The organism is Azohydromonas aeria (genome assembly GCF_009760915.1).
GTDB classification, from domain to species: domain Bacteria; phylum Pseudomonadota; class Gammaproteobacteria; order Burkholderiales; family Burkholderiaceae_C; genus Azohydromonas; species Azohydromonas aeria.
On sequence record NZ_VIDQ01000020.1, the window covers coordinates 55,749 to 104,324 of the forward strand.

General features: G+C 71.1%; 43 protein-coding genes (1 of these 43 cut by a window edge). 15 read left to right on the forward strand and 28 right to left on the reverse strand.

Annotated elements, in window-relative coordinates:
• Positions 1 to 528, forward strand: the end of a protein-coding gene (locus tag FJ694_RS14115; protein ID WP_157267882.1) for a DUF262 domain-containing protein. Its footprint begins 615 nt before the window's first position; the window shows 528 of its 1,143 coding nt (coding positions 616-1,143); the start codon falls outside the window, past its left edge; its stop codon occupies positions 526 to 528.
• Between the two features lie 3 nt (positions 529 to 531).
• The gene (locus FJ694_RS14120; protein ID WP_157267883.1) at positions 532 to 1,248 is read left to right on the forward strand and encodes a HEPN domain-containing protein; all 717 of its coding nucleotides are present in this window, start codon (positions 532 to 534) and stop codon (positions 1,246 to 1,248) included.
• 173 nt (positions 1,249 to 1,421) lie between these two features.
• On the opposite strand, the gene FJ694_RS14125 is transcribed toward FJ694_RS14120, so the two are convergent.
• Together FJ694_RS14125 and FJ694_RS14130 are read right to left on the reverse strand one after the other, a co-directional pair.
• Positions 1,422 to 1,925, reverse strand: coding sequence for an endonuclease V (locus FJ694_RS14125; protein WP_157267884.1), 504 nt, complete (start codon positions 1,923 to 1,925; stop codon positions 1,422 to 1,424).
• Positions 1,926 to 1,957: 32 nt separating this feature from the next.
• On the reverse strand, positions 1,958 to 2,194 hold the full coding sequence (locus FJ694_RS14130) for a hypothetical protein (protein WP_157267885.1): 237 nt from the start codon (positions 2,192 to 2,194) through the stop codon (positions 1,958 to 1,960).
• Positions 2,195 to 2,385: 191 nt separating this feature from the next.
• Here FJ694_RS14130 and FJ694_RS14135 point away from each other — a divergent pair, with 191 nt between their 5' ends.
• Entirely contained in the window at positions 2,386 to 2,616 is a 231-nt protein-coding gene (locus tag FJ694_RS14135; protein WP_157267886.1) for a hypothetical protein, read from the forward strand.
• Between the two features lie 277 nt (positions 2,617 to 2,893).
• Here FJ694_RS14135 and FJ694_RS14140 read toward each other — a convergent pair whose 3' ends face one another.
• Both FJ694_RS14140 and FJ694_RS14145 read right to left on the reverse strand, forming a co-directional pair.
• Positions 2,894 to 3,829 carry a nucleoside hydrolase gene (locus tag FJ694_RS14140; protein ID WP_157267887.1) on the reverse strand — a complete coding sequence of 312 codons (936 nt, stop codon included), beginning with the start codon at positions 3,827 to 3,829 and terminating at the stop codon, positions 2,894 to 2,896.
• Positions 3,830 to 3,864: 35 nt separating this feature from the next.
• On the reverse strand, positions 3,865 to 4,590 hold the full coding sequence (locus FJ694_RS14145; protein WP_157267888.1) for a PEP-CTERM sorting domain-containing protein: 726 nt from the start codon (positions 4,588 to 4,590) through the stop codon (positions 3,865 to 3,867).
• Between the two features lie 300 nt (positions 4,591 to 4,890).
• Between FJ694_RS14145 and FJ694_RS14150 the strand changes: the two genes are divergently transcribed.
• A complete protein-coding gene (locus FJ694_RS14150; protein WP_157267889.1) occupies positions 4,891 to 6,519 on the forward strand; it encodes a Na+/H+ antiporter in 1,629 nt (542 codons plus the stop codon).
• 21 nt (positions 6,520 to 6,540) lie between these two features.
• Here FJ694_RS14150 and FJ694_RS14155 read toward each other — a convergent pair whose 3' ends face one another.
• The 13 genes from FJ694_RS14155 to FJ694_RS14215 form a co-directional block, all read right to left on the reverse strand.
• The gene (locus tag FJ694_RS14155) at positions 6,541 to 7,524 is read right to left on the reverse strand and encodes an LLM class flavin-dependent oxidoreductase (protein WP_157267890.1); all 984 of its coding nucleotides are present in this window, start codon (positions 7,522 to 7,524) and stop codon (positions 6,541 to 6,543) included.
• Positions 7,525 to 7,681: 157 nt separating this feature from the next.
• On the reverse strand, positions 7,682 to 8,158 hold the full coding sequence (locus tag FJ694_RS14160) for a hypothetical protein (protein WP_157267891.1): 477 nt from the start codon (positions 8,156 to 8,158) through the stop codon (positions 7,682 to 7,684).
• 295 nt (positions 8,159 to 8,453) lie between these two features.
• A complete protein-coding gene (locus FJ694_RS14165) occupies positions 8,454 to 8,714 on the reverse strand; it encodes a hypothetical protein (protein WP_157267892.1) in 261 nt (86 codons plus the stop codon).
• A gap of 229 nt (positions 8,715 to 8,943) precedes the next feature.
• Positions 8,944 to 10,881 (reverse strand): serine/threonine protein kinase, encoded by a 1,938-nt coding sequence (locus tag FJ694_RS14170; RefSeq protein ID WP_198320831.1) that lies wholly within the window; start codon positions 10,879 to 10,881, stop codon positions 8,944 to 8,946.
• Positions 10,882 to 11,053: 172 nt separating this feature from the next.
• Positions 11,054 to 13,303, reverse strand: coding sequence for a hybrid sensor histidine kinase/response regulator (locus tag FJ694_RS14175; RefSeq protein WP_157267894.1), 2,250 nt, complete (start codon positions 13,301 to 13,303; stop codon positions 11,054 to 11,056).
• Positions 13,304 to 13,418: 115 nt separating this feature from the next.
• Positions 13,419 to 14,246: a TlpA disulfide reductase family protein gene (locus FJ694_RS14180; RefSeq protein ID WP_157267895.1), complete on the reverse strand. Its 828-nt coding sequence runs from the start codon at positions 14,244 to 14,246 to the stop codon at positions 13,419 to 13,421.
• 167 nt (positions 14,247 to 14,413) lie between these two features.
• Positions 14,414 to 16,201 (reverse strand): thiamine pyrophosphate-requiring protein, encoded by a 1,788-nt coding sequence (locus FJ694_RS14185; protein WP_157267896.1) that lies wholly within the window; start codon positions 16,199 to 16,201, stop codon positions 14,414 to 14,416.
• A gap of 186 nt (positions 16,202 to 16,387) precedes the next feature.
• Positions 16,388 to 18,178, reverse strand: coding sequence for an arsenical pump-driving ATPase (gene arsA, locus FJ694_RS14190; RefSeq protein ID WP_157267897.1), 1,791 nt, complete (start codon positions 18,176 to 18,178; stop codon positions 16,388 to 16,390).
• Between the two features lie 84 nt (positions 18,179 to 18,262).
• Positions 18,263 to 19,336 (reverse strand): ACR3 family arsenite efflux transporter, encoded by a 1,074-nt coding sequence (gene arsB / locus FJ694_RS14195; protein WP_157267898.1) that lies wholly within the window; start codon positions 19,334 to 19,336, stop codon positions 18,263 to 18,265.
• A gap of 19 nt (positions 19,337 to 19,355) precedes the next feature.
• Positions 19,356 to 19,859, reverse strand: coding sequence for an arsenate reductase ArsC (locus FJ694_RS14200; protein WP_157267899.1), 504 nt, complete (start codon positions 19,857 to 19,859; stop codon positions 19,356 to 19,358).
• A gap of 79 nt (positions 19,860 to 19,938) precedes the next feature.
• Complete coding sequence (locus tag FJ694_RS14205; protein ID WP_157267900.1) at positions 19,939 to 20,442, reverse strand: arsenate reductase ArsC; 504 nt, start codon at positions 20,440 to 20,442, stop codon at positions 19,939 to 19,941.
• 11 nt (positions 20,443 to 20,453) lie between these two features.
• Complete coding sequence (locus FJ694_RS14210) at positions 20,454 to 20,981, reverse strand: ArsI/CadI family heavy metal resistance metalloenzyme (protein ID WP_157267901.1); 528 nt, start codon at positions 20,979 to 20,981, stop codon at positions 20,454 to 20,456.
• Positions 20,982 to 21,006: 25 nt separating this feature from the next.
• Complete coding sequence (locus tag FJ694_RS14215) at positions 21,007 to 21,330, reverse strand: ArsR/SmtB family transcription factor (RefSeq protein WP_157267902.1); 324 nt, start codon at positions 21,328 to 21,330, stop codon at positions 21,007 to 21,009.
• Between the two features lie 350 nt (positions 21,331 to 21,680).
• Here FJ694_RS14215 and FJ694_RS14220 point away from each other — a divergent pair, with 350 nt between their 5' ends.
• The gene (locus FJ694_RS14220; RefSeq protein WP_157267903.1) at positions 21,681 to 23,738 is read left to right on the forward strand and encodes a site-specific integrase; all 2,058 of its coding nucleotides are present in this window, start codon (positions 21,681 to 21,683) and stop codon (positions 23,736 to 23,738) included.
• A 121-nt stretch (positions 23,739 to 23,859) separates the two neighbouring features.
• On the opposite strand, the gene FJ694_RS14225 is transcribed toward FJ694_RS14220, so the two are convergent.
• The 10 genes from FJ694_RS14225 to dsdA form a co-directional block, all read right to left on the reverse strand.
• A complete protein-coding gene (locus FJ694_RS14225) occupies positions 23,860 to 25,038 on the reverse strand; it encodes an MFS transporter (RefSeq protein ID WP_157267904.1) in 1,179 nt (392 codons plus the stop codon).
• Between the two features lie 278 nt (positions 25,039 to 25,316).
• Entirely contained in the window at positions 25,317 to 26,381 is a 1,065-nt protein-coding gene (locus tag FJ694_RS14230) for a ParB/RepB/Spo0J family partition protein (protein WP_157267905.1), read from the reverse strand.
• Entirely contained in the window at positions 26,371 to 27,483 is a 1,113-nt protein-coding gene (locus tag FJ694_RS14235; protein ID WP_157267906.1) for a ParA family protein, read from the reverse strand. The genes FJ694_RS14230 and FJ694_RS14235 overlap by 11 nt, the downstream gene beginning before the upstream one ends.
• Positions 27,484 to 27,717: 234 nt before the next feature.
• Positions 27,718 to 28,911 carry a replication initiation protein gene (locus tag FJ694_RS14240; protein WP_232540028.1) on the reverse strand — a complete coding sequence of 398 codons (1,194 nt, stop codon included), beginning with the start codon at positions 28,909 to 28,911 and terminating at the stop codon, positions 27,718 to 27,720.
• Between the two features lie 788 nt (positions 28,912 to 29,699).
• Entirely contained in the window at positions 29,700 to 30,821 is a 1,122-nt protein-coding gene (locus FJ694_RS14245) for a glycoside hydrolase family 43 protein (protein ID WP_157267908.1), read from the reverse strand.
• A gap of 110 nt (positions 30,822 to 30,931) precedes the next feature.
• On the reverse strand, positions 30,932 to 32,179 hold the full coding sequence (locus tag FJ694_RS14250; protein WP_157267909.1) for an MFS transporter: 1,248 nt from the start codon (positions 32,177 to 32,179) through the stop codon (positions 30,932 to 30,934).
• A 166-nt stretch (positions 32,180 to 32,345) separates the two neighbouring features.
• Positions 32,346 to 33,479: an NAD(P)/FAD-dependent oxidoreductase gene (locus tag FJ694_RS14255; RefSeq protein ID WP_157267910.1), complete on the reverse strand. Its 1,134-nt coding sequence runs from the start codon at positions 33,477 to 33,479 to the stop codon at positions 32,346 to 32,348.
• Positions 33,480 to 33,497: 18 nt separating this feature from the next.
• A complete protein-coding gene (locus FJ694_RS14260; protein WP_157267911.1) occupies positions 33,498 to 35,027 on the reverse strand; it encodes an amidase in 1,530 nt (509 codons plus the stop codon).
• 120 nt (positions 35,028 to 35,147) lie between these two features.
• Positions 35,148 to 36,128: a Bug family tripartite tricarboxylate transporter substrate binding protein gene (locus FJ694_RS14265; RefSeq protein WP_157267912.1), complete on the reverse strand. Its 981-nt coding sequence runs from the start codon at positions 36,126 to 36,128 to the stop codon at positions 35,148 to 35,150.
• A gap of 50 nt (positions 36,129 to 36,178) precedes the next feature.
• Positions 36,179 to 37,555: a D-serine ammonia-lyase gene (dsdA, locus tag FJ694_RS14270; protein WP_157267913.1), complete on the reverse strand. Its 1,377-nt coding sequence runs from the start codon at positions 37,553 to 37,555 to the stop codon at positions 36,179 to 36,181.
• 102 nt (positions 37,556 to 37,657) lie between these two features.
• Here dsdA and FJ694_RS14275 point away from each other — a divergent pair, with 102 nt between their 5' ends.
• The 6 genes from FJ694_RS14275 (at position 37,658) to FJ694_RS14300 (ending at position 43,240) form a co-directional block, all read left to right on the forward strand.
• A complete protein-coding gene (locus tag FJ694_RS14275; RefSeq protein ID WP_157267914.1) occupies positions 37,658 to 38,629 on the forward strand; it encodes a LysR substrate-binding domain-containing protein in 972 nt (323 codons plus the stop codon).
• A gap of 102 nt (positions 38,630 to 38,731) precedes the next feature.
• Positions 38,732 to 40,090, forward strand: coding sequence for a class II 3-deoxy-7-phosphoheptulonate synthase (locus FJ694_RS14280; protein WP_157267915.1), 1,359 nt, complete (start codon positions 38,732 to 38,734; stop codon positions 40,088 to 40,090).
• 175 nt (positions 40,091 to 40,265) lie between these two features.
• A complete protein-coding gene (locus tag FJ694_RS14285; RefSeq protein WP_157267916.1) occupies positions 40,266 to 40,574 on the forward strand; it encodes a 4a-hydroxytetrahydrobiopterin dehydratase in 309 nt (102 codons plus the stop codon).
• A gap of 16 nt (positions 40,575 to 40,590) precedes the next feature.
• Positions 40,591 to 41,493, forward strand: coding sequence for a phenylalanine 4-monooxygenase (gene phhA, locus FJ694_RS14290; RefSeq protein ID WP_157267917.1), 903 nt, complete (start codon positions 40,591 to 40,593; stop codon positions 41,491 to 41,493).
• Positions 41,490 to 42,197 carry an SDR family NAD(P)-dependent oxidoreductase gene (locus tag FJ694_RS14295; protein ID WP_157267918.1) on the forward strand — a complete coding sequence of 236 codons (708 nt, stop codon included), beginning with the start codon at positions 41,490 to 41,492 and terminating at the stop codon, positions 42,195 to 42,197. The genes phhA and FJ694_RS14295 overlap by 4 nt, the downstream gene beginning before the upstream one ends.
• Positions 42,198 to 42,256: 59 nt before the next feature.
• Complete coding sequence (locus FJ694_RS14300; protein ID WP_157267919.1) at positions 42,257 to 43,240, forward strand: 2-dehydropantoate 2-reductase; 984 nt, start codon at positions 42,257 to 42,259, stop codon at positions 43,238 to 43,240.
• Positions 43,241 to 43,249: 9 nt separating this feature from the next.
• Here FJ694_RS14300 and FJ694_RS14305 read toward each other — a convergent pair whose 3' ends face one another.
• On the reverse strand, positions 43,250 to 44,182 hold the full coding sequence (locus tag FJ694_RS14305; protein WP_157267920.1) for a LysR family transcriptional regulator: 933 nt from the start codon (positions 44,180 to 44,182) through the stop codon (positions 43,250 to 43,252).
• Between the two features lie 134 nt (positions 44,183 to 44,316).
• On the opposite strand from FJ694_RS14305, the gene FJ694_RS14310 reads away from it, so the two are divergent.
• The 4 genes from FJ694_RS14310 to FJ694_RS14325 all read left to right on the forward strand — a co-directional run.
• Entirely contained in the window at positions 44,317 to 45,252 is a 936-nt protein-coding gene (locus FJ694_RS14310; protein ID WP_157267921.1) for a hydroxymethylglutaryl-CoA lyase, read from the forward strand.
• Between the two features lie 98 nt (positions 45,253 to 45,350).
• On the forward strand, positions 45,351 to 46,511 hold the full coding sequence (locus tag FJ694_RS14315) for a CaiB/BaiF CoA transferase family protein (protein ID WP_157267922.1): 1,161 nt from the start codon (positions 45,351 to 45,353) through the stop codon (positions 46,509 to 46,511).
• A gap of 37 nt (positions 46,512 to 46,548) precedes the next feature.
• Positions 46,549 to 47,526 carry a tripartite tricarboxylate transporter substrate binding protein gene (locus tag FJ694_RS14320; protein WP_232540030.1) on the forward strand — a complete coding sequence of 326 codons (978 nt, stop codon included), beginning with the start codon at positions 46,549 to 46,551 and terminating at the stop codon, positions 47,524 to 47,526.
• Between the two features lie 372 nt (positions 47,527 to 47,898).
• Positions 47,899 to 48,576 (forward strand): 4-hydroxyphenylpyruvate dioxygenase family protein (locus FJ694_RS14325; protein WP_198320832.1); only part of this gene is annotated, 678 nt, incomplete at its 3' end.

Genomic DNA, 48,576 nt, shown 5'->3' on the forward strand with positions numbered 1-48,576 from the left:
ACAACATTTCAGAAAATTTTAGGCCTGAAAGCACCACATGCCAGATTCATGGATGCAGAACTTGTCTTGAGGGGTCTTGCTCTCATGCATCAATTCGATTCCGATAAAAAGATATTGAGAAATTACTCCGGAAAAATGAAGTCATTCTTAAATACATTCATAAACCAAAATAAAAATATTGGTGAAAAAGAAATAAAGCGTTTTGAGAAGCTCTTCTATAACAGTGTAGCTTGCAGCTACGCCGTTTTTGGGAACAAAGCTTTTCGCCGGCTCGATATTGCTACAGGAAGACCAGAAAACTTGATTAATCGCGCCATATTTGACATTATGGTAGTTGGCTTTTGCAAGTATGAGCCACAACAAATTACACCCAAAAAAGAGGAAATAATTGAAGCGTTGCTGCAACTTCAAAGAAGTGATTCAGAATTCAATGAAGCCATAACGTTTGCGACAGGTGATACTGGAAGGGTCGAGTATAGACTTTCCAAGTGGACAGACGCAATCAACTCTATTATGCAATTGAGGTAGTAGATGGCTTATTTCGACGCAACCGCGACTTTCGACGGAGCTTTAGCTGAGGTAGATCTTTTTATTGAGCATGCCATCGCGTCACTTCAAAAACACAAACCTGTCGGGTACTCCACTTTCCTAAAAGCAGGATTTGTGCTTCTTGGAGCGAAATTCGAAGCGTTTGCTGAAAATATTATTGAAGACTATCTAAAACAAGTGGGCAAGCGAAAGCCAAAAGCAAAGCACTTGCCGCCAGATTTAAGAGTGCAGGCAACATCATTTATACTTGCCAACTGCACATTTAATGGCATTTTCCAGGGAAAACCTGAAAAAATCCGAGACCTCAAAAATGCTGCGCGACTATGGGATTTTGAAGCAGAGATAGATTCAATAAAAGCCAACAATAAATTCAACTACGGCAAACATGGCTCCAAGGAGCTTGCTGGTCTCTTCGAAAGAGTTGGAATAAATGATATTTACCAATCATGTCAAATAGAAGCCGAAGAACCGGAGAGCCTAATCGTAGAAAATAAGCCGCGAAGGAGCATAGCGCCGGATATTGACTCCCTCACTCATGTAAGAAACAACATAATACATAGCGATGCCAGCCCAGGAAACATTACGCACCAACAACTCCGAGGATATCGTTTACGACTATGGGAGTTTGCATACTTGATAGATCTTAGGATGGCTAAAGAATTGATTAAAATAGAAGAGTGCATGGAATCAGAAATGTGATTGACCCTTGTGGGAGCATAAGAGGTTTTCGGCGGGGGACTGTATAGTCAACCCGCTTTACTCACAGACTTGAAAAACGTAAACAACTTGCCATCGCCGCACCGGCGTCACATATCTTTATGCAATAGATAATTTGCTTTTCGGGATACTCAAAGCCGGTTATCAAATGAATTTTAACCAGGATTCTCCCGCGCCATCCGCGCGGCCAGTTTCACCAGGGTCGGAATGCGCTTTTTTCCGTGCATGTTGCGCACCCTCACTTTCGCCGCCCCCAGGTCGATCCCGGCACAGGTCACAATCATGGGCCGCGCCTCTTCCTCCCGAAAAACCTCAAACTGCGCCGGCATTCCGGGCATGGCCTTCGTGGAAATGCCGATGACGGCGCTTTGACCGCCCAGCGCATCGAACAACCGCCAGCCCGGCCCGGGCGCTTCCGCCGCATCCAGGTGAACCGGCGCGTCGATCAAAATCACCTCGGGCTTCAGCCGGTGCTCCTGCAGCAGCTGCAAGATGCACTGCAATTCGCGCAGGTCGGGTTTACCGCGCTCCGGCTTTTCCAACTCGGCCACGCGGAAGGTGAATGTCTGGGACGCTTCGCGCGCGTCCCAATCCTCGAAAGCCACGGCGGCGACGGCGGCGCCTTCGCCGTGAAAGTGGACGCAGGCAATCAGCTTCATGGCATTCCGGGTTCAAGCAAACCGCTGTCGATTCAGCATCGGCCCGAGCGGCGGCTGCGCGGCTGCAGCTTGTCGAGTTCCGCCAATTGCTGCTTGAGCAGTATCAGCAGCGTGCGCGCATGCTCGACCGGCAATTGCAGCGAGGTGCTGGCAGCTTCCTCGTCGCCCATCTTGCGCGGCTGCACCAGCGCGTCGATGCGCAGGTCGATCAGCCCCTTGTCGTGCCGCACGGACTTCAGGCGCTGGACTTCGATGTCATAGGTTTTCATGGGTGGCTTCCTGCACACGGATCAAGGCGCGATTGTCGTGCCCGCGCCGGCGGTGCCTCGCTGCTGGCGGCCGCATCCGTGACGGCCGGGTTCGTGTCAGGGTGATGACGATGCGGGCGCCGCGGCCCCTTCGAACGCAGGCCCCGAGGCGGTCCGGCGTTTGCGACTTGAGCCGTGAAAGGAGCGACGCCATGCCCGTCAATCAACCCGATCCGCGACACGAGGGTTTCAAGGCCGGAGGCTATTTCGGGGGCGCCTGCCCCTACGCCCCGGGTTCCGCAGAGGCGCAAGCCTGGGAACGCGGCTGGGTCGAGGGCGCCGCGCGCCGCGCCGGTGCCCGGCGCACGGGCCAACCCGCGCAGCCGCGCTGGCAGGCCCTCCTGAAAAATCTGCGCCGGCTGGTGCCGCCTTTGCGGCACTGAGCCGGCGCCGGTCCTGGGGCGACCCGGGCACCGCCCGGGCCGGCTGCAGGCTGAACCGGCCCTTGCCGTCCAGCAACGGTCCTGACGTAAGGCGCCCTTCGGGCACGTCGGCGCCGTTCACGCCGGTGGCGATGTACTGGTCGCTGAACTGGTTCGCTTCTTGGGCCTACGGGAATTCGGGGCCCAGGACTATGGCGACCCTGCAAACAGGAGGCGGCAAGGCCGATGCCGGCAGAAACCCTGTTGCGCGTCAGTGCCGCATCGCTCCCCGGCCGTATCAGGCCCGCAGTCGTTGCGCGTACAACGCCAGCACCTTTTCCGCGTCCACCGCCTCGCACACCGCCTGTGCCGGCCGTGGGGCCGTCTCGTCCAGCAGCCGCGTGCGCCCGAAGGCCTCGCCCTCCAGGTCCACCGCCAGCGGTGCGCGCACCGTCCGGAACAGCGCCGGCTGCAGCCAGCAGGCCACCGCCGAGGCGTCGTGCACGTAGAAGCCGTCGGGCACGCCGGTGCCCCGGTAGAAGTCCTGGTACAGGCGGGAGATGTCCCGGATGACGCGCCCCAGCCCGCCGGCATCCCGGGCCAGCGCGTCCAGGTAAGCGCTGTCCATGACGACGCGGTGCGTCACGTCCAGCCCGACCACCGTCACCGGCCAGCGCGCGGCGAAGACCTCGTCGGCGGCGCGCGGGTCGGCATGGATGTTGGCCTCGGCAAAGGGCGTGACGTTGCCGCCCTGCCCGCGGAAGCCGAAGGCGCCGCCCATGATGACCACCTCGCGCGCCAGGCCGGCGATGTCCGGCGCGCGGCGCAGCGCCCGCGCCAGGTTGGTCAGCGGCCCCACGGCCAGCAGGCTGACCTCGCCCGGATGCGCCCGCAACGTCTCGACGATGAATTCGTCGGCCGGCTGCGCGCTTTCCGCCCGCGCCGGCCCGTCCGCCAGGCCCGCGTCGCCCAGCGCGTCGCGGCCGTGCACCTGCGCCGGCGGGTTGTGCGGCGCGCCGTCGAGCGAGGCCGCGGCACCGCGGTGCACGCCGGCGCGCAGGTTCAGCAGCTCGGCCAGCACCCGCGCGTTGCGCGTGGTGGTGTCCAGGCTGCCATTGCCGAAGACGGTGCTCACGCCCAGCAGCTCCACCTCGGCCGAGCGCGCCAGCAGCATCAGCGCCATGGCGTCGTCCACGCCGGGGTCGGTGTCGAAGATGAGCTTGCGGGTGTTCATGGCAGGGACTCGTCGGGTTCAGGCCGCAGCCATTCTCAGGCCCGCCCACGGCGGCACCGGCGACCCGTCGCCCCCACGACGCCCACCCCGGCCAGCATCAGCGCCCAGCTGGAAGCTTCAGGCACGCCGGGCACGATGCCCGTGGCCTGCACGCCGAAACTGCCCCACACCGTCGCGGTGCGCTCCAGCCCGTTGTGCAGGAGCACCGACACCGTGCCCGTGGCGTGCTCGGCGTCCGGCGGCGACAGCCAGGTGGTCTGCGCCTGGACTTCCAGCACCGGCGCCGGCTCGGCCAGGTGGCGTGACTGGAACACGATGCGCGCCCGCGCCAGCTCGCCGCCGCGGTAGCTGTAGGGCGCGTCCTCCCACGGCAGGGCCCAGGCGTCGAGCGTGTACTGGCCGGTGATGCGCAGGCCGGTGCGGGCCGACAGCACGAACAGCGGCATCTGCGGCGCGCCGCGGTAGCGCGCCAGGCTGCCGTAGCGGTTGTCCGGCCTGCCGGGGGTGGCGCGCTCGGTGTCGAAGCTGCCGCCGGCGAACAGCCCGGCGGCGGACACCGCGGCGAAGCCGCTGCTTGCGCCGTACGAGCCTTCCACCGAGGCGAAGGCGGGCTCGGAGAAGCTGCCCTGGTCCACGCTGCAGTGAAAGCTCGGGTTGCAGGCCTTCTGCCGCACGAAGCTGCGCGCGTCGGCGTTGCCGGTGAAGCGCACCGAGGGCGCGACGCCGTCGGCGGGGTCCAGGTCGATCAACTCGTAGCGCAACCCGGTCAGGCTGGCGCTGGAGCCGATGGCGGCCAGCGCCGGTGCCCCCAGGACGGCCAGCAGGAAGCTCAGCAGGTGTTTCAGCGCGGGTCTCCGTGGAAAGGGAGTGGCGGTGCCCGGGTGAGCGCGGGGCGTGTGCCCGAAGGCGCGCCGGCCCGGGACTTCCGCGCTTATCCCGCCCTGGCCGCCGCCGCGGTAGCCGCGGCGCGTTACGGCGGTAACGGTTTCGGGCGGGTCCGCGCGTTGCCTCGGGACACGGCCCGGGGTGTCCCGGGCCGGGAATGCAGCGGAACGTCAGCCTTGGGCGCCATCGCCATCGTGTTGCTCATGCTGCTGGCCGTCAGCGTCAGCAGCCTCGCCGCGCGCGCCACCGGCTGGCCGGCGCCGCTGGTGCAGATCGCGCTGGGCGCGGCCATCGGCTTCCTGGGGCTGCCGGCCATCGCGCTGGAGCCCGAGCATTTCTTTTTGCTGTTCCTGCCGCCGCTGCTGTTCCTCGACGGCTGGCGCATTCCCAAGGACGCGCTGCTGCAGGACGCGGCCACGGTGCTGCGCCTGGCCCTCGGCCTGGTGCTGTTCACGGTGCTGGGCATGGGACTCTTCATGCACTGGCTGCTGCCGGGCATGCCGCTGCCGGTGGCCTTCGCGCTGGCCGCGGTGCTCTCGCCCACCGACCCGATCGCGGTGTCGTCGGTGGCCTCGCGCACGCCGGTGCCGCCGCGGGTGATGCACATCCTCGAAGGCGAGTCGCTGCTCAACGACGCGTCGGGCCTGGTGTGCATGCGCTTCGCCGTGGCCGCGGCGCTCACGGGCAGCTTCTCGCTGCCGCAGGCGCTGCTGAGCTTCGTCGGGCTGGCGCTGGGCGGCGTGGCCGTGGGCGCGGCGCTGGCCTGGGGCGTGTCGTGGCTGGGCCGGCGCGCCGTCCGCTGGCTCGCGCCCGACGCCGGCAACTACGTGCTGGTGACGCTGCTGCTGCCCTTCGGCGCCTACCTGCTGGCCGAGGAGGTCCACGCCTCGGGCGTGCTGGCGGCCGTGGCCGCGGGCATCACCATGGGCCTGGTGGCGCAGCCGCACGGCCACGGCGGCGGCCGCCTGCGGCGCACCGCCGTGTGGGACATGGTGCAGCTGGTGGCCAACGGCAGCGTCTTCGTGCTGCTGGGCCAGCAGCTGCCGCCCATCGTCGCGGGCGCGGCGCGCACGGTGCGCGACACCGGTCACCAGTCGCCGGCCTGGCTGGTGCCGTACGTGCTCGCGATCGTGGCCGGGCTGGCGCTGCTGCGGCTGGCGTGGGTGTGGGTGTCGCTGCGGCTGCAGGGCTGGCGCGCGCGCCGCAGGGGCGAGGCGGCGCCGCAGCTCAGCGGCCGGCTGTTGCTGGTGGTGTCGCTGGCGGGCGTGCGCGGCGCCGTCACGCTCGCCGGCGTGATGACGCTGCCGCTGGCGCTGCCCGGCGGCGCGCCCTTCCCCGCGCGCGACCTGGCCATCGCGCTGGCCGCCGGTGTGATCCTGATGTCGCTGCTGCTGGCGAACTTCGCGCTGCCGCGCCTGCTGCGCGGGCTGGAGCCGCAGGGCGACGACGCGGAGCGCGCGATCGAGGACCGGGTGCGCCGCACGGCGGCGCGGGCCGCGCTGCGCGCCATCGAGTCGGCGCATGCGTCGCTGGCCGCGCAGCTTCCCGACCCGGCCCTGGCCGCCGAAGCCGCCGACCGGCTGGCCACGCACTACCGGCTGCGCATGGACAGCCTGCGCGCCGATCCGGACGACGAGGTCCGGCGTGGGCAGGTCGAGGCGATCGAGCGGCGGCTGCGGCTGGCGGCGCTGCGCGCCGAGCGCGAGGCCATCGAGCATTGCGGCCGCGACTTCGGGCTGTCCGAGCTGGCACGGCGGCGCCTGCTGCACGAGCTCGACCTGCTCGAAGCGCGCTACGGGGGCTGAGGTCGGCCGCCCCGGCAGGCGCTACAGCAGCGCCGCGATGAGCTCGTAGCTGCGCAGCCGCGCCGCGTGGTCGAACACCTGCGAGGTGACCATCACCTCGTCGGCCCCGGTGCGCGCGACGAAGTCCTCCAGCGCGCGGCGCACGGTCTGCGGCGAGCCGGCCGCCGAGCAGGCGAGCGAGCGCTCGACGAACACGCGCTCGGCCATGGGCAGCCGCTCCAGGTAGCCGGGCACCGGCGGCGGCAGCCGGCCCGGGCGCCCGGCCACCAGCGCGGCGAAGGCCTGCTGCACGGAGGTGGCCAGCAGTTGCCCCTCCTCGTCGGTGTCGGCGGCAAACGCGTTGAAGCCCAGCATCACGTGCGGCCGCCGCAGCCGCGGCGAGGGCCGGAACTCGCGCCGGTACAGCTCCACGGCGGCGTGCAGGTGCGTGGGCGCGAAGTGCGAGGCGAAGGCGTAGGGCAGGCCCATCTGGGCGGCGAGCTGCGCGCCGAAGTGGCTCGACCCCAGCACCCACACCGGCACGTCGAGTCCCTCCCCCGGCACCGCGCGCACGGCCTGCCCCGGCTTGGCCGGGCCGAAGTAGGCAAGCAGTTCGGCCACGTCCTGCGGGAAGCGATCGGCGGCATCGAAGCCGCCACCCTGGCGCAGCGTGCGTGCCGTGGCCGGGTCCGAGCCCGGGGCGCGGCCCAGGCCCAGCTCGATGCGGCCCGGATACAGCGTCTCCAGGGTGCCGAACTGCTCGGCGATCACCAGCGGCGAGTGGTTGGGCAGCATCACGCCGCCGGCGCCGACGCGGATGCGGCGCGTGGCGCCGGCGACGTGGCCGATGAGCACCGCGGTGGCGGCGCTGGCGATGCCGGGCATGCCGTGGTGCTCGGCCAGCCAGTAGCGGCCGAAGCCCCAGCGCTCGCAGTGCTGCGCCAGGTCCACGGTGTGGCGGAAGGACTGGGCGGCGTCGCCGCCCTCCACGATGGGACTGAGATCGAGTACGGACAGGGGGATCATGGCGCATGGTGCCTGCCGCGGCCGGCACCCGCCGCGGCCACTGCCGGGCCGCCCTGCCGCAAGCGTGGCGTTGCGCGGCGCAGGCCAGGAGCAGCCACGAAGCACCGGGTCCGGACGTCGCGCGGCATGGCCGCCGGCGCGAAATCGACCAAGCCGCTCAACAGGCCGCGCGCTCCTTGAAGTTTCGGATGTCTTCCATCAGGTGCACCAGTCGTTGGCGCTTGTAAACCGCCTCGGCATCGGTCAACGCGTTGGTTTTGGGCGCATCCTGTTGCAGGATCAGTTCCAGCACGTCCAGGATGATTCCCAACTGGCTGCCGTAGCCGGCGACCTCGGTGACGATCCGGCCTTCAAGCTCGGTACTGCCCTTGATTTCCCGGGTGAAATCAAAGATTGAAAATGACAAGGGGTTGATGTTCTGGGCCAGGTTCCTGGGCGCCAGTTGCAGGAGCCCCTGAAATCCTTGCAACCCCATGAACATGATGGTGCGATAACTGGCGGCAATATCGGCTTGATACCGCGCCAAGGTTTTCCAGTCGCTCCAGAAATTCAGCCACCTCCGGCGGCATTCCTCGTCGAGCAGCCGGGAAATACCGGGGAAATCGCAAAAAGCGTTGTTCTTTGGTTCAGGCATTTTCGGCTGTTTCCATGGCTTCCAGGAAATATGCCGCACATTCCGGCGGGCGGAATGACGGCCTGTTCACCATTCACTGCCGGATGATTGTTCACTGCGCCGGGTACGAAATGTTGATCGGGCTCAACATGCGGGCAGATGCGCGAAGCGGCATTCAATGGGCCGTACCGGTCGCGGTTTGCGCGGGCAGGCCTTGGCAGCCGTGGCAGTCTTCTGGTCTGGCTCGCAAAAGCCAGCCAGAGACCCGGGCGGTGTCCCGGACCGGAGCCCCTGGCGGGCACCGGTGGCCCAGCGCCTAGCGAATGCTTATTTCAAGTAGCTCCCCTACCGCTTCGGAAATCTTCAAACCAATATTCAGCAATTGGGAAGCCATCGTCCAGACCAGCAGCATGATCGCCATCAGCCACCAGGCGGCGAATATCCATGAGCCCCAGGAGCGCTCGGCCTGCTGCGTCAGTGGGTCTTTCCTGAAGGGTGGTTTCCACGCGCCGATGCCGCCGTCATCCGCACCTTTGCCGAGGCCCTCTTCCGGGCCCATCCAGAATTTCAATCTCATGCCGCCCCCATGCGGCAGGTGTACAGGAGCCTCCCGCCAGCGTCGACCATGCACGTGCAGGCCGGTGGAACCATTCAGGGGGGACCGGCGATGAAAACGCCGCCGCGTGAACAGGCCTGACAAATCGATACGGCACCGGCAACAATCGGTCACCAATATGCCGAATCAAGGCATTGCACCACCCCGCCGCTTTCAGGTTGACGGCGGGCGTGAAGCAATATCCGGGAACCTATCGACGGCAACCGAGCTGGGCGAAGCGGCGCTGCGCCAGCACATTGCCGTCGAGCGCCAGCAGATGCGTCAGGCTCTCGCACTCGGCCTTCCGGGCTGCCGCCAGGCGGGCCGGCGACGGGGTGGCCGGACGGGTTTTGGGCTCGGGTGGCCGGGTATAGGTCACGTCGAAGCGGACGGCACCGAAACCGGCATGACACGGGCCGGGAACCGGCGCGCATTGGGGCTGCCCGAACCAGGGCGCGGCACCGGTGCCGGATGCGCCTGAAAAGGTCTTGCTCCATGAGCCGGCCTGCCGCTGCCAGCCGGCGCCGGCCAGGTGGCGGGCCGATTTCGACACCATCACGCCGACGTGGCGGTGGTCCGCGGGCACCGGGGCCGCGGCCTGGATCCGCCAAGCCCGGCCCGGTTCGATCATCACCAGCGATTCATCGTCCCGGGGCCACAGCAATTCCAGCCGGTCGCGCCGCGCGCCGGTGGCAAACACGTAGAGAAAACCAGGCTCGCTGGCCTCGATCCTGAATTCGAATCCCGACTTCGGTTTCTCGGCGGCCGGCATCACCGCCACGCGGATATTCGAGTCGCGATCGCGCAGCAAATCCTCCAGCGCCTGGTTCGGGGTGGGCGGCTGCGCAAAGCCAGCCGGCGCCGCCGGGGCCGCGCTGTCCGGACTCCACGGTGGCGACGGGACGGGGAGCGGTGTGCCGGGCCGGGCGGCCACGGGCGCGGCCAGCGCATCGTCGTGGGGCGGCGCATCGGCCGGCTGGGCGGGCACCGGCTGCGCCGGCTCGCGGGCGGCCAGGGGCGTGGCAGGCACGGGCCCGGGCCGGGGCAGCCCCAACACCAGCCCGGCCCCGGCCAGGCACAGCGCCGACAGGCCGCCCGCCCAGCACAGCGGCTTGCGCCACCGCGACAGCCCCCCGGCGGCCCGGCTGCGCAGCCCGCGCAGCGCGGCCACGGCAGCAGGGCCGGGGCTGCGGCCGGTGGCTTTCTCGCGCTCGGCCCACTCGCGCGCATCCAGCCCGCGCAGCAGTTCCAGCGCCACCGCGATGTTGGCGGGCCGCCCTTCGGGCCAGAGCGCCAGGCAGCGGTCGATGAACTGCAGGAAGGCCGTCGAATGGCGCCCCTGCCCGGCCCGGCGCGCGGGCACCATCGCGTCGTCCTTGACGCGCTCCACCGAGGCCGGGGGCACCTTGCCGCAGACGGCGAAATACAGCAGCGCGCCGAAGGCGTAGAGGTCGGTCCAGGGGCCCTGCTTAAGGGCTGCGGAATCGCCGTACTGCTCGATGGGGGCGTAGCCGGGCTTGAGCAGCCCGGCCAGCGCCTGCGTGGCGTCGCCGATGTCCTGCCGCGCGGAGCCGAAATCCAGCAGCACCGGCCGGTCGCCCGGCAGCAGCAGGATGTTGTCGGGCGCGATGTCGCGGTGCAGCCATCCCTGCCGGTGCACCACGTCCAGCCCCTCCAGCACCTGCAGCGCCAGCCGGCGCAGCCAGGCTTCCGCTGGCGGGGCCGCCATGCCTTCCAGGCGCTGCTTCAGGGTCCGGCCCTCGTAGAAGGGCATCACCATGTACGCCGTGCCGAGCTCCTCCCAGAAGCGGTACACCTCGACCAGCGCCGGGTGCTTGAAGCGGGCCAGGGCGCGGGACTCCCGGATGAAGCTGCGCAGGCCGAGCTCGAAGGTGGCGCGGTGGCGCTCTGACAGCGGCACGACGGCGCCGTCGGCCAGCCGCTGCGCCAGGGACTTCGGCATGAACTCCTTGACCGCCACCAGGCGCTCCAGCCGGGTGTCGAAAGCCAGGTAGACGATGCCGAAGCCGCCCTGGCCCAGCACCCGCTCGATCCGGAATTCGGCCACCCGGTGGCCGGGCGGCAGCACGTCCAGGGGCTGGGTCGAGGGTGGGTCGGCGGGGGACGGGTTCAGGCGGGCATCAGACATCCATGCTCCAGGTCCGGGGTCATTCCAGGGGCAGATTACAGGCCCCCCGCCGCCGGCCGTCCATTCAACGCCACTGCTCGCGGCTGCGGGATTGCGGCGGATCCCGGGCATGCGCCGGTCCCGGTGAGCCTGGCGCCGGCCCGGCACATGGCGCCAGGACCCGGGACTGCGCCTAGGCCACCCGAGGCCGAGCCTCCCGCCCGGCCCGCACCAGCGCCGCCTGCAGCTGCGCCGGCTGGAACGGCTTGACCAGCACGTCGTCCATACCGGCGTCGATGCAGCGCTGCCGGTCCTCGGCCAGCGCGCTGGCGGTGAGCGCGACGATGGGCACGCGCGGCCAGCCCCGCTCCGCTTCCAGGGCGCGGATGCGGCGGGTGGCCTCCAGGCCGTCCATGTGCGGCATGTGCATGTCCATGAGCACCACGTCGGGCCGCTCCCGGCCGTAGGCTTGCACGGCCGCCACGCCGTCGCCGGCCTGGCGCACGTCCATGTCCAGCGCCTGCAGGATCGCGCAGGCCAGCGCCATGTTGACCTCGTTGTCCTCGGCCACCAGCGCGCGCCGGCCCGCCAGCGCGCGGGCCGCCTCGGGCTCGCGCGGCGGCGCCCGTTCCGCCAGGTGGGCCGGCGCGGACGCCGGCGGCAGCGCCAGCTCGAACCGGAACTCGGTGCCCTGCCCGGGCCGGCTGTCCACGCCCAGCTCGCCGCCGTGCAGCTGCACCAGGCGGCGCACGATGGCCAGGCCCAGCCCGCTGCCGCCGAAGCGCCGCGTGGTGGAGCTGTCCGCCTGCATGAACGGCTCGAAGATGCGCTGCCGCTCGTCCGGGCTCAGGCCGATGCCGGTGTCGCGCACGGCCACGCGCCAGCGCCCGCCCTCCAGCGCTTCGAGCCGCAGCACGACGCCGCCCGCGGCGGTGAACTTCACGGCGTTGGACAGCAGGTTGTTGAGGATCTGGCTCAGCCGCAGCGGATCGCCCAGCAGCCAGGCCTGGGCGCCTTCCGGCACCGGCTCGGACGCCTGCGCCGGCTCCAGCGCCAGCCGCAGCGACAGTCCCTTGGCCAGCGCCTGCGGCTCGTACAGCGCCACCGCGTCGCGCGCCAGGCGCACCAGGTCGAAGGGCAGCTGCTCCAGCTCCAGCCGCCCGGCCTCGATGCGCGAGAAGTCGAGCACGTCGTCGATCACGCCCAGCAGCAGCTGGCCCGAGCGCTCGATGACCTGCGCGCGCTGGCGCTGCTCGGGGGGCAGCGGCGCCTGCAGCAGCTGCCGCGCCATGCCCAGCATGCCGTGCAGCGGGGTGCGGATCTCGTGGCTCATGTTGGCCAGGAACTGCGACTTGACGCGGCTGGCGTCCTCGGCGGCCTCGCGCGCGGCCTGCAGCTGCGCCAGCGCCACGCGCCGCCGCGCCTGCAGCCGGTGGATGCGCAGCGCCAGCGCGGCGATGAGCAGGTCCGTCACCAGCACGCCCGCGCTCACGAAGCGCGCCGTCTGCCGCCAGCTGCGCAGCATGAAGCGCTGCGTCGTCGAGACCTGGACCGCCAGCGGGAAGCCCGACACGGCATGGACGGCGGCCATGCGGGGCCGCGCGTCGCGCGGGTCGGCCACGCGCGGCGCCGAGGTCAGCACCGTGGCGCCACTGCGGCCCTGGGCCAGCGCCGCGGCGAGCGCGCGCATCCCGGGCGCGTCGCGGTACGAGCGGCCCAGCGCCTCGGCCACCACCGGGTAGCGCGCCAGCAGCGCGCCGTCGCGGCGCAGCAGCAGCAGCGCGCTGTCGGACGGGTCGAGGTTGATCCGCGCGTAGAAGCGCTCGAAGTACTCCAGCTCGATGCCGGCCACGGTCGGTCCCACCATCTCGCCGGTGGGCGAGCGCAGCTTGCGCGAGAGGAAGAAGGTCCAGCGCCCGGAAACCCGGTTCAGCGACGGCGCGGAGACGTAGACGTCCAGCGCCGGGTCCGCCGCGTGGGCCTGGAAATAGTCCCGTTCCGCCAGGCTGAGGCTCGGCGGCGGGAAGGTGCGGCTGCCGTTGATCGGCACGCCATCGCGGTCGAGGATGGCGATGCCGTCGAGCACGGCGACCTCGGCCACGCGCTCGCGCAGGAACTCGTGCGTGGCTTCCGTGCCCAGGGCGCGCCGCAGCACCCGGGCATCGTCCAGGCGCGCGGACTGCAGCCGGTCCACGACGCGGCTGAGCACGAAGTCCACCGTGTGCAGCGTCTGCGCCGCGTGCTCGGCGGCCGTGGCCGAGAAGTTGCCCAGGTAGAGCCGCCAGGTGTCCAGGCTTTCCTGGCGGCTGCGCCACAGCATCAGCGCGGCGGCGGCCGTGAGCAGGAGGATGGCCAGCGCCCCTGCGGCCAGCACGCGCACCCGGCCCAGCCGCGCGGCGGCGGACGAGGCGGCGGCGCGAACGGGGCTTCGGTCGAGGGGCATGGAGATCGCGGCGGACGGGCGAAGCGGCCTGACCGCCGCGGACAGCAATCCCGGCACCCAGGCCGGTGTCGGCCCGGCGCGAGGCGCGGGGCGCAACGCCGCCGGGCCGGGGCCGTCAGGGCGGCTGGCGCAGGCGCTGCAGCCGCACCTGCAGCGCCGCGGCGTTGAGCGCGCCCAGGTGGGCGTCGATGCGCCGGCCCTGGGCGTCGAAGAAGAGCGTGGTGGGCAGGCCGCGGCTGCCGGTGGCCGCGCCCAGCGCCTGGTCCGTGTCGAGCCACACGCCGTCCGGCGACAGGCCCTCGCGCTGCAGGTAAGCCCGCACCACGGCGGCGGACTCGCCCTGGTTCACCAGCACGAAACGGATGTCGCCCTCGCGCCGGCGGGCCTCGTCGAGCACCGGCATCTCGGCACGGCACGGGCCGCACCAGCTGGCCCACAGGTTGACCACCGCCGGCGTGCCTCCCAGCACCTCGGGCAGCGGCGCCGTGCGGCCACTGGCCAGCTCGGTGAGTCGCACGTCGGGCGCCGGGACCGGAGCACTGCCGGCGCCGGCGGCGAGCATGCCGACGCTGCCCGCCGTCCAGCCCAGCACCCCGGCCAGCAGGCCCCAGGTCAGCGGCCGCCGCAGCGCCGGGTGCCGGCGGCAGCGCCCGGCCAGCCACAGCGCGGCGGCGACGACGCCGGCCGTGTCGTCCCAGCCGCCGTCGCGCACGTCGAGCACCGCCCAGGGACTGGCCGCGTAGGCCCGGGCATGAAGGAGCACATGCGCGCCGCGCGCGGCCAGCAGCCCCACCACGGTGGCGGACCAGATCGCCTTCTCGGCCGGCGCCGCGGCGTCGGGCCCGGCCAGGCGCCGGGCCACGAGCACGGCGATCCACACCGCGGCCAGCAGCAGCAGCGGTGAAACGGGCAAGGCCAGCGGGCCGAGGGCAATGGTCAGCATGGGATGTCAGGTTGCCACGGCGAGCGGGCTTCCGGGCGCGGCACGCATCCCCGCGCGGGCCGCTGCCGCGCAGCCAGCGGGCCGGGCCTGCGCGACGCTTCGGAACTCCGGCAGCGGCCGCTGGCCGGGGCCGGCCGATCGCGCCGCGCGACCCCGGCCGACCCCGCTCAGCCCCGCCCGGCCGTCAGCCCGGCCCAGACCTCGCGCATGCTGGCCATGACGGTCTTGAGCGCCTCGGGGTCGCCGTGCAGCAGCGCCCGCGCGTAGTGGCGCGCCTGCTTGAAGGTGACGTGCGGCGGCAGCGGCGGCACGTTGGCGTCGGTGACCATCTCCAGCAGCACCGGCCGGTCCGCCGACAGCGCCTGCTCCCACGCGCCGGCCACCGCCTCGGCCCGGTCCACGCGCAGGCCGTGCAGGCCCAGCATCCGCGCGTACTCGGCATAAGGGAAGGCCGGCAGGTTCTGCGAGGCATCGAACTTCGGGTCGCCGGCCGTGCGCTGCTCCCAGGTGACCATGTTGAGGTCGCTGTTGTGCAGCACCATGACGACCAGGCGCGGGTCGGCCCAGCGCCGCCACTGGTGCGCGATGGTCACCAGCGCGTTGAGGCCGAGCATCTGCATCGCGCCGTCGCCCACCAGCGCCACCACCGGGCGGTCGGGAAAGGCGAACTTGGCGGCCGTGGCGTAGGGCACGGCCGGGCCCATGGTGGCCAGGCCGCCGGAGAGCGAGCCCATCATGCCGCGGCGCGCCTTCAGGTCGCGCGCGTACCAGGCGGCGCTGGTGCCGGAGTCGCAGGTCAGGATCACGTTGTCGGGCAGCCGCGGCGACAGCTCCCAGAACACGCGCTGCGGATTGATGGGCTCGGCCTCGGTCATCGCGCGCTGCTCCAGCACCTGCCACCAGCGGCGCACGCCGGCTTCGATCCTGTCGCGCCAGGCGCGGTCGGCCTTGGGGCGCAGCAGCGGCAGCAGCGCCTGCAGCGTGAGCCGGCTGTCGCCCACGAGATTGATCTCCATCGGGTAGCGCAGCGAGAGCTTGCGCCCGTCGGCGTCGATCTGCACGCCGCGCGCCTGCCCTTCCTTGGGCAGGAACTCCGAGTACGGAAAGCTGGAGCCCACCATCAGCAGCGTGTCGCAGCCGCTCATCATTTCCCAGCTCGGCACGGTGCCCAGCAGCCCGTTGGCGCCGGTGACGAAGGGCAGGTCGTCGGGCACGGCCATCTTGCCCAGCAGCGCCTTGGCGATGCCCGCGCCCAGCGTCTCGGCCACGGCGACCAGCTCGTCGCCAGCGTGCAGCGCACCGGCGCCGGCCAGGATCGCCACGCGCTCGCCGGCGTTGAGCACGTCGGCCGCGGCCTGCAGGTCGGCCTGCGCCGGCAGCATGCGCCGGGCCGTGAGCCCGATGCCCGTGTGGATGGTGCCGTGCTCGTGCGGCGGGTCGGGCTCGGCTTCGAGCTCCTGCAGGTCGTTGGGCAGGATGATGCAGGTGACGGCGCGCTGGTCGCGGGCGATGCGCATGGCGCGGTCCACCAGGTGGCGGATCTGCGCGGGCACGGTGGCCATGTGCACGTACTCGTGGGCCACGTCCTTGAACAGGCTCAGCAGGTCCACCTCCTGCTGGTAGTCACCGCCCAGCGCCGCGCGCGCCTGCTGGCCCACGATGGCCAGCACCGGCGTGTGGTCGGCCTTGGCGTCGTAGAGCCCGTTGAGCAGGTGGATCGCGCCCGGCCCCGAGGTGGCCAGGCACACGCCCACCTCGCCCGTGAACTTGGCGTGCGCGCAGGCCATGAATGCCGCCAGCTCCTCGTGCCGGGCCTGCACGAAGTCGATTTGCCCGCCGGCGCGGTCGAGCGCGCCCATGAGGCCGTTGATGCCGTCGCCGGGATAGCCGTAGATGCGGCGCACGCCCCAGGCATGCAGGCGTTGCACGATTTGGTCGCTGACGGTCGTGGTCATGGCATGAGGCTCCACCGGACGGGCAGGCGCAGGGCGGCAAACCACGTTCCGCCCGCGGCCCGCCGGGGGCGACGGCGCTGCCTGCATCCGACCGGTCGCCATCGGTCGCGCGGCCGGCTGCTGCGCCCGCGGCGCGCGCCGGGTCGGCAGCCGGCCCCGCTGGGCCCGGGACTTCCGGAGACCGGGCTACCGCGCCGCCGCTTCGCCGGTGTCCAGGCGCTTGAGCGCCTCGACCCCGATGGGCGGCTGCGCGCACCAGGGCACCACGAAGGTCCGGGGCGCCAGGCCCGTGGCCACGCGCTGCATCTGCACCCGCTCGCCCGCGATGCGGCCGGCCAGCACGGGCGAGGCGGTGCCCGAGGCCGCCAGGCTGCGGTTGATGACCCAGGCGAAGGGCTCGATGCGCGCGCGCCGCAGGTCGTCCTGCAGTGCCGCTGCTTCCGACACCGGCGTGGTTTCCGGCAGCGTCACCAGCACGATGCGGGTGTAGTCGGGGTCCTGCAGCCGCATCAGCGGCGTGACCACGCGCGTGGACGTGCTGCCCTCGAAGTCGCGCAGCATCTGCCGGTGGTACGCCCCCGTGGCGTCCATGAGCAGCAGCGTGTGGCCGGTGGGTGCCGTGTCCAGGATCACGAAGGCGCTGCGCGCTTCCGAGACGATGCGCGAGAAGGCATGGAACACCGCCACTTCCTCGGTGCAGGGCGAGCGCAGGTCCTCCAGCATCAGCGCGCGCGCCGCCTCGTCCAGGCCCCGGCCCCTGGAGGCCATCACCTTGTCGATGTAGCGCCGGGTTTCCGCGTTCGGGTCGATGCGGTCCACCCGCAGGCCCGGCACGCTGCCGCCCTCCAGGGTCGCGGCCAGGTGCGCGGCCGGGTCGGTGGTGGAGAGGTGCACCGTCTTGCCCCGGCCCGCCAGGGCCACGGCCAGCGCCGCGGCGATGGTCGTCTTGCCCACGCCGCCCTTGCCCATGACCATCACCAGCGCGTGTGGCTGGCGGGCGAGCTCGTCCACCAGGGCCTGCAGCGGCTGCACGCCCGCCACGCTGGCCGTCGCGGCGGGCACCGGCGGCACCGGCACGGCGCCGCCCTCCAGCAGGGCGCGCAGCGCCGGCAGGCCCACCATGTCGAAGCCGCGCAGCGGCACGAGGCTGCCGGGCAGCGCGCCCAGCGTCGCGGGCAGCGCCTCCAGCGCGGCCTGCTGCTGCGCCCGCAGCGCGGTGGCCACCGCGTCGCCTTGCGGGTCCTCGGCGAAGACGCCGTTGACGGCGAGCCACTGGTTGACCAAGCCCAGCGCCACAAGCTCGTCGCGCGTGCGCGCGGCTTCCTTCAGCGCCGGCGCGTCCGGCCGGGTCACGAGCACCACGCGGGTCAGCCGCGCATCGGCGAGCGCCTGCATGGCCTGCCGGAAGCGCGCCTCCTGCATCTTCAGCCCCGAGTGCGGCCCCAGGCACGACGCGCCGCGGTCGTTGCCCTCCAGGAAGCCGGTCCAGGCCTTGGGCAGGCTCAGCAGCCGCAGCGTGTGGCCGGTGGGGGCGGTGTCGAAGATGACGTGGTCGAAGCCCTCGGCGGCGCCGGCGAGCAGCCCGACGAACTCGTCGAAGGCGGCGATCTCGGTGGTGCACGCGCCCGAGAGCTGCTCGCGCACCGTGCCGCGCTCGGCCTCGGTGCTCTCGGGGGCCATCTGCGCGATCACGCGCCGCCGGTAGGCCTCGGCCGCGGCCTCCGGGTCGATGTTCATGGCCTGCAGCCCCGGCGCGCCGGCCACGTCCCGGGGCTGGCGGCCCAGCGGCGTGCCCAGCATCTCGTCAAGGTTCGACGCCGGGTCGGTGCTCACCAGCAGCACGCGCCGCCCCGCATCCGCCAGGCGCAGCGCGCAGGCGCAGGCCAGCGAGGTCTTGCCCACGCCGCCCTTGCCGGTGAAGAAGAGGTGGCGCGGCGCGTCCTTCAGCAACTCGTCGAGCGGTCGGGTGTCGAGCATGGTGGCCTCCATGGGCGGTTGCCCTTTGCGGGATGGTCAGCCTTCCATCGTGAGCGCCAGGCGCACGCGGCGCCTTGAAGCAGCTCAGGCTTTGCGCGCGCCGGCCTCGTACCAGCCCTTGCTCTGGTTGACGATGCGCACCACCAGCAGCATCACCGGCACCTCGATGAGCACGCCCACCACGGTGGCCAGCGCCGCGCCGGACTCGAAGCCGAACAGGCTGATCGCGGCGGCCACGGCCAGCTCGAAGAAGTTGCTCGCCCCGATGAGCGCCGACGGGCACGCCACGCTGTGCGACTCGCCGAGCTTCCGGTTGAGCCAGTAGGCCAACGCGGAGTTGAAGAAGACCTGGATCAGGATCGGCACGGCCAGCATCGCGATCACCAGCGGCTGCTTCAGGATCGCCTCGCCCTGGAACGCGAACAGCAGCACCAGCGTGGCCAGCAGCGCCGTGATGGACCACGGGCCGATCCGCGCCAGCGTGGCGTCGAAGGCGGCCTGGCCCTTGGCCAGCAGTGCGCGGCGCCAGAGCTGCGCCACGATCACCGGGATCACGATGTAGAGCACCACCGAGGTGATGAGCGTGTCCCAGGGCACCGTGATGGCCGACAGGCCCAGCAGCAGCGCCACGATGGGTGCGAAGGCAAACACCATGATGGTGTCGTTGAGCGCGACCTGCGACAGCGTGAACAGCGGATGCCCGTTGGTCAGCCGGCTCCACACGAACACCATCGCCGTGCAGGGCGCGGCGGCCAGCAGGATCAGCCCCGCCACGTAGCTGTCGAGCTGGTCGGCGGGCAGGTACGGCGCGAAGACATGGCGCACGAAGATCCAGCCCAGCAGCGCCATCGAGAACGGCTTGACGGCCCAGTTCACGAAGAGCGTGACGCCGATGCCCTTCCAGTGGCTGCGCACCTGGTGGAGTGCTCCGAAGTCCACCTTCAGCAGCATCGGGATGATCATCACCCAGATGAGCAGCCCCACCGGCAGGTTCACCTGGGCCACTTCCATGCGGCCGATGGCCTGGACCGGGCCCGGCAGCATCTGGCCCAGCGCGATGCCGGCGACGATGCACAGGAAGACCCAGACGGTCAGGTAGCGCTCGAAGACGCTCATGGGCGCCGGTGCGGCGGCGCGGGCGGTCAGCGTGGTGTTCATGGCTTTGCCTCGCGCGCTTTCAGTTGCGGCCGATCTCGGTGAGCGCGGCCTGCAGCGCGGCACGGTCCATGGTTTCCAGCGGCAGCGCGAGCAGCTGCAGCATGCGGTAGCCGATGGCCTGGCGCGTGAGCTCGAAGGCGCGGCGTTTCCCCTCGTCGCCGCCTTCGGCGTTGGACGGGTCGGGGTAGCCCCAATGCACCTTCACCGGCTGCCCGTTGCCGCCGAAGAACACCGGGCAGGCCTCGCTGGCTGCGCTGTCGCACACCGTGATGACGATGGACAGCGGCGGCGCCCCGTCGGTGCTGAACTCGTCCCAGCTCTTGCTGCGCATGGCGCCGGTGTCCACGCCGGCGCTCTGCAGCGCCTCCAGGGCGAACGGGTTGATGCGCCCGCTGGGGGCGCTGCCCGCGCTGTGGGCGCGCACGTCCTTGCCCAGCCGGGCCGCGAGGTGGTTGAGCATTCCCTCGCCGAGCATGCTGCGCGCGGAGTTGTGGGTACAGAGGATCAGGACATGAGTGGTCATGGCTGCCGGCCCGGCGCTTCCCGGGTGCATGGAATCGGTAAAGGGAAATGCCCGGCCGGGACACGGCAGGGCCGGAGGCTCAGGCGGCGCCGGTCTTGCCGATGCGCTCGATCTCGCGCTGCAGCGCCATGCCCTGCAGCGTCTGCAGCGGCAGGGCCAGCATCAGCTCGATGCGGCGCTTGAGCACCAGCGCGGCATCCATGTAGGCACGCTGCTGCTGCTCGGCCGTGCCTTCGGCGGCGGCCGGGTCGGCCACGCCCCAGTGCGCCGTCATCGGCTGGCCCGGCCACAGCGGGCACACCTCGCCGGCTGCCCTATCGCAGACCGTGAAGACGAAATCCATCCCGGGCGCGCCGGCTACGGCGAACTCGTCCCAGGACTTGCTGCGGAAGCCGTCGGTCGGGATGTGCCACTGCTGCAGCGTCCTCAGGGCCAGCGGCCGCACCTCGCCGGCCGGATGGCTGCCGGCCGAGTAGGCCTTGAAGCGGCCGCGGCCCAGGTGGTTCATCAGGCCCTCGGCCATGATCGAGCGCGCGGAGTTGCCGGTGCAGATGAACAGGACGTTGCGGACCTTGTCGCTCATGGCCGGCACCTTCAGCAGCAGGAGGTCGAGGACTTCACCGGGATGCCCAGCGGCTTGCCGCGCGACGGCGTGCAGCATGCGGCTTGCGCGGGCTCGGCGGCAGGGGCAGCAGCCTCGGCCGGCGCCGGCGTGCAGCAGGCTGCCGGGCCGGCTTCTTCGCCTTCTTCGCGGAACACGGGGATGTTGCCCAGCGTGTGGAAGTGCTCCCAGGCAATGCCCTGCGGGTCCGTGATCCAGTGCTTCTCGCTGCGCGCGTAGCAGCAGGTCGTCGCGCCCTCATCGAGCAGCGCCATGTCGGCGGCCTCGGCGCGGGCCTTCATGGCGGCGAGCTCCGCCGGGTCGTCGGTCTGGATGCCCAGGTGGTCGATGCCGCTGGCCTGGCCGCGCGTGGAGATGGCGAAGTTCAGCGCCGGGTCGTCGAGCATCCACTTGGCGTAGTCGCTCTCCACGCGCGCGGGCTCGGCGGCGAAGAGCCTGGAGTAGAAGGCGATGCTCCTGGCCAGGTCATCGACGTGCAGGTGGACGTGGAAGCGCTTCATCGCGGGTCTCCTTTGAAGGACTGGGTCAGCAGTCGGAACAGGACTTGGCCGCGGGCATGCAGGCCATGCCCTGGCAGCAGTTCTCGGTGAGGTAAGCCAGCAGCGCGTTCATCCGTCCGAACGCGGCGCGGTAGATGAGGTTGCGGCTCTCGCGCTCCTGCGTGACCAGGCCCGCATTGGCCAGCTCCTTGAGGTGGAAGGACAGCGTGGACGCCGGCAGGCCCAGCGCCTCGGCCATGGCGCCAGGCGTCAGGCCCTGCTCGCCAGCCACCACGAGGGCGCGGAACGCCTGCAGCCGTGCCGGCTGGGCCAGCGCAGCGAGCGATCGGACAACTTCTTTCTCTTCCATGATTCCACTTTACTGGAATCATGAGCAAATGCCAAGCGCCATGACCGGGGCTTCAGCCGCCAGCAACAGAAGCAGGTCAACCGCGGCGGGCCGGCAGGGAGGCCCGCGACAGCGGCTTTGCACAATCGCGGCGTCGCGGGCAATCAATCCACGGAAGAACGCTCTTCAAAAGACGAGAAGCGCACATGGCCACCACCGCGGTGGCTGCAGCCTGCGGCATCTGGCTGGCAGGACGGGCGGGGGCTGGGCGGAGCGCGACAGCTCATCCACCGTAGTGATAAGACCAATTATCAGCACCCCGCAAAGCAGGCGACAATCGCGGCCTGCCGGAATCAGACGAGGGAGACAGCATGGTGCGACAGGCACTTGCACCGGGCGAGGCGCGCCCGGATGCCGCGCGCGCGGCGCGCTCGCGCAAGCTCCATGGCGGGCATTTCGCCTTCATGCGCGCGCTGGTGCAGGGGCTCGACGTGCGCGCCAACTGGGAGCGTTACCTGCGCACCGAGGGCGAGGCCACCGACGCTCGCACCGTGCGCGCGACCATCGCCTGGCTGCGCGACGAGTTCGCCGCGGCCGCGCAGCGCGAAGCCCGCCCGGGCGTGGCGCGGCTGGTGCGGCTGGACACGAGCCGGCTGTTCGACGCCGCGGCCGCCCTGCCCTCGCTCGAAGCCTTCGCCGCGCAGCAGGGCCTCGAAGGCTTCTCCGAACAGGAACAGGCCGATGCCTATGCCGCGGCATTCGGCAACCATGCCCGGCGGCTGCGGCGCCGCGCCCGGCTGGTGGAGCGGCAGCTGGAGGCGCTGCGCTGGCTGGAGGCACTGGTGGCGGAGCCGCCGCGCGCCGGCGACTCGGTCTCCGCGTGGCTGAACCCGGCGCTGGCCACGAAGCTGGAGGCGGCCGACGTGTTCACGCTCCACCAGCTCGTCGAGCGCGTCAACGGCCTGGGCCAGGGCTGGCACACGAGCATCCGCGGCATCGGCGCCACCAAGGCGCAGCGCATCGTCGAGTGGTTGCGCGCGCACGAGGACGCGCTGGGCCAGCGCATCGGCGCGCACGTCGGCCTGCCGCGCTCGAAGCTGCCGACGCGGGCGCTGCAGGGCGTGGTCGCCGCGGCCACCGAGGTGCGGCCGCTGGAGAAGATCGTCGTGCCGGCCGAGCTCGACGGCAGCCAGGGGCTGTACCGGCGTCCGCAGGCGCAGTGCCTGCTGTCGGCCAGCAACGACTACGAGGCGATCCTGGCCTGGCTCAATGCCAAGCACGGCCTCACGCCCGAGCAGCAGCGCGCCGCCGCGGCGCGCCGGCGCTCGCGCGCCGCGGGAGCCGCCGAGGACGATGCCGACGCGCCCAAGGCGCTCTCGCACACCCAGCGCGCGTACCGCAAGGAGGCCGAGCGCTTCCTGCTCTGGGCGATCCTGGTGCGGCGCAAGCCGCTGTCGTCGATGACGCACGAGGACTGCGCCGCCTACCGGGACTTCCTGGCCGACCCGCAGCCGCGCAGCCGCTGGTGCGGTCCGCGCGGACGCGAGCGCTGGTCGCCGCTGTGGCGGCCGTTCGAGGGGCCGCTGTCGCCGCAGGCCACCGCCATGGCGATCACGGTGCTGCGCAACCTCTACGGCTTCCTGGTGCAGCAGAACTACCTGGTGGGCAATCCGTGGACGGGCGTGGCCGTGCCGCGCGGCACGGCGCCGCGCGTCAACGCCGGGCGCAGCCTGACGCTGGCGCAGTGGGAATTCGTGCGTGAGCAGCTCGCGCTGCAGCCCGACAACGGCTCCACGCGGCGGCTGCGCGCGGCGCTGCTGCTGCTCTACGCCACGGGGCTGCGCCTGTCCGAGGCGGTGGCCGCGCGCGTGGGTGACCTGTTATGGGTCGAGTACCCGCCCAGCCCGGACGACCACGAGGAGCTGGCCGGCTGGATGCTGCGCGTGGTGGGCAAGGGCCAGCGCCTGCGCGAGGTGCCCGTGCCGCTGCCCGTGGTGCAGGAACTGCTGGACTACGTGGCCTCGCGCGGCCTGGAGCCCGACCCGGCGCACCCGGCCACGGCGCAGGCCTTCGTGCTGGGCCTGGCCAGCGACGCTCCCGAGCGCGCGCCGCAGTTGCTGCAGGCGCGCGGCTTCGACCCGGCCGCCGGCATCGCGTCGAACACGCTCTACGACCAGCTCAAGACCTACTTCGGCCACTGCGCCCGGGTGCTGGAGCAGCAGGGCGACAGCCGTGGCGCGCAGCGCCTGGCCGCGGCCAGCACGCACTGGCTGCGGCACAGCCACGCCTCGCACTCGATTGCCAGCGGCACGCCCATCGAGGTGGCGCAGCAGAACCTGGGGCACGCCTCGCTGGCCACGACCACGATCTACGTCACCACCGAGCAGCGCCGGCGCATGCGGGCGATGAACAAGTTCTGGAAGGGGTAAGCAGGGAGGCGCCGAAACGCCGCCTTGCACGCCTAGGCGTCGTGTGCGAGCCGGAGAGTCCCGCCATGTCCCATGAACGTCCACCTGTCGCAGCGGCTTGACGCTGCAGCACGCGCGTCGTTCAGATCCGTCGCGCCCGCCCTGCCTGCAGCCCGATCGCGCACTGCAGCGCGATCAGCACCCACATCGCCACCAGCGGCGCGTGCCAGTTCCCGCTGGTGTCATGCAGCCAGCCGAAGCCCACCGGCCCCAACGCGGCGAGGCTGTAGCCCACCGCCTGCGCCATGCCCGACAGCGATGCCGTCTGCGACGGGTGGCTGGTGCGCAGGCTGAAGAAGGCCAGGCACAGCGCCAGGCTCGCGCCCGAGCCCAGCCCGCCGATCAACACCCAGATCACCGATGGCGCCGTGCCCGCCAGACCGACGAAGCCCAGCAGCGACAGCGCCGAGGCCGCGAAGGCATGCCAGCGCTGCTCGCGGGCGCGCGCCGCCAGCAGCGGCGCCACCAGGCTGCCGCTGAGGCAGGCCACCTGGTACAGGAAGGCATAGCTACCGGCCGTCGCCGCCGACAACCCCGCGTCCTGCAGCAGGCTGGGCAGCCAGGCCACGAGCACGTAGAACGCCAGCGACTGCAGGCCCATGAACAGCGACACCTGCCAGGCCAGCGCGGAGCGCCACAGGCCGCCCGGCCGCGGCGCCGGTGGCGGCGGCGCCGTCGCGGCGGACGGCTGCACGCCGCGCCCCGGCGCCAGCAGCCACCAGGCCGCGGCCACGGACGCCGGCAGCGCCCATGCCGCCAGCGCCAGGCGCCAGCCCAGCCAGCCGGCCATCGGCACCGCCAGGCCGGCCCCCACCGCCGCGACGCCGGCCAGCGTGGTGACGAACAGCGACGTCATCGGCCCGATGCGCGCCGGGAAATCGCGCCGCACCAGCGCCGGCACCAGCACGTTGCCGATGGCGATGGCCGCGCCCAGCAGCGCCGCGCCGGCGAACAGGCAAGCCGTCCCGGGCAGCGAGCGCAGCGCGATGCCCGCCGCCAGCGCCAGCATCGCCGCCAGCAGCGTGCGCTCCAGCCCGAAGCGGCGCGCCAGCGGCGCCGCCAGCGGCGACACCGCGCCGAAGGCAATGACCGGCATCGTGATCAGCCAGCCCAGGGTGGAAGGGGACAGGCCGGTATCGGCCTGGATCTGCTTGAGCAGCGGGCCCACGCCCATCAGTGCGGGGCGCAGGTTGGCGGCGATCAGCACCATGCCCACGGCCGGGGAGGCCAGGCGCTGCAGCAGGGGAACGGCAAGGGACATCAGGACACGGCGGCCTTGCAAGCGGCCGGCAAAGCGCGCGATTCTGCCCGGCGCGTCTGCTCCGTGCCGCCGCCGGTGCCGCTTTCGGGCCGGGCACAGGAAAAAGCGGCCCGCGGGCCGCTTCGGTTTTAGCTAAGTGCTTGATTCACAAGGCGTCTCAAGTTGAGACGCCGCGTTCTAACGCGATGGGGCCTCGTGCCAGGATCTTCTTCGAGCGTCGGACCCGCATCCGCACCCAGCGCCTGACTTTTCGCCAAGTGCTTGATTTACAAGGCGTCTCAACTTGAGACGCCGGTCCTGGCTTCGGCCGCCATCTCGTCCAGGAGCGCCTCGATGCGCTTGCAGGCCTCGTTCATGTCCACGTCGGCATGGAACTCGACGCGCACGACCCGGCCGCTGGCGCGGTACTCGGCGAACTTGAAGCGGCCGGCCTTGACGGTGCCGGTCTGCGCCGCGGTGCGGGCCACGCGTGGCGTGGCGCGCGCGTAGGCCGGCGCCTGCGCCTGGTTGATGCGCCCGGCCGCCAGCAGCCGCACGGTTTCGACCACGCGCTCGGCGTTGGCCGCGCTGCTGAGCTTGGCCAGTTCCTCGGCGCAAGCCGCGCCCATGGCGTCTGGACGCCGCTCCAGCTCGGCCAGCGCCTCGGCCGGCAGCCGCGAGAAGGCAAACAGCCGCCCGATGCTGGCCTTGTGCACGCCGGCGAGCCTGGCCATCTCGGCCAGGCTGGCGCCGGTGGCCTGCTGCTCGCGCTGGAAGCCCTTGAACTTCTCGAAGTCCGGCAGGTCGTGCGCGATGAGGTTGGCGTAGAAGGCGGCGCGCTCGGCCAGCTGCTCGCCCACGTCCAGCACCGACACGGCGATTGAAGCCTTGCCCAGCTCGCGGTAGGCGGCCAGGCGGTTCTCGCCGCTGACGACCTCGTAGCGGCCGTCGTCCTTGCGCCGCACCGTGATCGGGTGCACCAGCGGGTTGGCGCGCAGGTTCTCGCGCAGCTCGTCGAACTGTTCCTGCGTGAGCCGGCGCCGGCGGCCCGGCACGCTGTCGATCCGGTCCAGCGGCAGCTCGTGCGGCCGCTGGCTCGCCAATTCGGTTTCCAGCGCATGCGCGCGCGCTTGCGCGTCGTTGCCGGGGACGGCGGACACCGGCGAGGCCGCGGCGTCGGGGCCCCCGGCCGGTGGCGGCGCTGCCGCCGCGGCGCCGGCCGTGGCGCGCTGCAGCAGCTCCTCGTCGCTGAGCCGCGCGCCGGCCGGGCGCTGCAGCGGGTTGAGCTTCACCGCCACGGGCGCCGGCGCCTTCGGGCGCAGCGAGGCGATCATCTCGGCGTCGGAAAGGTGCTTAGGCGGCATGCTGCGCCTCCTGCGTGCGGTTGGCGCCCTTGGCGGCGAACAGGCCCAGGCGGCCGGCGATCAGCCGCGCCACGGCACGCACGTCGTCGGCCGCGGCGGAAGTGGGCTTGGCCAGCAGCAGCGGCGCCTTGGGCTCGCTGTCCAGCGCGCGGGGAAAATCCTCGCTGCGCCGCACCGTCTGCGCCAGCAGCGCGTCGCCGTACTGCGCGGCGATGGCGGCCACGTGCATGCTGGAGCGCACGCGCTGCGGGTCGTGCTCGTTGCCCAGGATCATCAGCTCCGGGCAGCGGCCGTAATGCTCGACCATCTCGTTGAGCACGATGGCCAGGTATGACAGCGCCTTGGTGCTGTAGTGCTCGAAGTTCACCGGCGACACCACCGCGTCACTGGCCAGCAGCGCCGCGCGCGTGAGCCGGTTCTTCGACGGCGGGCAGTCGAAGAGGATGACGTCGTAGATCGACAGGTCGCAGCCCGGCGCCTTGCCCGAGCGCCCTTCGGCGATCCACTTGGTCAGCGCCAGGTCCGACTGCGCGCCGGAGAGCGTCTCCACCAGCAGCCGGTAGTCCACGATGTCGAGCATCAGGTCCGCCGGCACCAGATGCGGCCCGGTTTCGCCCCACGGCTTCTTGATCACCCGCGCCAGCGGCTGGCGCTCATCGGCCCCGGGCAGCAGGTGGCCGAGGTGGTACTGGATCACGTCGCTTTCGGGCCGGCCCTGGGCACGAGCCTCTTCCAGCGTGAGCTCGCTGTCGTAGCCGAAGCCCAGCGTCAGGCTGCCCTGGAAGTCCAGGTCCACCACCAGCACGCGCAGGCCCTGCAGCGCCAGCGCCACGGCCAGGTTGCCGGCCAGCGTCGTCTTGCCGATGCCGCCCTTCGGGTTCCATACCGCCATCACCGCGCGCCGCGCCGGCGCCGGGCCATGGTGCGTGGCACGCCAGCGCGCGATGGCGAACAGGTCGCCGGGACGGAACACCCGCGTCGAGGAAGCCCCGGTCTGCTTGCGCTCCACGCGCAGCCCGGCGTCGTCCGCACTGCGGCGCAGCGTGTCGATGGTCAGGCCCAGCGCCGCCGCCGCCGCCTGGCCCCTGAAGGCAATGGTCAAGGTTCGCTCCCGCTCCTGGTATGGCGGGCGCACTCTACCAGCGTCAGGCATGGATGCCAGGCTTTTCGTCAAAACCAGCTTGAAAGCCTTGCATCCGTTGTTTTTCCGTGCTGACCTGTCTTCGGACAAGGCGAATTGGCCTGTGCGTCCCATGACCTGTCACGTCAGCCGCGGTGCCGGCCTTCGGGTCACCGTTCATGGGAGCGACGCGCACGGCCTGCCCGCGCCGGGGCTTCAGCCGCGGGCCGCCAGCATCCGGCCGGCAAACTCCAGCAGATCCTGGGCGCTGGGCTCGCCCCAGGTATCCATGACCAGCCAGCGCCGAAAGGCGGTCTCCGCGGCCTTGGTGGGCTTCTTCTTCAGCCTGAGCGCTGCGACGGCCTGCGCGTTGTAGCGCTCCATCAGCGCGGACTGGTCCTCGGGGTCAAGTTCCTTGAAGTAGCGCTCGGCCTCGCCGTGCTGGCCGGCCAGCCAGGCCTCGCGCAGGTCCAGCCGGGGAACGGGCGGCGCCGGGCGGGCTTCGGCCACGCCGTCGGGCATGGCGTAACGGTGCTGCACCGCGTGCCGGAAATAGGCCGCGGGGTTGTCGAGCTTGCCGGCGCGCGTGTCGGCCATGCGCCGGCGCGTGTAGTCCAGCGCCGCCTGGAGCTCATCGAGCGCATGGGCCTTCACCAGGCGCCTCGCCTCGGACTGCATCAGGCCCAGCCGCACCAGCTCGCCGATCATCTCCAGGGCGCGCCCGTCATCCGCGGCCTCGCCCTGCGGCGTCTCCTTCTTCACCAGCTGGAAGCGCAGCGCGGCCACCCGCTTGCCGACCTTGGTCTCGACCAGCTCGATGCTCAGATTGGACGCGGCGTTGATCTCGACGATGGCCGGCTTGAGCACCTTGGCCTTGAAGTACTTGTACTCCTGGTAGGTGCGGGCCTCGGCGGTCTCGCCCAGGATCATGTCGCGGAAGTCCTCCCACGGCACCTCTGCGGTGTGGCCAATCTTCTCGAAGCGCACGCAGAACTCCCAGATCGCCAGCGAGCTGGCGCGCCGGAAGCGCCGCACCACGTTCATGTCGATCAGCGCGTAGATCTCGGGCTTGACGATCAGCTGGCGCAGCTGGCTGCTGATCTGGTAGCGGATCACGTCGGCGTGGATCTCGACTTCCGGGAACATCACCGAGGCCTTCCACGGGCGCTTGGGGCTGGTGGCGATGACGTCCCACTCGAACACGATGCGCATCAGCGCCTCGGCCGATTCCTTGAGGTACTGGCGGTTGTTGGAGTCGAAGCCCACGTCCAGTGCCAGGTCCTTGATGCGCAGCGTCCACCAGCCCAGGTCGTCGGCGTTGTGCTCGATGGCATGCTTGGCCCAGGCATTGCCGAGCTTGCGCTGCAGCAGCGTCAGCGGCTGCTTGGGCTTGCTGTGGACGATCTGCACCGCCTTGCGAAAGGCATCCGGCGTCTCCGGGCTCGCGAAGAGGGAGATTTGTCCTTCAGGTGACTCCTTGGGGCTTTTGCGGCTCGGCATAGGTGACCAGGAAGCGGTGCGGGATAGTAACCTGAGCCTGCCCCGCCGGCCGTTGCGCCGGCACCTCGCCGGGCTTGATTGCCGTCTTGAAGCAACGACGCCGCGTTGTGTCTTCTTTAGCTGACGCTTTAAGCCCTTTAATACCTTTAGGTGCCGAAAATCCCAAGCAGGACAGGCACTTGCCTCATGCAAGGTGCCCTTTCATGGGACGCATGGTGACCGTCCATGGGAGTTCAGGTGTGTGGACATGGGAAACCGGTGACCATTCCTGGGAGTTCAGGTTTCTGGATATGGGAGCCAGGTGACCATTCATGGGAGCGCCGATGCCAGCCCCTGTGGAAAAGGTCGCGCGAGGCGCCCAGGTGACCATTCATGGGTGCTGGCCAAGGTGACCATTCCTGGGAGCCGAAGACCCCTTTCCCGTCGCCGGGCGCCCAGCCGCGGCCTCGGCGCCGCTGCCTCCGCCGGGCGTTCGCTGCGAGGGCACCGCTGCGGCTCGCCAGATCCACATGGGTGACCAGTCATGGGACATAGGACGGGTGACCAGCCATGGGACGCCGAATGCCGGCACCGGTGCCGCCACGGCCTTCCGCCGCATCCGGACGCCACACGGGCGCTCAGGTGACCGGTTATGGGACTTGCGCGGCCTGCGCTTCCCATATCGGGTCACCGTTGCGGCGGTTTGGCGGTCACGGCGCTCAGGGCCGCAAGGCGGTGGGCGTGCCCGAGGGCTCGGCCAGCGCCACGCCGGCCTGGACGGGACGGCCGAACCGCGGCAGGCCGTCGGCGCTCCACGCGAAGGGCTGCGCGCGCACGCTGCGGTTGAGCCAGCCGCCGCCGCTGTGGTCGATGGCGTGGTAGACGATCCAGTCCTGCAGTCCGTCGGGCGACTTCACGAACGAGTTGTGGCCGGGCCCGTACACGCCCGCTGCCGGCCGTTTCACGAACACCGGCGTGTCGTGCTTGCTCCAGGCGGCGGCGTCGAGGATGTTGCCCCCGGAAAAGCTCAGCAGGCCGAGCTTGTAGTCGTCGCTCCAGCTGGCGCTGGCGGAGTAGACGATGTGGATGCGTCCGTCGCGTTGCAGGACCGCCGGACCCTCCACCAGCGGTGCCTCCACCGACTCCCAGGCCCGGTCCGGCGCGGCGATCTCGTGGCGCTCGCCGCTGATGGTCAGCGGATCGCTCATCGGCGCGATGTAGAGCACCTGCGGGAAGGCATCGCCGTCCTTGCGCCAGCCCGACCAGACGAAGTAGAGCCGTCCCGCGCTCTCCAGGGCGATGCCGTCGATGGCGTAGCGGTCGGTGGGCGGGGCCAGCTTGCCCTTGAAGGCGTAGGCGCCCTGGGCGTCGCCGACGGGTCCTTCCAGCACGTACATGCGGTGGTTCGCGATCACGCCGTCGCTGGCGGCGAAGTACACGTACCAGCGCCCGCGCAGGTACTGCAGCTCCGGCGCCCACACCTGCTGGCTGTAGGTGGTGCCGGGCGGCGGGGTCCAGATGGTGACCATCGGCGCGGTGCCGATGTCCTGCAGCCGCCGCGCCTTGGCGATGCCGATGGCGCCGCCGGGCAGGGTGCGGCAGTAGTGGTAGTAGCCGTCGCGGAAGACGACCGAGGGGTCGGGCGAGCCCATGCCGGGCGTGGCGGCGACGATCGGGTTGACCAGTGCGTGCTCGCTGGAGGCGGCCAGGGCGAACTGGGTTTCGGCGGCCGCGTATCCGGAAGGCGCGGGCCCGGTGGCCGGGCTGTCGCCGCCGCCCCCGCATCCCGCGAGGGAGGCGGCGAGCGCGACGGCCAGGGGCAGATGTCGGAACTTGAGCATGCCCGGGCCATCGGCCGCGCTTGGACCGGGCTGAAGCGGGCTGCCGCCGCCCGCGTGACAAAGGGCACGTCAATACCGGTAGCGGCCTGGAGGGCCGCGCCGCGGGCGGCTCAGCGCTGCCAGGCGGCGCCGCGGCGCCGGGCATGGCGCTCGTGCAGCAGCGCGGCGGCGAACACCACCATGCCGCCCAGCGCCAGCAGCGTGCCGACGTGGCCGGTGGCGGTCCAGCCCAGGCCGGCGGCGATGGCGATGCCGCCCAGCCAGGCGCCCAGCGCGTTGGCGATGTTGAAGGCCGAGTGGTTGAGCGCCGCCGACAGCGTCTGCGCCTCGCCGGCCACGTCCATGAGCCGGATCTGCAGCGCCGGCGCGATCGCCACGATGGTGCCCAGCAGGAACACGCTGACCGAGGCCGTGACGACGGACTGCGCCATGATCGAGAAGGTGCCCAGCACCAGCACGTTCCACAGCAGCAGCCCGGCGATCGTGCGCTGCAGCGAGCGGTCGGCCAGGCGCGAGCCGGCCAGGTTGCCCACCACCATGCCAAGGCCGAACAGGGCCAGCACCAGCGGCATGGCATCCGGCGACAGGCCCGCCGTCTCGATCAGCGTCGGCTTGATGTAGCTGAACACGGCGAACATGCCGCCGAAGCCGATGGCGCCGATGCCCAGCGTCAGCCACACCTGCGGCCGCGCCAGCGCGCCGAGTTCGCGCAGCGGGCTGGCACCGCGCGGCGGCTGCAGCTCGGGCACGCCGCGGCGGATCAGCACGCACGCCAGCACCGCGATGGCGCCGACGAGGATGAAGGCCGCGCGCCAGCCCAGGTGCTGGCCCAGCCAGGCGGCGATGGGCACGCCCACCAGCGTCGCGCTGGTCAGCCCTGACATCACCAGCCCCACCGCGCTGGCGCGCCGGTCCGGCGGCGCCAGCGACGCCGCGACCAGCGCCGCCACGCCGAAGTAAGTACCGTGCGGCAACCCGGCCACGAAGCGCAACAGGCTCAGCGACGCGTAGCTCGGCGCCAGCGCGCTGGCCAGGTTGCCGGCGGCAAACAGCGCCATCAGCGCCAGCAGCAGCGCGCGTCGCGGCCAGCCCGCAGCCAGCACCGCCAGCACCGGCGCGCCCAGCACCACGCCCAGCGCGTAGGTGCTGATGACGTGGCCGGCTTGCGGAATGCTGATGTCCAGGTCCTGCGCCACCTCGGGCAGCAGTCCCATGATGACGAACTCGCCCGTGCCGATGGCAAAGCCGCCCACGCCCAGCGCCAGCACCGAGGGCCAGAACGCGCGCTCGTGCCGCGCCTGCACGGACCCGGCGGCGGATGGGCCGGGGGAAGGGGACGGCGGCGGAGCAGAGGACATGGAGGCAAGGCAGTGAGGATCGACGGCGAAGAGACGCCCGGACAGGCTGGGCGCCAACGTCGATCCAGTGTGCTGCGGTGCAGCAAATCCTTGCTGCACTAGGGTTTTCCCTTATTCGGATGCAGGTGGGTTGCGGGCGCGGCAGGCCCCCCTGCCATCGCGTCGGTCAGCGCAAGCGCTGCGGTGCCAGCTGCGACACGTCCAACCCTTCGCGCCGCAGCGCCTCGGGCAGCGGCTCGTCCAGCAGCAGGCTGCGCGCCAGCAGCGCCGCGCCGGGCGCGCTCTGGATGCCGTAGCCGCCCTGCGCGGCCAGCCAGAAGAAGCTGGCGCAGTCCGGGTCGCGGCCGATGACCATGTCCCCATCGGCCACGAAGGAGCGCAGCCCGGCCCAGGTGCGGCGCGGGCGGCGGATGGTGAGCGTCGTGGCCTCCTCGATGCGGTGGATGCCCAGCGCGATGTCGAACTCTTCGGGCACCACGTCGTGCGGCGCCACCGGGTCGGCATTGGCCGGCGAGCCCAGCAGTTGCCCGGCGTCGGGCTTGAAGTAATAGCTCTCGTCGATGCCCACCACCGCCGGCCAGCGGCTCGCGTCCACGCCATCGGGCGGCAGGAAGGTGAAGGCGCTGCGCCGCCGCGGCTCCAGCCCGATCGGGCGCACGCCGGCCAGTTGCGCCACCACGTCGGCCCAGGCGCCGGCCGCGTTGACGACATGCCGTGCCTGGAACGCCTCGCCATCGGCCAGCCGCAGCGTCCACAGTTCGCCTTCGCGCGACAGCGACGTGACTTCCGCGTCGTTGCGCACGCAGCCGCCCTGGCGGCGCAGCCCTTTCAGGTAGCCCTGGTGCAGCGCATGCACGTCGATGTCGCTGGCACCGTCCTCGGCCAGCCCGGCGGCGGTCGTCTCGGGACGCAGGCACGGCACCGCCGCCAGCATCTCCTCGCGCGACACCCGGCGCACGCCGCCGCCGCGCCCGGAGAGCTCGCGCCAGGTTGCCTCCAGCAGCGCGGCGTGTTCCGCGTCGGGCCGGGCCACGTGCAGCACGCCGCGCGGCGTGAGCAGCGGCTCGCCGCCGAACTCGGGCGGCGGCGCGTCGTAGAAATCCCGGCTGGCGCGCGTCAGCGCGCGGATGGCCGGCGTGCCGTAGCTCTGCATGTACAGCGCCGCCGAGCGCCCGGTGGTGTGGTAGCCCGGCTGGCTCTCGCGCTCCAGCAGCAGCACGGAGGCCCGCGCCGACAGCTCATGAGCGGCCGAGGCGCCGGCAATGCCGGCGCCGATCACGGCGAAGTCGAAACTCTGCATGTGGGTTGACTCCATGCATCAGACCGCCGATGCGCCCGCGCCGCCGGCGGCGCCACCGAAGATGGGCGGCGCCGTGACGATGGAGTCCAGCGCCGGCTGCGCCGGCCGCAGCCGCGACGCGTCGGGCACCGGCCGCCGCAGCGCCGGGATGTGAGTGAAGGCCTGTTCCATGGCGTGCGCCACGCCCAGCGTGTGGCGGTCGGCGCGGAAGCGCCCGACGACCTGCAGCCCGAAGGGCAGGCCGGCCTGGTCGGTACCGCAGGGCAGGCTCAGCGACGGGTGCGTGGTCAACGTCGTCACGTAGGTCAGCGACAGCCAGCGGTAGTAGTTCTCCTGCGCCTTGCCGTTGATGGTGGCCGCGTGCGGCTCGGTCCAGGGGAAGGGCGACACCGGCGTGGTCGGCGCCAGGATCACGTCCACGTCGCGGAACGCGGCCTGGAAGCGCGCCAGCAGCCGCGTCTGCTCGGCCTGGGCCCAGGCACAGTCCAGCAGGCGCATGGCCGCGCCCATCTCGTAGTTGGCGCGCGGGTTCGGGCCCAGGCTCATCGGATCGCGCTCGTAGGCCTCGCGCATGCCGGCGACGAAGGCCTCGGCGCGCAGCACGTCGAAGCAGCGGTGCACCTCGCCCAGGTCCAGCGCCAGCGGCTCGCAGCTGCGGAACAGGCCCTTCATGGCCGCGACCTTGTCGCGGAACACGGCGCGGATGCCGTCGTCCACTTCGCAGGCGCCGAAGTCCTCGGTGAAGCCCACGCGCAGCTGCCCCAGGTCCACTTCCTGGGGGTGCAGGAAGCTCAGCGGGTCGAGCTCGTAGGTGAGCGGGTCGGTGGCGGAGAGCCCGGCCGTGGCGGCGAGCTGCAGGCAGGCGTCGGCCACCGTGCGGCCCATAGGGCCGACCACGGAGAGCGGCGTCCAGCCCAGCGGCTTGCGCGAGCTCGGCACCAGCCCCGGCGAGGGCCGGAAGCCGACCACGCCGCACTTGGCCGCCGGGATGCGCAGCGAGCCGCCGGTGTCGGAGCCGGTGCACACCGGCAGCAGGTCCAGCGCCAGCGCCGCGGCGGAGCCGCCCGAGGAGCCGCCGGCATTGAGGCGGTTGTCGAAGGGGTTGCCGGTGGCGCCCCAGACCGGGTTGAAGCTGTTGGCGCCGGCGCCCATCTCGGGCACGTTGGTCTTGGCCGCGACGATGGCGCCGGCCGCGCGCAGCCGCGCCACGAGCACGTTGTCCTCGGCGGGCACGTTGGCGCGGTGGATGGGCGAGCCGTAGGTGGTCAGCAGCCCGGCCGTCTCCTCCAGGTCCTTCACGCCCAGCGGCAGCCCGTGCAGCAGGCCCAGCGGCTCGCCGCGCATGACGGCGGCCTCGGCGGCGCGGGCTTCCTCGCGGGCGCGCTCGAAGCAGGTGGCGGTCACGGCATTCACGAGCGGATTGACCGCCTCGATGCGCGCGATGCACGCCTCCAGCAGTTCGACCGGCGAGAGCTGCCGCGCGCCGATGCGCCGGCGCATTTCCACGGCGCTGAGCGAGGTGAGGGCGTGGATGTCGTGGGGGGTCATGGGTGGGTGTGCCAAATCTTGTGAAGTTGAAAAATCACCGTTCGGGCTGAGGTATCGAAGCCCACCGCACGGCGGGGGCCGTTCATCCTTCGATACCTCAGGACGAACGGAAACATCCAGTCAGTCCGCCGTGATGTGCGCCCGCTGCGCGGTCTCGCGCATCAGCGGCATTTCCTTCTGGATCAGCGCCTCGACCGCCGCGCCATTCTGGTAGCCCGGCTCGAAGCCGCTGGCCACCAGTTTGTCGCGCACTTCGGGCTGCGCCACCACGTCGGCCAGCGCTTTCTCCAGCCGCGCCTTCACCGCCGGCGGCAGGCCGCGCGGCGCCGCGACGGCGAGCCAGGTGTCGGCGTCCAGCATGTACCCGCTCTCGGCGAAGGTCGGCACGTTGGGCAGCAGTGCCGAGCGTCTGGCGGTGGTCACGGCAATCGCCTTCACCTTGTTGCCCTTGAGCTGCGGAATGGCCGCCGCGACGGTGTCCACCGCGAACGGCACCTGGCCGCCCATGAGGTCGGCCATGGCCGGCGCGCTGCCCTTGTAGGGCACGTGCATCAGCCGCGTGCCGGTCACGTGCCCCAGCAGCTCGCCGGTGAAGTGCGCCGTGGTGCCGTTGCCGAAGGACGCGTAGATCACCTGGCCGGGCGAGGCCTTGGCCAGCGCGACGAACTCCCGGGGGTTGTTGGCCGGAGCGTCCTTGTGCGCCAGCAGGATCAGCCCGGTGCGCGCCACCAGCCCCACCGGCTCGAAGCTCTTGACCGGGTCGTAGGGCAGCCTGGGCTGGATGGCCGGGTTCACCGTGAAGGTGGTGCCCGAGGTCACCAGCAGCGTGTGGCCGTCGGCCGGGGCCTTGGCGACGAGGCTGGCGCCGATGATCGTGCCGGCGCCGGCACGGTTGTCCGGCACCACCGGCTGGCCCAGCTGTGCCTCCAGCGCCTTGGCCAGCAGCCGCCCGGCCACGTCGGTGGCGCCGCCCGGCGGGAAGGGAATCACCAGCTGGATCGGCCGCGTCGGCCAGGCCGCCTGGGCCCAGGCGGGCGCCAGCGGCGCGGCAAGGGCCGCCACCGCGACGGCGGCATGGGCGAGGAAAGAGGTCTTCTTCATGGCAGCAGGGCTCCGGTGGGCAGGGGTGGATGGGAATCGGTGAAGGGGCATCAGCGCCCGGCGGCAGCCACGGCGCGCTCGCCGCGGGCCAGGAAGCGCGCGTACTCGTCGGGCGGCACGAACAGCCCGCCGGTGGTCCAGGCCACGTGCGTGGCGCCGGCCAGGTGCGCCCGCAGGCCGCGGCGCTCCAGCCACGCCTGGCCGGCAGCGGTGCCCAGCAGCATCGCCGGCCCGGAGAAGCCGGCCGCGGCCGAGGGCTCGATCTGCAGCCCTTCGGCGGCCTTTGCCAGCGCCAGGTGCCGGAACAGCGTCTCGTCCTCGACGGTGAAGACCCCGCCCAGCAGCGGCCCGGCCACGGCCGCCGCCAGCTCCGAGGCGCGCGGCACGGCCAGGCCGTCGGCCTCCGTGCGGTTGTCGAGGCCCACGTCATAGACGGACGGGTTGCCGCCGAGCCATCCGTAGCCCGGCGTGGTGGCGAGCATCTGCAGCAGGAAGCAGGGTGAGCGCGTGGGCTCGGCGAAGAAGCAGTGCACGTGCGGCCCGAAAGCCTGCGCCAGCCCCCAGGCGATGCCGCCCGGCGCGCCGCCCACGCCGCAGGGCAGGTACACGAAGAGCGGATGCTGCGCGTCCACGCGCCGGCCTGCCCCCTGGAGCTGTTGCGCCAGTCGCGGCGCCGCCGCCGCGTAGCCCAGGAACAGCGAGCGCGAGCGCTCGTCGTCCACGAAGTGCGCGTACGGGTCGGCCTGCGCCGCGCGGCGCCCGGCCGCCACCGCCTCGCCGTAGTCGCCGCTGTGCTCGACCACTTCCACGCCGCGCGCGCGCAGCCGGGCCTTCTTCCAGTCCTTGGCGTCGGCCGACATGTGCACCACGGCCTTGAAACCCAGCGCCGAGGCCATCACGCCGATGGCCAGGCCCAGGTTGCCGGTGGAGCCGACGGCGACCTGGTGCCGCGCGAACAGCGCGCGCGCCGGCGCCTCGGCCAGCACGCGGTAGTCGCCGTCCGGCGCCAGCAGCCCGTGGCGCAGCGCCAGCCCTTCCGCGTGCTCCAGCACCTCGTGGATGCCGCCGCGCGCCTTCACTGACCCGGCCACCGGCAGCCCGTGGTCGGCCTTGACGAAGAGGGCGCCATGTTCCGGCGACAGCCCCAGCGCCTGCTGCAGCGCGGGCACGGGCAGCAGCGGCGACTCGATCACGCCTTCGCCCTCGCGCAGCTCCGGAAACAGCCGCGCCAGCAGCGGCGCGAAGCGGCGCCAGCGCGCCACCGTCGCCTCCACATCAAGCGCGCTAATGCCCGCGTCTGCCGCCGGCACCGTGTCGCGCTTGGCGCCGGCAGCGGCCCACAGCACCGGCCGGCCGTCGCGCAGCGCCTGCAAATCGAAAGTGTCCGCGGCGCTGTTGTCAGAGGAGGAAGAAGGGCGGTTCGGCATGGGCGGCGGGGCGGTGGATCAGTGTTGCCATGGTGAGCGCCCGAAGCGGCCCGCACAACGCATTTATATTGCCCACGTCATTAGTTTCACTGGGGGCAAGGCGTGGATTCGAAGCTCTCTCCGTCGCTGCTTGCATGGTTGCGGTGCTTCGAGGCCGCGGCCCGGTGCATGAGCTTCACCCGGGCCGCCGCCGAGCTGTGCGTGACGCAGGGCGCGGTGAGCCAGCAGGTGAAACAGCTCGAAGGCTGGCTACAGCGGCCGCTGTTCCTGCGCAGCCCGCGCGCGCTGGTGCTCACGCCCGAAGGGCAGTGGCTGGCCACGGTGCTGCGCGAGTCGTTCCAGGCCATCGAAGGGACGCTGGCGCAGCTGCGCGTCCGGGCGCCGGCGGGGCCTTTCGCGCTGAGCTGCGACCCGTCCTTCGCCATGGGCTGGCTCACGCCGCGGCTGGGCGACTTCTTCCGCGCGCATCCCGAGGTGGGCCTGCGTGTCAGCGGCGAGTTCCACGCGTTGGACCGCGAGCGCATGGCACGCGACGACGTGGCCGCCGCGCTGCGCTACGACCTGGGCCGCTATGGGGATCTGCAGGCCACGCCCATCCTCGACGAGTGGCTGCTGCCGGTGGCCAGCCCCGCCTTCATGGCGGCAAACCCGCAGCTGCGCTCGCCTGCCGACCTGAGCGCGCCGCTGCTGTTGCACGACAGCAGTGCCTGGGCCGGTGCAGGCCCCTACGAGGAATGGTCGCAGTGGCTCGACGCCGCCGGCGTCGCCGTGCCGGCGCTGGAGCAGGGGCGGCATTTCAACCTGTCGCAGCTGGCGCTGGGCGCGGCGCTGGCGGGGCAGGGCATCGCCATGGGCCGCGCCGCGCTGGTGCTCGACGACCTGGAGAGTGGCCGGCTGGTGGCGCCCTTCGGCGCGCCGGTGCGATCCCGAGGCGCCTACCACTTCGTCACACCGCTGCAGCGCGACAGCGACCAATCCGCCCTGGTGCTGGCGTGGCTGCAGGCGCAGGCCGCGCAGTTCAGGGCACGGCGCGATGCGCTGCTGCAGGCGCTGCCGGCCGTGCGCACGGGGTGAGCGCACCACCCGGGCCGCATGCCCGCGTTCATTTGACGGGCGCACACTCCCGATCCCGCGCGCCGCCCGGGCGCGCGACGCAACCACCCACCGATCCGCACCATGACAAACACATCCTGGCACCCGGGGAGCTGGCAGCAGCGACCCGTGCGGCAACTGCCCGCCTACGCCGACGCCGCGGCGCTCGAACAGGCCCGGCGCCAGCTGGCGGCCCGGCCGCCGCTGATCTTTGCCGGCGAGGTCGCGGCGCTGCGCGAGCGGCTCGCCTCCGTGGCGCGCGGCGAAGCCTTTCTGCTGCAAGGGGGCGACTGCGCCGAGAGCTTCGACGAGCTGGGCGAGTCCGCCGTGCGCGACACCTTCCGCGTCATGCTGCAGATGGCGGTGGTGCTGACCTACGCGGCGCGCATGCCCGTGGTCAAGGTCGGGCGCATTGCCGGGCAGTTCGCCAAGCCGCGCTCCTCCGACACCGAGACCGTGGACGGCGTGACGCTGCCCTCCTACCGCGGCGACATCATCAACGGCGCCGAGTTCGAGTCCGACGTGCGCCGGCCCGACCCGCAACGGCTGCTCACCGCCTACAGCCACTCGGCCGCGACGCTCAACCTGCTGCGCGCCATGGCCCGCGGCGGCTATGCCGATCTGCACCAGGTGCACCGCTGGACGGCGGAGTTCGTGCGCCGCAGCCCGCAGGGCGCGCGCTTCGAGGAGCTGGCGGACCGCATCGCCGACGCGCTGGCCTTCATGGAAGCCTGCGGCTTCGACGCGGCGCGCTCGCCGCAGCTGCAGGAAGTCGAGTTCTACACCTCGCACGAGGCGCTGCACCTGCACTACGAGGAGGCGCTGGCGCGGCGCGACGAGGGCAGCGGGCGCTGGTACGGCGGCTCCGCGCACATGCTGTGGCTGGGCGAGCGCACGCGCGACGTGGCCGGCGCGCACGTCGAATTCCTGCGCGGTCTCGACAACGTGCTGGGCGTCAAGCTTGGCCCCAACGCCCAGCCCGACGACGCGCTGCGCCTGCTCGATGCGCTCGACCCCGACGCCGTGCCGGGGCGCATGGTGCTCATCAGCCGCATGGGCGCCGACCAGGTGGCGCAGCGGCTGCCGGCCCTCGTGCGCGCGGTGCGCGATGCCGGGCGGCGCGTGGTCTGGTGCTGCGACCCGATGCACGGCAATACCGTGACCACCGCCAACGGCTTCAAGACGCGCGATTTCAATCGCATCCTCCAGGAGGTGCGCGAGTTCTTCGCGGTGCACGCGGGCGAGGGCACGCACGCCGGCGGGCTGCATTTCGAGATGACGGGGCAGGACGTCACCGAGTGCCGCGGCGGCGCGCAGGCGCTCACCGACGACCACCTCGCCGCGCGCTACCGCACCGCCTGCGACCCGCGCCTCAACGGCTCGCAGAGCCTGGAGGTGGCGTTCCTGGTGGCCGACATGCTGCGTTCGCGCTTGACCCCCTGACACCCGCGCGCCGTCCGGTCTCCTGAAAGCCTGGAGACGCAGGAATCCTGCGTCCCGCCCGGCATTGCGAGGCCAATTAGCCGCAAAACTGCGCGCCGCTGTTCCTACAGTCCTGCCTTGACACAAGGCAAGGCGGGCCGGTTGCCGGACCGTGAAGACTGAAGGAGACAGCGGCATGAAAAAGCTCGACGACCAGGACATCCGCGCGCTGCGCGAGGCGCTGCCCGCGTGGCGCTTCGACGCGCAGCGCGGCGGCACGATCACCCGGGAATTCCGCTTCGCGGATTTCGCGCAGGCCTTCGGCTTCATGGCGCAGGTGGCGCTGGCCGCCGAGCGCCTGAACCACCACCCGGAGTGGTCCAACGTGTACGACCGCGTCACCGTCACGCTGACCACGCACGACGCGGGCGGGCTCTCGACCAACGACCTGGAGCTGGCCCGCTGCATCGAGCAGGCCTTCGCGCCCTTCCAGGCGCGCGCCTGAAGCCGGGAGGACAGACATGCAAGCCCAACTGCAAGCCCTGAACACCCGGCACGGCCTGGCGGCCGGCGAGGACGGCCGCCCCGAGCGCGCCGACTGGACCATCGACCAGGGCTGGGAGCGCTACACCGCCGCCGAGCACGGGGTGTGGAAGACGCTGTTCGAGCGCCAGACGAAGCTGCTGCCGGGCCGCGCCTGCGACGAGTTCGTGCGCGGCATGCGCGAGCTGCCGATCGGGCCGGATGAGATCCCGGACTTCCGCCGCCTCTCGGACGTGCTGATGCGGCGCACCGGCTGGCAGGTGGTGGCCGTGCCGGGCCTGGTGCCCGACGACGTGTTCTTCGAGCACCTGGCCAACCGGCGCTTCCCGTCGGGCCACTTCATCCGCAAGCCGCATGAGCTGGACTACCTGGAGGAGCCCGACGTCTTCCACGACGTCTTCGGCCACGTGCCCATGCTCATGAACCCGGCCATCGCCGACTACATCCAGGCCTACGGCGAGGGCGGGCTGCGCGCGCAGCGCCTGGGCCGGCTCACCAACCTGGCGCGGGTGTACTGGTACACGGTCGAGTTCGGGCTGCTGCGGCAGAAGGAGGGCCTGCGCATCTACGGCGCGGGCATCGCCTCCTCCAGCACCGAGAGCCTGTTTGCGCTGGACAGCGATTCGCCGAACCGGCTGCGCTTCGACCTGGAGCGCGTGATGCGCACGCGCTACCGCATCGACGACTTCCAGGAAAGCTACTTCGTCATCGACGACCTGGACCAGCTGCTGGAGCTCTCGCGCATCGACTTCGCGCCGCTGTACGAGCGCATGGACGCCGGCCCGGAATTCGAGCCGGGCGACGTGCTGCCTGGCGACCACGTCATCACCCGCGGCAGCGGCGAACATCACGCGGGCCGTCCGAAAGGAGCGCTGAAATGAACGACGGACAACGACGCGTGGTGCTGATCACCGGCGCCGCCGGCAACCTGGGGCGCGCGCTGGCGCAAGTCTTCAGGGCCCGGGGCGACGCGCTGGTGCTGGCGGACCGCTCGCGGGAGGCGCTGGAAGCGGCCTTCGGCGCGGAGTCCGAGGGGCAAATGCTCGCCGGCGTGGACCTGCTCGACCAGGCCGCGGTGACGGCGCTGGCCGCGTCGGCGCTGGAACGTTTCGGGCGCATCGACGTGCTGTGCAACGTGGCCGGCGGCTTTCGCATGGGCGAGGCGGTGCACGAGACCGGCGACGGCACCTGGGATTTCCTGTTCGACCTGAATGCCCGCAGCGTCCTGCATGCCTCGCGCGCGGTGGTGCCGCACATGCTGGCGCGGGGTGGCGGCAAGGTGGTCAACGTCGGCGCCTTCAGCGCACAGAGGGGCGTGGCGCAGATGGGCGCCTACACGGCGTCGAAGGCCGTGGTGGCGCGGCTGACCGAGGCCATGGCGGCGGAGCTGCGCACGCGCGGCATCAACGTCAACTGCGTGCTGCCCACCATCATCGACACGCCGGAGAACCGCCAGGCCATGCCCGATGCCGACCCGGCGCAGTGGGTGGCGCCGGCGGACCTGGCGCAGGTCATCGCCTTCCTGGCCTCCGACGCGGCGCGGGCCGTGCACGGCGCGGCCGTGCCGGTGACGGGACTGTCGTGACGACCGTGGGTGTCCCGGGGCCTCAACGACAATCTTCGTCAGGCCAAGGAGACCACCCAATGAAGGTATGCATCGTGGGCGCCGGCGCGATCGGCGGGTTCATCGGCACGCGGCTGGCCGCGGCCGGGCGGGCGCAGGTCAGCGCCGTGGCGCGCGGCGCCACGCTGGCGGCGCTGCGCGAGCACGGCTGGCGCCTGGACACGGCGCAGGGCCGCGTCACGGCGCCGTGTCCGGACGCCAGCGACCGGGCCGAGGACCTGGGCGTGCAGGACCTGGTCGTCATCGCCGTGAAGGGGCCGGCGCTGACGGCGGTGGCACAGGGCATCGCACCGCTGCTGGGCCCGGACACGCTGGTGCTGCCGGCGATGAACGGCGTGCCCTGGTGGTTCTGCCAGGGCCTGCCCGGCTTCGAGGCGCCGTTGCACAGCGTGGACCCGGGCGGCGTCGTCGCGCGCAGCATCCCGTTCGAGAGCGTGATCGGCTGCGTGGTGCATGCCAGCACCTCCACGCCGGAGCCGGGCCTGGTGCGGCACCGCATGGGCGACGGCCTGATCGTGGGCGAGCCGCGCGGCGGCCGCAGCGAGCGCGTGCGGGCCGTGGCGGACCTGCTCGCGCACGCCGGCTTTGCCGTCACGCACTCGGCCGACGTGCGCCACGACGCTTGGTACAAGCTCTGGGGCAACCTGACCATGAACCCGGTGAGCGCCATCACCGGCGCCACCATCGACCGGCTGCTGGCCGACCCGCTGGTGCGCGAGTTCTGTTCCGCCGCCATGCGCGAGGCCGCGGCCATCGGCGAGCGCATCGGCTGCGCGATCAACCAGGGCGCCGAGGATCGCCACGCCGTCACGGCCAAGCTGGGCGCCGTCAAGACCTCGATGCTGCAGGACGTGGAGGCTGGCCGGCCCATCGAGCTCGACGCCATCGTCGGCGCCGTGCACGAGATCGGCCAGCGCCTGGACCTGCCCACGCCCGCCATCGGCGCGCTGCTGGGGCTCACGCGGCTGTTCGGGCGCGTGCACGGGCTGTATCCGCAGGGCTGATGCGGCGCGCTACGGGCTTGGCGCCGGCGGCGGCGTCTGGCCTGGCAGCGCCCGTGCGTGCAGGTACTCCACCATGCGCCGTGCCGCCGGTTGAAGGGCATCGAAGTCGCGGAAACAGACCACGAAGCGGCGCAGCGCCCAAGCATCGGACAGCGGCACGAGCCGGATGCCCAGCATCGGCCCGTAGCGCGTGCCGACCTGCGTCGGGATGACGCTGATGCCCAGTCCCGCCGCCACCACGCGCAGCGCGGCGTCGAAGTTCGACACGATCGCCCGGTACGCCAGCGCCTCGCCACAGCGGGCCGCGGCCTGGCGCAGCATGGCGTTCACGGCCGAGGAAGGCGGCAGGCCCACGTGCTCGTAGGGCAGCGCCTGCTCGAAGCGCAGCGACGCCTCGGCAGCCAGTGGGTGCCCGGGATGCACGGCCAGTGCGAGCTGGTCGGTGTGATAGGGCCGGTGCTGCAGCCCGCCCAGGTCCACGCTGTCCCAGCACACACCCACGCTCGCGCTGCCCTCGCGCAGCGCCCGCACGATGTCGCGCGAGAGCTGCTCCTCGATATCCACCTTGATGTCGCGATGCTGCGGCTCGCGCATGAAGGCCGCCACGTCGTCGAGCAGCGCTTCTGCGATGGCGGAAGCCGAGGCTGCCAGCCGCACGTGTCCCCGCATGCCGCCGGACAGCGCCGCCACGTCCTGTTCGATGCGCTCCAGCGTGAACAGCAGCGAGCGGGCGTGCTCCAGCAGCGCCTCGCCCGCTGGCGTGGGTGCCACGCCGCGGCGCCCGCGCATGAGCAGCGGCGTGCCCAGCTGCGCTTCCAGCAGCGCGATGCGCTTACTGATGGCCGAGGGTTCGATGTGTTCCTGCTCCGCCGCGCGCTTGATGTTCTGGTGATCGCACACCGCGACCAGTAGCCGCAGGCTTTTCACGTCCAGATCCTTCATCAAGCCATTGTGGCATCCAGGCGTTCCGATATGGAATCTTGGGGCTGCCGAAATACCACTTGTAGCTGATCACGGAATGCCTAAAGTTGGCTTCATCGCCTGCACAGACAGGCCTTGATCCGGAGACAAGCCCCATGAGCACCTACCCCAAGTCCGCGGTGATCCGAGAGGTCGGCCTGCGCGATGGCCTGCAGAGCATTCCGGTGACGCTGCCCACGTCGCGCAAGATCGAGTGGATCCAGGAGGCTTATGCCGCCGGCCAGCGCGAGATCGAGGTGGGCTCCTTCGTGCCGGCGAAGCTGTTGCCGCAGCTGGCCGACACCGGCGAGATGGTGGCCTTCGCCAGGACGCTGCCGGGGCTGCGGGTGTCGGTGCTGGTGCCCAACCTGAAGGGCGCGGAGAAGGCGATCGAGTCCGGCGCGGACCTGCTGCTGGTGCCGCTGTCCGCAAGCCACGCCCACAGCCTGGCCAACCTGCGCAAGACGCCCGACGAGGTCGTGGCCGAGGTGGGGCGCATCCGCGCCGCGCGCGACGCCGCGGGCAGCAGCACGCTGATCGAGGGCGGCATCGGCACCGCCTTCGGCTGCACGCTGCAGGGCCGCGTTGAGGTGTCCGAGGTGCTGCGCTGCATGCAGGCGCTGCTCGATGCCGGGTGCGACCGCGTGAGCATCGCCGACACCGTGGGCTACGCCGACCCGCGCAGCGTGCGCGAGCTCTTCGCCCGGGCGCGCGCCATCGCCGGCGAGCGCCTCTGGTGCGGCCACTTCCACGACACGCGCGGCCTGGCGCTGGCCAACGTGGCAGCGGCGCTGGAGACCGGCGTGAACCGCTTCGACGCCACGCTGGCCGGCATCGGCGGCTGTCCGCATGCGCCGGGCGCCAGCGGCAATGCGTCCTCGGAAGACCTGGCGTTCATGCTCGAAGCGATGGGCATCGCCACGGGCATCGACATCGACGCGCTGCTGGCGCTGCGCGCCAAGGTGGCCGGCTGGCTCGACGGGCAGGCGCTGCACGGCACGCTGTGGCGCGCCGGGCTGCCCAAGACGTTCAAGAGCGCCATCGCGGCGTGACCGATACCGCTCCCGGACAGGCCGGCGCCCTGCGCTCGCGCCTGCCCGGGGACCGCCTGGATGCCCGCCTGCGCGGGCATGACGAAAGCTGTAGTTCCATGAGCAACCAACCTGCATCCACCGGCCTGCCGCTCGAAGGCTTGCGCGTCGTCGAGTTCACCCACATGGTCATGGGCCCGACCTGCGGCATGATCCTGGCCGACCTGGGCGCCGAGGTCGTCAAGATCGAGCCGCCCGGCGGCGACAAGACGCGCAACCTGCCGGGCCTCGGGATCGGCTTCTTCCGCAGCTTCAACCGCAACAAGAAGAGCGTCGTTCTCGACATCAACACGGCTGAAGGCCACGCCACGGCGCTGGAGCTCATCGGCCAGTGCGACGTGATGCTGGAGAACTTCCGGCCCGGCCTGATGGCGAAGCTGGGCCTGGACTACGCCTCGCTGTCGGCGAGGTATCCCCACCTCATCTACGTCTCCCACAAGGGCTTCCTGCCCGGGCCGTACGAAAAGCGGCTGGCGCTCGACGAGGTCGTGCAGAACATGGCAGGCCTGACCTACATGACCGGCCCCAAGGGCCGGCCGCTGCGCGCGGGCACCTCGGTGAACGACATCATGGGCGGCATGTTCGGCGCCATCGGCGTGCTGGCGGCGCTGCAGGAGCGGCACCGCACGGGCAAGGGCCAGGAGATCCAGAGCGCGCTGTTTGAGAATTGCGTGCTGCTGGCCTCGCAGCACATGCAGCAGTTCCTGATGACCAACGAGCCGGCGCCGCCGATGCCTTCGCGCGTGTCGGCCTGGAGCGTGTACGACGTGTTCACGCTGGCCGACGAGGAGCAGCTCTTCATCGGGGCGGTCAGCGACAAGCAGTTCCAGACGCTGTGCCGCGTCATCGACCGGCCCGACCTGGCCGACGACCCGGCGCTGGCCACCAACGCGCAGCGCGTGGCGGTACGGCCGCAACTGCTGGCGCAACTGGGCGAGACGCTCGGGCACCACCACGTGGCCGACCTGGTGCCGGCGCTGGAGGCGGCCGGGCTTCCCTACGCGCCCATCGTGCGGCCCGACCAGCTCGTCAACGATCCGCACCTGATCGAGTCCGGCGGCCTGGTGGACATGCCCACCGACGACGGCCGCACCACCAAGGCCGTGCTGCTGCCGCTGCTCATGGGCGAGCGGCGCCTGGGCGTGCGGCACGCGCTGCCCAAGGTCGGCGAGCACACGGAAGAGATCCTTGCCCGCTTGGCGAACGAGACGGCCCGGTAAGCCGCGACGCCCACATCCACCGCTTCAGGAGACAGACATGCGAATTTCGATGGGGCGCCGCGCCCTCGTGGCCGGTGCGGCCGCTGCACTTGCCCTTGGCGCACTGCCCGCGCTGGCGCAGAACGACAAGCCGCTGCGCGTGATCCTGCCGGTGAGTACCGGCTCGGGCGTGGACGCGATCATGCGCGCCATCGGCCCCGCGTTCTCCAGGGCGCTGGGCCAGCCGGTGGTGATCGAGAACCTGCCCGGGGCTGGCGGCCTCACCGGCACGCAGGCCATCGTCAAGGCCGCGCCGGACGGGCAGACCATCGGTGTGGTGTCGAACAACCACGCGGTCAATCCCAGCATCTACAAGAAGATGCCCTTCGACTCGCTGGCCGACATCACCCCCATCACCGTGGGCGGCGCCACGCCCTTCGTGCTGGTCGCCAATGCCGAGCGGGTGCCGGCAAGGAACGTCAGGGAGCTCACCGCGCTGCTCAAGTCCAGGCCCGACGGCCTCAACTACGCCTCCTCGGGCAACGGCACCATCCTGCACCTGGCCACCGCCATGGTCCTGGACGAGGCCGGCGCCAAGGCGCTGCACGTGCCGTACAAGGGCGTGGGCCCGATGGTGACGGACCTGGTCGGCGGCCAGGTGGACTTCGGCGTGGCGTCGGTGCCTTCGGTGGTGGCGCACCTCAAGAGCGGCAAGCTGCGCGCCATCGGCGTCACGGGCAGGGAGCGCGTCGCCGCGCTGCCCGACGTGCCCACCGTGGCCGAGCAGGGCCTGCCTGACGTGGACGTGGCCGGCTGGTTCGCGCTGGTGGGGCCGGCCAGGCTGCCGGCCGAGCAGGTCAAGCGCATCTACAACGCCTTCGTCGCCGCGGCCGGCACGCCCGAGGTGAAGGAGGCGATGGAGAAGCAGGTGACCATCCTGAAGCCCATGACGCCCGAGGCCTCGGCGCAGTACTTCCGCACCGAGCAGGAGCGCTACGCCCGGATCGTGAAGAAGGCCAACGTCACGATGGAATGAGCAGGAACACGGGTCTCGCCATGCAAGCCCTGTCCACGTCCGCGACTCCCTCGATCGCGCTGCGCGAGGTGGGCCTGCGCGGTGGCCTGCAAGTCCTGAACCGGGCCGCGGCGCTTTGCCGGCGCTCACCCCGACGCCTACGCGGTGTTTGGCGCGGAAGGACGCGCGGCGGAGGAAGCCCGGCGACGCTACCCCTTTGAACTGGGCGCGCAGTGACGCGTCGGGACAGGACCGGCATGTGCGCCTTCGCGCTCTTCATCGGCGATCACCTCGCGCGCAGCGTGCGGGGCACCGCCTGCGCGCCGCCGGCGCAACGCGCCTGACCGACCGCACCTTCACGCCTTTCATCACAAGCGATTCCTGGAGATCACCATGACCGACCTCTTCGACAACCCGATGGGCCTGATGGGCTTCGAGTTCATCGAGTTCGCCTCGCCCACGCCCGGCGTCCTGGAGCCGATCTTCGAGAAGATGGGCTTTACCTTGGTGGCCAGGCACCGCTCCAAGGACGTGCTGCTCTACCGCCAGGGCGACATCAACTTCATCGTCAACAACGAGCCGAAAAGCGTCGCCGCGTACTTCGCCGCCGAGCACGGCCCGTCGGCCTGCGGCCTGGCCTTCCGGGTCAGGGATTCGCACAAGGCCTATGCCCGCGCGCTGGAGCTGGGCGCGCAACCGGTGGACATTCCCACCGGCCCGATGGAGCTGCGGCTGCCCGCGGTCAAGGGCATCGGCGGCGCGCCGCTGTACCTCATCGACCGCTTCGAGGACGGCAAGAGCATCTACGACATCGACTTCGAGTTCCTGCCCGGCGTGGAGCGTCACCCCGAGGGCTTCGGCTTCAAGGTCGTGGACCACCTCACGCACAACGTGTATCGCGGGCGCATGGCGTACTGGGCGGCCTTCTACGAGAAGCTCTTCAGCTTCCGCGAGATCCGCTACTTCGACATCCAGGGCGAGTACACCGGCCTGACCTCGAAGGCCATGACGGCGCCGGACGGGCTGATCCGCATCCCGCTCAACGAGGAATCGAAGCAGGGCGCCGGGCAG

Bases quoted from the DNA above. Each gene is read 5' to 3' on its own strand.
- FJ694_RS14120 (WP_157267883.1), top strand. From the start codon at position 532: ATGGCTTATTTCGACGCAACCGCGACTTTCGACGGAGCTTTAGCTGAG.
- FJ694_RS14125 (WP_157267884.1), bottom strand. From the start codon at position 1,925: ATGAAGCTGATTGCCTGCGTCCACTTTCACGGCGAAGGCGCCGCCGTC.
- FJ694_RS14130 (WP_157267885.1), bottom strand. From the start codon at position 2,194: ATGAAAACCTATGACATCGAAGTCCAGCGCCTGAAGTCCGTGCGGCAC.
- FJ694_RS14135 (WP_157267886.1), top strand. From the start codon at position 2,386: ATGCCCGTCAATCAACCCGATCCGCGACACGAGGGTTTCAAGGCCGGA.
- FJ694_RS14140 (WP_157267887.1), bottom strand. From the start codon at position 3,829: ATGAACACCCGCAAGCTCATCTTCGACACCGACCCCGGCGTGGACGAC.
- FJ694_RS14155 (WP_157267890.1), bottom strand. From the start codon at position 7,524: ATGATCCCCCTGTCCGTACTCGATCTCAGTCCCATCGTGGAGGGCGGC.
- FJ694_RS14160 (WP_157267891.1), bottom strand. From the start codon at position 8,158: ATGCCTGAACCAAAGAACAACGCTTTTTGCGATTTCCCCGGTATTTCC.
- FJ694_RS14165 (WP_157267892.1), bottom strand. From the start codon at position 8,714: ATGAGATTGAAATTCTGGATGGGCCCGGAAGAGGGCCTCGGCAAAGGT.
- FJ694_RS14170 (WP_198320831.1), bottom strand. From the start codon at position 10,881: ATGTCTGATGCCCGCCTGAACCCGTCCCCCGCCGACCCACCCTCGACC.
- FJ694_RS14175 (WP_157267894.1), bottom strand. From the start codon at position 13,303: ATGCCCCTCGACCGAAGCCCCGTTCGCGCCGCCGCCTCGTCCGCCGCC.
- FJ694_RS14180 (WP_157267895.1), bottom strand. From the start codon at position 14,246: ATGCTGACCATTGCCCTCGGCCCGCTGGCCTTGCCCGTTTCACCGCTG.
- FJ694_RS14185 (WP_157267896.1), bottom strand. From the start codon at position 16,201: ATGACCACGACCGTCAGCGACCAAATCGTGCAACGCCTGCATGCCTGG.
- arsA (WP_157267897.1), bottom strand. From the start codon at position 18,178: ATGCTCGACACCCGACCGCTCGACGAGTTGCTGAAGGACGCGCCGCGC.
- arsB (WP_157267898.1), bottom strand. From the start codon at position 19,336: ATGAACACCACGCTGACCGCCCGCGCCGCCGCACCGGCGCCCATGAGC.
- FJ694_RS14200 (WP_157267899.1), bottom strand. From the start codon at position 19,859: ATGACCACTCATGTCCTGATCCTCTGTACCCACAACTCCGCGCGCAGC.
- FJ694_RS14205 (WP_157267900.1), bottom strand. From the start codon at position 20,442: ATGAGCGACAAGGTCCGCAACGTCCTGTTCATCTGCACCGGCAACTCC.
- FJ694_RS14210 (WP_157267901.1), bottom strand. From the start codon at position 20,981: ATGAAGCGCTTCCACGTCCACCTGCACGTCGATGACCTGGCCAGGAGC.
- FJ694_RS14215 (WP_157267902.1), bottom strand. From the start codon at position 21,330: ATGGAAGAGAAAGAAGTTGTCCGATCGCTCGCTGCGCTGGCCCAGCCG.
- FJ694_RS14220 (WP_157267903.1), top strand. From the start codon at position 21,681: ATGGTGCGACAGGCACTTGCACCGGGCGAGGCGCGCCCGGATGCCGCG.
- FJ694_RS14225 (WP_157267904.1), bottom strand. From the start codon at position 25,038: ATGTCCCTTGCCGTTCCCCTGCTGCAGCGCCTGGCCTCCCCGGCCGTG.
- FJ694_RS14230 (WP_157267905.1), bottom strand. From the start codon at position 26,381: ATGCCGCCTAAGCACCTTTCCGACGCCGAGATGATCGCCTCGCTGCGC.
- FJ694_RS14245 (WP_157267908.1), bottom strand. From the start codon at position 30,821: ATGCTCAAGTTCCGACATCTGCCCCTGGCCGTCGCGCTCGCCGCCTCC.
- FJ694_RS14250 (WP_157267909.1), bottom strand. From the start codon at position 32,179: ATGTCCTCTGCTCCGCCGCCGTCCCCTTCCCCCGGCCCATCCGCCGCC.
- FJ694_RS14255 (WP_157267910.1), bottom strand. From the start codon at position 33,479: ATGCAGAGTTTCGACTTCGCCGTGATCGGCGCCGGCATTGCCGGCGCC.
- FJ694_RS14260 (WP_157267911.1), bottom strand. From the start codon at position 35,027: ATGACCCCCCACGACATCCACGCCCTCACCTCGCTCAGCGCCGTGGAA.
- FJ694_RS14265 (WP_157267912.1), bottom strand. From the start codon at position 36,128: ATGAAGAAGACCTCTTTCCTCGCCCATGCCGCCGTCGCGGTGGCGGCC.
- dsdA (WP_157267913.1), bottom strand. From the start codon at position 37,555: ATGCCGAACCGCCCTTCTTCCTCCTCTGACAACAGCGCCGCGGACACT.
- FJ694_RS14280 (WP_157267915.1), top strand. From the start codon at position 38,732: ATGACAAACACATCCTGGCACCCGGGGAGCTGGCAGCAGCGACCCGTG.
- FJ694_RS14285 (WP_157267916.1), top strand. From the start codon at position 40,266: ATGAAAAAGCTCGACGACCAGGACATCCGCGCGCTGCGCGAGGCGCTG.
- phhA (WP_157267917.1), top strand. From the start codon at position 40,591: ATGCAAGCCCAACTGCAAGCCCTGAACACCCGGCACGGCCTGGCGGCC.
- FJ694_RS14295 (WP_157267918.1), top strand. From the start codon at position 41,490: ATGAACGACGGACAACGACGCGTGGTGCTGATCACCGGCGCCGCCGGC.
- FJ694_RS14300 (WP_157267919.1), top strand. From the start codon at position 42,257: ATGAAGGTATGCATCGTGGGCGCCGGCGCGATCGGCGGGTTCATCGGC.
- FJ694_RS14305 (WP_157267920.1), bottom strand. From the start codon at position 44,182: ATGAAGGATCTGGACGTGAAAAGCCTGCGGCTACTGGTCGCGGTGTGC.
- FJ694_RS14310 (WP_157267921.1), top strand. From the start codon at position 44,317: ATGAGCACCTACCCCAAGTCCGCGGTGATCCGAGAGGTCGGCCTGCGC.
- FJ694_RS14315 (WP_157267922.1), top strand. From the start codon at position 45,351: ATGAGCAACCAACCTGCATCCACCGGCCTGCCGCTCGAAGGCTTGCGC.
- FJ694_RS14320 (WP_232540030.1), top strand. From the start codon at position 46,549: ATGCGAATTTCGATGGGGCGCCGCGCCCTCGTGGCCGGTGCGGCCGCT.